This window comes from Rathayibacter sp. AY2B9 (genome assembly GCF_002931595.1).
Taxonomy (GTDB): Bacteria; Actinomycetota; Actinomycetes; order Actinomycetales; family Microbacteriaceae; genus Rathayibacter.
The window spans coordinates 1-56,146 of the sequence record NZ_PSUB01000003.1; the positions used below are offsets into that span (position 1 = coordinate 1).

The following is a 56,146-nucleotide window of genomic DNA, read 5'->3' on the forward strand; positions in this document are numbered from 1 at the left end:
GCTCCTTCATCAGCCGCACGTCCGCGGGCATCCGGTGGTAGTGGTCCACCGCGACCCCGAGCCTCTCGGAGCAGATCGCCCGCGTCGACCGGCTCGCCGTCCGCGACTGGCCCGCCGGCTTCCTCTGGGGATCCGCGACCGCCGCCGCCCAGATCGAGGGCGCCGGCCACGAGGGCGGCAAGGAGGACAGCATCTGGGACGCGTTCTCCCGCGTCCCCGGAGCGGTCGCGAAGGGCGACACCCCCGAGGTCGCGGTGGACCACTACCACCGGATGCCCGCGGACGTGCGGCTGATGAAGGAGCTGGGGCTCGGCTCCTACCGCTTCTCGGTCAGCTGGGCGCGCGTCAAGCCGGGCGACCGCGCGGTGAACCCCGAGGGCCTCGACTTCTACTCCCGCCTGGTCGACGAGCTGCTCGGCGCCGGCGTGCTGCCGTGGCTCACCCTCTACCACTGGGACCTCCCGCAGGCCGTCGAGGAGACCGGCGGCTGGGCGAACCGCGACACCGCCGAGCGCTTCCGGGACTACGCCGAGGCCGTCTACGAGAGCCTCGGCGACCGGGTGCAGCACTGGACGACGTTCAACGAGCCGTTCTGCTCGACCCTGCTCTCCTACGGCGCGGGCGTGCACGCCCCCGGCGTGATCTCGCAGCAGAAGGCCCTCGCCGCCGTGCACCACACGCACCTCGCCCACGGGCTGGCCGTCTCGACGCTCCGGCAGCTCGGAGCGCAGAACCTGGGCATCACGCTCAACCTCTCGAACGCCGTCCCCGACGACCCCGAGGACGAGGCCGACCTCGACGCCGCACGCCGCTTCGACGCGCTCCAGAACCGGATCTTCCTCGACCCGCTGCTGCGCGGCGAGTATCCCGAGGACCTGCTCGAGGACGTCGAAGGGCTCGGGCTCGACGAGCTGATCGTCGACGGCGACCTCGATCTCATCTCGCTCCCGCTCGACTTCCTCGGCGTGAACCACTACCACGACGACAACGTCTCGGCGCATCCGCTGCCGGCCGGAGCCGACGACTTCGCCCAGGCGACCGACCGCGAGGTCGGCTCCCCCTGGGTCGGCTCCGAGTTCATCACCTTCCCGTCGCGCGGTCTGCCGCGCACCGCGATGGACTGGGAGGTGAACCCCGACGGGCTGCGCTACCTGCTGACCCGCCTGGGCCTGGAGTACGAGAACCTCCCTCCGCTCTACGTGACCGAGAACGGCGCCGCCTACGACGACGTCGTCGAGGACGGCCGCGTGCACGACGCGGACCGCACGCAGTACGTGCTCGACCACGTCGAGAAGGTCGCCGACGCGATCGACCAGGGCGCCGACGTCCGCGGCTACTTCGTGTGGTCCCTCCTCGACAACTACGAGTGGGCCTGGGGCTACGAGAAGCGCTTCGGCGTCGTGCGCGTCGACTACGGCACGCAGGAGCGGATCGTGAAGGACTCGGGCCTGGTCTACTCCCGACTGCTCGGCGGCAGCGCCGCGGCGATCCTGGACTGACCCGTGAGCGAGCCGACGGGCGTCCGCGGCGGGGGCCGCTCCCCCACCCTCGAGATGGTCGCGGCGCGGGCCGGAGTCTCGCGCGCGACGGTCTCGCGGGTGGTCAACGGCGCCCCGCAGGTGGCGGCCGAGATCGTGGCCGCCGTCGAGAAGGCGATCGGCGAGCTCGACTACGTGCCCAATCACGCGGCGCGGATGCTCGCCTCGCGGCGCACGCAGTCGATCGCGCTGATCGTGCCGGAGTCGACCGCGCGCGTCTTCGCGGACCCGTTCTTCGCCTCGATCGTGCAGGGCGCCGCGATGCGCCTGGCCGACACGGACTACACGCTCTCGATGCTGATCGCGTCCGAGACGGACGGCGAGAAGACGCGGCGGTACCTGCTCGGCGGCAACGTCGACGGCGCGCTCGTGGTCTCGCACCACTCGGGCGACCACTCCTACGCGGCGCTCTCGGGCACGCTGCCGATCGTCTTCGGCGGCCGACCGCTCTCGCCCGACGAGCGCGGCTCCTACTTCGTCGACGTGGACAACACGGAAGGTGCCGCCGTCGCCACCGCGCACCTGATCGAGCGCGGCCGGCGCCGGATCGCGACCATCGCGGGCCCCGCCGACATGCCGCCGGGCGTCGACCGCCTGATCGGCTGGCGCGGCGCGCTCACCGACGCCGGCCTCGCCGACGACCTCGTCGAGTGGGGAGACTTCTCGCCGGCGAGCGGCACCGAGGCGATGCGCCGCCTCCTCGCCCGCGACCCCGACCTGGACGGCGTCTTCGCCGCGAACGACCAGATGGCGGTCGGCGCCTACGCCGCCCTCCGCGAGGCCGGCCGCCGGATCCCCGAGGACGTGTCCGTCGTGGGCTTCGACGACGATCTCTTCGCGCGGAACGCCGTCCCCGCGCTGACCACCGTTCGCCAGCTCCCCGACGAGCTCGGCGCCCGCATGGTGGAGCTGCTGACCGCCCGCATCGAGGGGCTCCCCGTGGAGCACCGCACGCTGATGCCGACGTCGCTCGTCGTCCGCGCCAGCAGCTGACCCCGGCCCGCGAGTACGCGGAAGTCGTCGCAGTCGACGCCGAGTGCGACTACTCCTGGACAGTCGGAGGGCTCCGCGTGCTCGATCGGATGCGGACCGGCGGGCGGATCCGGACGGTGGGGCGGACGCGGGCGGCGGGGCGGGGATGGACGAGCGGGTCGATCCGTCGACGGGGTGCGTCACGGTCGCCAGCCGTGGGCCACGAGAGCGGCACGGAGCTCGGCGATCGTGCGCGCCCTGCCCCGGGTCAGACCCTCCGCGCGGACGACCACGACGATCCAGCCCGCGAGGTGCAGGGCCAGGAGCCGTTCACGATCGCGTGAGAACTGCGCGTCGTCCGTCCGGTGCTGGCCGCCGTCGTACTCCGCCACCACCTTCCACCGTTCGAAGACCAGATCGCCGACCGCGAGCAGTCGGCCGCCGATCCTGATCTCGGCGTTCACGTCGGGCGCGGGCAGTCCCGCCTCCTCGACGAGAGCGCGGAGCCAGGTCTCCCTCCGCGAGGCGGCTCCGGTCGATGCCAGCCGCAGAGCCTCAGCCAGGCCGCGTCGGCCCCGGCCCCGATGGGAGGCCAGGCGGTCCTGCAGCTCGTGAAGCCGGACAGGGGGACGCGGATCGTCCCGGCGCGGGTAGCGCGGCTCGAACAGGAGGTGGTCCGTCGCCGCGAGGAGATCGCGGGCGGACAGCAGTGGCGCGAGCGCGATCCACGTCGACACCGCTCCTGTCACCGGCAGGCCGTGCCGCTCGACCCTGTCCGTCTCCGTGAGGGTGTGGCCGATCACACCCCGGGTCCTGGGGGGCCGGTGCGGCGTCGTCGCCGCCACGTGGATCGGATCGTCCTCGCCGGGTCGCGCCGGGAGCGGCACTCCCCAGGCTTCGGCCGCGGTCAGGTGGGAGAAGAGCTGCCAGGGCCGCAGCCGCGGCAGATAGGCGGCGGCTCGTTCCAGGTGCGTGACGGGCGCCACCCGGGTGCGCACTCCGTGGAAGGGGCTGGCCAGGGCGGGAGTGCGCAGCCGGGCGTCCGTCATCCCGGCGCGGAGTGCCGCTCGCCGGGTGAAGGCTCCGAGGTCGGTGCTGGACATGCCGCGATTCTGGCGGTCCGTGATCCTCGTCCGTCTCCCGCGATCCGCATTCTGTGGACGAACCCCTGATCCCGTATCTGGGGAGGCGTGCCTCCCACCACGACTGTCCAGGAGTTGTCGCAGTCGGCGTCGAGTGCGACAACTCCTGGACAGTCGGAGCGATCGATGTCGAGTGCGACACCTTCTGGACAGTGGGAGCGACCGACCTCGACTGCGACGACTCCTGGACAGTGGGAGCCGGGCAGTCGCAGGAGTCGCGGGGGTGGCGACCGAGGACGGCGACGTCTGAGGAGTCGAGAGGGCCCGCGTCAGAGGAAGAGCGGCGCCGGGTCGAGGGCGGCGAAGCGGCGGCGCATGACGGCGACCGCGTCGGCGTGCTCGTCGACGAGGACGAAGCGGCGGCCGAGAGCGTGCGCGACGGCGCCGGTCGTGCCGGAGCCGGCGAAGAAGTCGAGGACGGCGTCGCCCTCGCGGCTGGACGCCTGCACGATGCGGCGGAGGATCCCCTCCGGCTTCTGCGTCGGGTACCCGGTCTTCTCGCGGCCGGTCGGCGAGACGATCGTGTGCCACCACACGTCGGTCGGCCGCTTGCCGCGCTCGGCCTTCTCGGGGGTCACGAGGCCCGGGGCCATGTACGGCTCGCGGTCCACGGCGGCGGAGTCGAAGTGGTAGCCGCGCGGGTCCTTCACGTAGACGAGGATCGTGTCGTGCTTGGTCGGCCAGCGGCGCGTGGCCTTCGCTCCGTAGTCGTAGGCCCAGATGATCTCGTTGAGGAAGCACTCGCGGCCGAAGAGCGCGTCGAGCAGCACCTTCGCGTAGTGCGCCTCGCGGTAGTCGAGGTGGAGGTAGAGGGTGCCGTCGTCGGCGAGGAGCCGCCACGCCTCGGCCAGACGCGGCTCGAGGAACGACCAGTAGTCGTCGAAGCGGTCGTCGTAGCGGAGCAGGTCGCCGCGGATCCGCTCGTAGCTGCGCCCCTTGAAGCCGGCGATCGTGCCGGTGGTGGAGCGCACCGAGGTGGTCGAGGTGCGCACCTGCGCCCGGCCCGTGTTGAACGGCGGGTCGAGGTAGACGACGGTGAAGGCCCCGTCGGCCAGCTGCGGCAGGACCTCGAGGTTGTCGGCGTGGAACACTGCGCTCCGCGACTCCGGGACGCCGTCCGCGATCTGGATCGTCCTGGGCACCCGGCAATTGTGCCAGTGCGCGCGAGCCCGGCGACACGCTCCGCGCCTCGCGCCCGCGCTCGACGGGTGCCGGGAGGCTCCGGCGTAGAGTGGCGCGATGATCTCCGAGGTGCGCCACGACGAGGACTCGTCCCGCTACACGCTCTGGCTCGACGGCGAGACCGTCGGAGTCGCGGACTACGCCGTCCGCGGCCGCGACGTGGTCTTCCTCCACACCGAGATCGCGCCCGAGCACCGCCACGAGGGCCTCGGCGAGACCCTCGTCGAGGCGGCCCTCGACGACGCGCACGAGCGCTTCGGCGGGCGCATCGTCCCGGCCTGCCCGTTCGTCGCCGAGTTCATCGCCGATCACCCGGACTACCAGGAGCTCCTCGCGAGCTGAGGGGCTCCCGCCGGTCCGGTCCGCCGCGTTCCACTCCGGGTCCATGAGCAGGCGACCGCCGCCCCGGACCCGCGGGTCAGGGGACGCGCCGCAGCCACTCCGGAGTCGAGTACTTCGTCCGCACCAGCTCCTCCGCCGCCGCGTACTCCTCCTCGGTCAGCGTCCCCGCCTCGCCGCCGTGCAGCTGCACGAAGGTCGCCTTCATCCGCTCGATGATCTCGGCGCGGCTGAGCCCGGTCTGGCTGCGCAGCGGGTCGACGCGCTTCACGGCGGAGGCGATGCCCTTGTCCGAGAGCTTCTCGCGGCCGATCCGCAGCACCTGCACCATCTTCTCGGCGTCGATGTCGTAGCTCATGGTCACGTGGTGGAGGACGGCGCCGGAGCCCAGGCGCTTCTGCGCGGCGCCGCCGATCTTGCCCGAGGGCGACGTGATGTCGTTGAGCGGCTGGTAGACCGCGTCGATCCCGAGCGACTGCAGCGCGCTGACGGCCCACTCGTCGAGGAAGGCGTAGGAGTCGGCGAAGGTCAGCCCCTGGACGAGGTCGCCGGGGACGTAGAGCGAGTACGTGACGACGCTGCCCGCCTCCATGAACATCGCGCCGCCGCCCGAGATGCGGCGGACCACGTCGACGCCGTACTTCGCCGCGTTGTCGAGGTCGACCTCGTTGCGGAGCGACTGGAAGCTGCCGATGACGACGGCGGGCTGGTCCCACTCCCAGATCCGCAGCGTCGGCTCGCGACGGCCCTCGCCGACCGCGGCGGTCAGCACCTCGTCGAGCGCCAGGTGGGTCGCGGGAGGGACGGCCCGGTCGTGCACGATGCGCCAGTCGTAGTCGCGCCAGCTGGTCGCCTTCTGCAGCGAGCGGCGGATCGCGACCGCGACGGCCTCGGGCGTGAAGCCGAGCAGGACCGCGTCGGCCGGGAGCGCCTGCCGGATGGCGGCGGCGATGGACTTCGCGTCCGTCTCGGCCGGGAGGCCCACGACCGCGCGATCGATGTCGTCGAGGGCCGTGTCGGGCTCGAGGAAGAAGTCGCCCGCCAGGCGGAACCCGGCGAACCTCCCGTCGACCACGTCGAGGTCGACGACCACGAGCTTTCCGCCGGGGACCTTGTACTCGCCATGCATGACGCCAGCCTAGGCGCGAGCCGGGGCGGGGAAGCGCTCGCCCAGCCACTCCACGAGATCGGCCGTGACCTCGGCCCGGTTGAGCTCCTGGAACAGCTCGTGCCGCGCCTCCGGGTACACCCGCACCGAGACGTCCGTGTACCCGGCCCGCCGCCGGTAGGCCTGGGCGAGCGCGCGCACCGACCGCTCGCCGCCGAGGGTGTCGTCGGCGCCCACGACCAGCAGCAGGGGCAGCGGATGCTCGGGCCCGCGCTTCGGGCGGCCGACCAGCCGCAGGGTCTCGACCAGCCCGATCCGCTTCGCGAGCGGCGTGGTGAAGGTGAGGGGGTCGTCGTGGAACCGCTGCCAGACCTCCGGGTCGCGGGAGAGCCACTCGAGGCCGAGGCCGCCGGCGACGCGGTGCCGCTTCGCCAGGTCGCCCGCGTTCATGTGCCCGGGGAGGCGGTAGGCCGTGCCGCTCAGCACGAGCGCGGCATAGGCGCCGGAGTGGTGGTCGACGATCCGCTGCGCCATGAGCGACCCCCAGGAGTGGCCGAGAAGCACGATCGGCACTCCCGGGCTCTCCTCCGCGAGCAGCTCCGTCAGCCGGAGGATCGCCGCCTCGGTCGCGCGCAGGCCGCCCGGCCCCAGCAGTCCGAGCCGGGAGGAGTCGCCGCCGTGCTGCTCGAGGCCGGTCCGGCCGTGCCCGCGGTGGTCGTCCGCCGCGACCGCGTACCCGGCGGCGACCAGCGCCTCCGCCAGCTCGACGTAGCGCCCCGAGTGCTCGCCGACCCCGTGGGCCAGCTGCACGATCGCGCGGGGCGAGGGGTGCGGCCACCAGCGGTAGTGGATGACGACGCCGGAGGCGTCCTGGAAGGTCCTGTCGACAGCGGCGCCGGTCATGGTGACCAGTGTGGCGCTCCGGCCGCTGGGCGCGAGGGACGCGATGAGAACTGAGAAGATACTCACGATCCATCGGCGGGCGCCCTGCTCGTCACGGTGCCTCGCTACCTTTTCCCTTGACGAGCGACCCCCGCGACCGTCCCCCGACCCCCCTTCACGAGCGAGGCCAGCCCCTTCATGACCGTATCGCCCCTGATCTGGACCCTGACGATCGTCTTCATCGTCCTGCTCCTGCTCTTCGACTTCTTCTTCCACGTCCGGAAGGCCCACGAGCCCACGCTGAAGGAGTCGTCGATCTGGTCGGCGCTCTACGTCGGCATCGCCGTGCTCTTCGGGCTCGGCGTCCTCGTCTTCGGCGGAGCGACGCCCGGATCGGAGTACTTCGCGGGGTACATCACCGAGAAGGCCCTCTCGGTCGACAACCTGTTCGTCTTCCTCATCATCATGGCGAGCTTCAAGGTGCCCCGCGCCGACCAGCAGAAGGTGCTCCTCTTCGGAATCGTCTTCGCACTGATCGCCCGCACCGGCTTCATCTTCCTCGGCGCCGCACTGATCAACTCGTTCGCCTGGGTCTTCTACATCTTCGGCCTGATCCTGCTGCTGACCGCGTTCAACCTGGTCAAGCCGGGAGACGACCACTCCAGCGACAACGTGATGGTGCGCCTGGCCAAGCGGATCTTCAAGACGAGCGACCAGTACGACGGCGACAAGTTCTACACGCACATCGACGGCAAGAAGGTCCTCACGCCGATGATCCTCGTCATGGCGGCGATCGGCGGAACGGACATCCTGTTCGCCCTCGACAGCGTGCCGGCGATCTTCGGCCTCACCAGCGACGTGTACCTCGTCTTCACGGCGACCGCGTTCTCGCTGCTGGGCCTGCGCCAGCTGTACTTCCTCATCGACGGGCTGCTCGACCGCCTCGTCTACCTCAGCATCGGCCTCGCCGCGATCCTCGCCTTCATCGGCGTGAAGCTGATCCTGCACGCGCTCCACGAGAACAACCTGCCGTTCATCAACAACGGCGAGCACGTGGAGGTCTTCGAGATCGGCACCGGACTGTCGCTCTCGGTCATCATCGGCGTCCTCGTGATCACGGTGATCGCCTCCCTCGTCAGCCCCAAGGGCCGCCGCATGGCCGCCGAGGCCGCCGAGCGCCGCCGCGTGGCCGAGGCCGCGGGCGCGGACGTCGACGCGACGCACTGAGTCGTCTCGTGCGCCGCGAGGCGGCGCACCGCGGTCGGCTTCCCTAGGCGGTCGGTTTCCCGAGAGCGGGTCCCGACCGCCTAGAACGATCCGCTGACACGCGGATCGCTCGTTCGACGGGCCGTCTCGTGCGCCGCAGGGCGGCGCACCGCAGTCGGCTCCCACGGGCGGTCGGGTTCCCGAGAGCGGGTCCCGACCGCCTAGGAGGATCCGCTGACACGCGGATCCCCCGTTCGGCTCGACCGAGCACCGCACGCCGGTGCTCCGCAGTCAGCTCCCCTAGGCGCTCAGGTCCCCTGAGAGCGGGTCCCGACCGCCGAGAACGCCCCGCCGGCTCGAGCGCGGACTCCGCTCGCGGAGGGTCAGCGGGCGCGGTAGCGGTGCTCCGGACGGCCGGTGGTGCCGTAGCTGAGGGTCATCTCGACGAGGCCGCGGCCCGCGAGACCCGAGAGGTAGCGCTGGGCGGTGGCGCGCGAGATGCCGGCGCGCTCGGCCACCTCGAGGGCCGACAGCTCGGCGCCCGACTCGGCCAGGCGCGCCAGGACGAGCTGCTCGGTCGCCGAGCGCGAGGGCTGCGCGGCGGTCGCGTCGCCCGAGTGCAGGATGCGCAGCGCCCGCTCCACCGCCTCCTGATCGGCCGCGCGGTCCTCCCGCAGCACGTTCCGGAACCGCACGTACGCGTCGAGGCGCTCGCCGAGCAGGCGCGCCTCGAACGGCTTGATGAGGTACCCGAGCGCTCCCGCGTGCAGGGCGCGCCGCACCGTCGCCCCGTCGGAGGCGGCGCTCACGACGAACGCGTCGGTGTCGAGCTCGCGGAGCAGCGCGATCCCGCTCTGATCCGGCAGGTGCACGTCGAGCAGCAGCAGATCGGGCGCGTGCTCGGCGACGGCCGCCCGCGCCGCGCGCGCCGTGTGCACCGGAGGAAGGGCCGTCAGCCCCTGCCGCGCCTCGACCAGGTCCGCGTGCAGCTGGGCGACCCGGAAGTCGTCGTCCACCACCAGCACCGTGCGCTCCCGCGCCGTGTCCGCGCTCATGACCCGTCCCCGTCCTGCTCCGGCGGCAGCACCGCTCCGGGGAGGCGCGCGCACAGCACGGCCCCCGACTCCGCTCCGCCGGCGTCCGCCAGCCAGACCTCGCCGCCGCGCCGGGCGGCCACCTCACGGCACAGCGGCAGGCCGAAGCCCCGACCGTGCACGCGTCCGTCGTCCTCGACGGGGTCGCCCGCGCCGGCCCGGTCGAACAGCGAGTCCGGATCGAGCACTCCGTCGCCCGAGTCGGCGACCGTCACGAAGAGAGCGTCGCCGTCGTCGAGCAGCTCGACCTCGACGAAGCGCACGTCGCGCCGCCCCTCGACCGCCGCGCGCACCGCGTTGTCCACCAGGTTCCCGACCACCGTCGCGACGTCCTCCGGCTCGACGACGGTGCCGCGCACCAGCGTCTCCTCGCCGAGCGTCAGCAGCACGCCGCGCTCGGCCGCCTCGATCCCCTTCGCCCCGACGAGCGCCTGGAGGTACGGCTCCTGCAGCCGGTCGGCGTGCTGCACCGGGTACTTGAGCGGGCCGCGGGTCAGCACCTCGTCGAGGTAGTCGCGCGCCGACGCGGTCCGCCCCGCATCCAGCAGGCCCGCGACCACGTGCAGGCGGTTGGCGAACTCGTGCCGCTGCACCCGGAGCGCGTTGGTCATCGCGCCGACCGCGTCGAGGCGCCGGCTCAGCGCGGCGAGGTCGGTGCGGTCGCGCAGCACCACCACCACGCCCAGGTCGCGGTCGCCGCGGGTCACCCGGCGGATGTCGACGTAGACGATGCGGGAACGGACGACGAAGCCCTCCTCGCCTCCGGGGCGGGGCGGTTCGACGGAGTGCAGCGCGGCCCCGATCGCGTCGGCCAGCGGAACGGGCAGGTCGAGCTCCGCGAGCGGCCGCCCGTGCAGAGCCCGCCCGGTCGGGTCGTCGGAGCCGAGGATCGCGGCGGCCCGCGCATTGCAGACGCCGACGCGCCCGTCGCGGTCGAGCGCGAGCACGCCCTCGTCTACCCCGTCGAGCACGGCGGCCTGGTCCTGCACGAGCGAGGTGAGCTCCTCCGGGGCGAGGCCGAGCGTCAGGCGCAGCAGGCGGCGGCGGATGAAGACGGAGGCGACGGCGGCGAGCACCAGCCCGGCGAGCGCCGCGGCGAGGACGCCGAGCAGCGCGGTCGGCAGGTCGGTGAAGACGCTGGAGCGCGCGAAGCCGATGCTGACCTCGCCGACGACCCGCTGCTCCCCCGCGGCGAAGACCGGGACCTTGGCCCGTGCCGACTCGCCGAGCGTGCCGGTGCCCCACGAGACGCTCTCGCGCCCGGCGAGCGCCTCGTCGGGGCTGGTCGAGACCCGCTCGCCGAGGCGGTCCTCGTCGGGGTGGGCGAGGCGGATGCCCTGGTCGTCGGTGATCACGACGAAGAGCGCGCCGGTGCGCTGCTCGACGGCGGCGGCGACGTCCTCGAGCGGTCCGCCGCGCAGCTCCGAGGCGGCGGGCGCGCCGGGCACGGCGGAGGACGCGGCGACCGCGTCGCGCACGTCGGGATCCTCGGCGACGGTGCGGGCGATGGCGAGCGCTGTCCCCTCCGCCTCGCCGCGCAGCTGCTGGACGCTGAGCGCGGTGACGAGCCCCGCGCAGACCAGCACGGCGGCCGACACCGTGGCGAGCTGCAGGACCAGGACGTGGGTCGCGAAGCGCATCGGGGCCTCCTCGCCGTCGTCGTGCGCAGAATGCGCAGAAGCCACACTATGCGCAGATGTCGCCGTAATGAGCGATACCCCGGCGCCGGACGCGGAGCTGCCTAGGGTTTCCACCATCTCCCGGCCGGCTCTCCCGCCGAGCGCGGGCGGAGGCACTGGACGAAGGAGTCAGCTGTGTTGGTAGTACTCGGTTTCACCATGATCCTGGCCTTCATGGCCCTGATCATGACCAAGCGGCTGACGCCGATGGTCGCCCTGATCGTCGTGCCGACGATCTTCGGCCTCTTCGCGGGCGCCGGCCTCGGCATCGGCGGCATGGTCCTCGAGGCGATCGGCAGCCTCGCGCCCACGGCCGCGCTGCTGATGTTCGCGATCATGTACTTCGGGATCATGATCGACGTCGGGCTCTTCGACCCGCTGATCCGCTTCATCGTCCGCGCGCTCGGCGACGACCCGGCGAAGGTCGTGCTCGGCACGGCGCTGCTCGCGGGTGCGGTCTCGCTCGACGGCGACGGCTCGACCACCTTCATCGTCACCACCGCCGCGATGCTCCCGATCTACCTGCGTCTGGGGATGAACCCGGTCGTGCTGACCTGCGTCGCGGGCCTGGCCAACGGCACGCTCAACATCGTCCCCTGGGGTGGACCGACGGTGCGCGCCGCCGCGGCCCTCCAGGTCTCGCCGAGCGAGATCTTCGTGCCGATGCTCCCGTCGCTCGCGGTGGGCCTGGCCGTCACTCTCGTCTTCGCCTGGTTCCTCGGGCTCGGCGAGCGCCGCCGCCTCGGCTCGCTCGCGCTGGCCGAGCCGATGCTCGAGCAGGAGCTCGTCGGCGCCGGCCGCGGCTCCTCCTCCCGCTCGGGCGGCGCCCGCACCGGCGGCCTCGCGGCCCTGACCGGGGGCATCCGCACCGTCGCCCGGGAGCGCTTCTCCTTCCTCCGCGGTCCCCAGGCCCTGCGCGGAGCCCAGGTGGCGGTCGCCGCCCGCGTGCAGGCCGACGACGCCGACACCGCGATGGCCGACACGATGCTCGACCCCGAGCGCGAGACGCTGCGCCCGAAGCTGATCTGGGTGAACCTGGTCCTGACCCTCGCGGTGATGACGCTGCTGGTCGCCGACATCCTGCCGCTGCCCTACGTGTTCATGGTCGGCTCCGCGGTCGCCCTCCTGATCAACTTCCCGAAGATGAAGGACCAGGCGGCCGAGATCGTCAAGCACGCGCCGAGCATCGTGGGCGTCGTGTCGATGGTGCTGGCGGCCGGTGTGCTGATCGGCGTCCTCAACGGCACCGGCATGGTCGACGCCATGGCGGAGTGGGTCGTCGCGGTGATCCCGCCGGCGCTCGGACCGTTCCTCGCCGTGATCACCGGCGTGCTCAGCATCCCGATGACCTTCTTCATGTCGAACGACGCGTTCTACTACGGCATCCTCCCCGTGCTCTCCGAGAGCGCGGCGAACTACGGCATCTCGCCGGTCGAGATGGCGCGCGCCTCGATCACCGGGCAGCCGGTGCACCTCCAGAGCCCGCTGGTCCCGGCGATCCTCCTGCTCGTCTCCCTCGCCGCGGTGAACCTCGGCGACCACCACCGCAAGGTGCTGTGGCGAGCGGTCGTCGTCTCGCTGGTCATGCTCGCCGTCGGCGTGCTGGTCGGCTCGATCCCCTTCGGCTGAGGCCGGCGGAGCGGAGCGCCGAGCGATCGGAACGAGGACGGGACCCCTTGCTGCGGCGGGGGTCCCGTCCTCGTTCCGCGGCTCGGTCCCGCAGCCCGCGCTAGCGCAGCAGCGGCGCCAGGTTCTCGGTCCAGACGTCGGAGCCGACCTTGAGGATGAGGGCGCCGACCACGACGAGGAACGCGACCCGGATGAAGCGGCTGCCACGAGCGACGGCCATCCGCGAGCCGAGGTACGCGCCCGCCACGTTGGCGGCGCCCATCAGGAGGCCCAGCAGCCAGATCACGTGCCCGCCCGGCACGAAGTAGAGCAGGGCGCCGAGGTTGGTCGCGACGTTGACGATCTTCGCCTTGGCGCTGGCGAGCAGGAAGTCGTAGCCCAGCGCGGTGATCAGGGCGATGATCAGGAAGGTGCCGGTGCCCGGTCCGATCAGGCCGTCGTAGAAGCCGATCAGGAGTCCCAGCACCGCCGCCGTGACGAGGTGGCGCCGGCCCGCGTGCTTGAGCACCGTGACGCTGCCCAGTGCCGGGCGGGCGATCGTCACGACGGCGACCACGATCAGCGCGACGACGATGATCGGCTTGAACACCGCGGCCGGGAGGAGGCCGGCGAGCGTCGCGCCTCCGTAGCTGCCCGCGAAGGCGACCGCCGCCATCGGCAGCGCGGTGCGCAGATCGGGCTTCGCGCGCCGGTAGTAGGTGATCGCGCTGGTGGTCGTGCCGAAGATCGAGGCCAGCTTGTTCGTGGCGAGCGCCTGCACGGGCGAGATCCCGGGGACGAGGAGCAGGGCGGGGAGCTGGAGGAGTCCGCCGCCGCCCACGACCGCGTCGATCCAGCCGGCCGCGAAGGCGGCGAGGATCATCAGCGCGAGGACGGGGAGTCCGAGATCCTCTGTGAAGGTCAGCATCGGTCGGAAGCGTACGCGAGCACCGCGACCCCCTCGACCTCGGGGGCCGGGCCGCCCTAGGGTCGGCGGCATGCGATTCGGACTCTTCATCCCCCAGGGCTGGCGCCACGACCTCGTCGGCGTCCCGGCCGCCGACCAGTGGCGCACCATGAGCGACCTCGCCCGGCACGCCGACGACGGCGCCTGGGAGTCGATCTGGGTCTACGACCACTTCCACACCGTCCCGCAGGTGACGGAGGAGGCGACGCACGAGGCGTGGTCGCTGATGAGCGCGTTCGGCGCCACCACGTCGCGCGTGCGGCTGGGCCAGATGTGCACCTGCATGGGCTACCGGAACCCCGCCTACCTCGCCAAGGTCGCGACGACCGTCGACATCGTCTCGGGCGGGAGGGTCGAGATGGGCATCGGCGGCGGCTGGTACGAGCACGAGTGGCGCGCGTACGGCTACGGCTTCCCGCCGATCGCCGAGCGGCTGGGCCGGCTCGACGAGGGCGTGCAGATCCTGCAGCAGGCCTGGACGACCGGGTCCGCGACCCTCGACGGCCGCTACTACCAGGTGGACGGCGCGCAGAACCGACCGCTGCCCCTGCAGGAGGGCGGCATCCCGCTGTGGGTCGCCGGCGGCGGCGAGAAGGTCACGCTGCGGATCGCGGCCCAGTACGCGCAGTACACGAACTTCGCCGGGACCCCGGAGGCGTTCGACCACAAGAGCTCGGTCCTCCGCGGGCACTGCGAGCGCCTGGGCACCGACTTCTCGGCGATCACCCGGAGCTCGAACTACAACGTCGTGATCGGCGAGACGGAGGCGGAGGTCGAGGCGGCGCTGCAGCGTCTCGAGGAGCGCGTGGTCCCGTACCTCGGCGCGGAGGGAGCGGCGTCCTTCGTCGCCGAGTACCGCAGCCCCGACGCGCTCGCGGTCGGCACTCCCTCGCAGATCGTCGACCGGCTCGCCGGCATGCAGTCGCGCGGGATGGACTACGGCATCCTCTACTTCCCGGACGCCGCCTACGACCGGTCCGGCATCGAGCTGTTCGAGCGCGAGGTGCTGCCGGCACTCTCCTGAGCGCGGAGCGGCGGGGGCTCCTACGCCTCCCGCCCCCCGCCCGCAAGTCCTTGGGGCGCCCCGGCCCCGCGCCTACGGTCGGAGCATGGACGCACAGGACATCCGCTGGAACGACGAAGCCCGCGACAAGATCCTCGAGGACTCGGACAGGGTCCTCCGCGAGGCGGTGCTCGACCTCGCGACGAGCAAGAAGGGCGAGCCCTGGGAGGACGTGTTCGCGGAGCTGAACGCGCGCCTCAAGGACCGCTTCATCGACTTCGAGCCCGGCCCGGACCTCCGCAAGTACGCCGAGGCCGTCTCCGCCGGGGAGATCGAGACCGGCTCGTGAGCGAGCACGACCGCGACGCCGCGCTCGAGGACGAGATCACCTCGATCCACGCCCTCGGCGAGGGCCGCGTCGGCGAGACGGCCGGCCCGGAGGACGAGGACCACGAGCTCTCGCCCGAGCAGGACGCCCGCATCGAGTCCGAGCTGAAGAGCCGGGGCAGCGAGAGCTGATCCCCCCGGCACGCGGAAGGCCCGCTCCCCCTCGAGGGAGCGGGCCTTCCGCGTGAGTCGCGACTACGCCGAGAGGGGCTCGTAGTCGGTGTAGCCCTCGGCTCCTCCGCCGTAGACCGTCTCCTGGACGACCTCGTTCTCGGGGTGCCCGCCCTGCCAGCGCTCGACCAGGTCGGGGTTGGCGATCGCCGGGCGGCCGACGGCCACGGCGTCGGCGTGGCCCTCGCTGATCAGCTCGGTCGCCTCCTCGCGGCTGGTCGGCGAGCCGAAGCCGCTGTTGGCGATGAAGACGCCGTCGAAGCGCGAGCGGAGGTCCTGGACCAGCTCGCCGGCGGGCTCGGCGTGCAGGACGCTGAGGTAGGCCAGGCCGAGCGGGGCGAGCCCGTCGACGACGGCCTCGTAGGTGGCGCGCACGTCGTCGCCGTCGGTCTCGACGACGTCCTGGATGTTGTGGGCCGGCGAGAGGCGGATGCCGACGCGGCCCGCTCCGACCTCGTCGACGATCGCGCGGGTGACCTCGAGCGGGAACGCGGCGCGCTCGGCCGGGGTCCCGCCGTACTGGTCGGTGCGCACGTTGGAGACGGGCGAGAGGAACTCGTGCAGCAGGTAGCCGTTGGCGCCGTGCACCTCGACTCCGTCGAAGCCGGCGTCGATCGCGCGGCGGGCGGCGGCGACGAACTCGTCGCGGACGGTCGCCAGCTCCTCGGTGGTCAGCGCGTGCGGCACCGGGAAGGGCTTCTTGCCGGAGGGGGTGTGCACCTCTCCGTCGATGGCGACGGCGCTCGGGGCGACGATGCGGTCGGTGCCGGTGATCTCGGTGTGCGAGACGCGGCCCGCGTTCATCAGCTGCATGACGATGCGCCCGCCCGCGGCGTGCACGGCGTCGGCGACGGCGCGCCAGCCCGCGGCCTGCGCGTCGGTCTCGATGCCGGGCTGCCCGGCGTAGCCCTTGGACTCGGCGCTGGGGAAGACGCCCTCGCTGATCAGCAGGCCCATGCTCGCGCGCTGGGCGTAGTACTCGGCGACGATCGCGCCGGGCACGCCCTGCTCGTCGGAGCGCAGTCGCGTCATCGGTGCCAGGACGATGCGGTTGGGGAGGTCGAGGTCGCCGGCGGTGAGGGGGGAGAACGGATCCACGGGATCGCCTTTCTACGGAGCTGTCTCAGGGGGCTGCCCTGAGGGGGGGAGGCACGTGCACCTGCGGCGCACTCCGGGCGGCAACCGCGAGCGGAGCACGGTCATTCCTCCTCCCGGCGTTCTCCCATCCCCCGCGCCCCGGGCACGCGGTCGACGGCCTGCCGCCTCCCGACTCCTGCTCGGACACCCGGGCTGTCTACACTCGGGAGGCGACGACGAAGGAGTGTGCGCGATGCCGGCGAGACCCCACCACCCCGTGAGCTCCCGGCTGCTGCCGGCGCTCGCGGCCCTCCTGATCGCCGCGGTCCTCGCGCTGGTCCCCGCGACCGCGGCGACGGCCGAATCGCCCGTCTCCTTCTCCTCCTCCACCGTCCTCGACTCGGTCGGAGTGCTGAGCTCCGGAGAGACCACCGAGATCGAGCAGGCCTCGCGGGCCCTCTACGACCAGCACCGCGTGCAGCTGTTCGTCGCCTTCGTCGACTCCTTCACCGATCCGTCCGACCGCGTAGCGTGGGCGGACGAGACCGCGACCCGCAACGGACTGGGCACCGACGACGTCCTCCTGGCCGTCGCGGTCGACGCCCGCCAGTACCAGGTGTCGGTCGCGCAGGGCTTCGCCCTCGACGACGCGCAGGTCTCCTCGCTCCAGTCCGACGACATCGAGCCGAGGCTCGCCGACGGCGACTGGGCCGGAGCCGCGGTGGCCGCCGCCGACGGGATCGGACAGCGCCTCGACGCGCCCAGCGCCGGCGAGTCCCTCGGCTCGGGGCTGCTGATCGCGCTCGGCGTGCTCGCGGCCCTCGTCGTGGTCGGCCTCGTGGTGCTGCTGCTCGTCCGCCGCGCGCGGAAGCGCCGCGCCCAGGAGGCGGTGGAGGCCTCGATCGACGAGCTCGCCACCCGTGCCGGGTCGGCCCTCGTCCACGCCGACGACGCCGTCCGCACCAGCGAGCAGGAGGTCGGCTTCGCGGAGGCGCAGTTCGGCGCCGACGCGACCGGCGCGTTCCGCGAGGCGCTCGTCACCGCGAAGCGCCTGCTCGGCGAGGCCTTCACCCTGCAGCAGCGCCTCGACGACACCGAGCCGGAGACCGATCAGGAGCGCCGCGACGGCTACCAGCGCATCCTCCAGCTCTGCGCCGACGCCGAGCAGACGCTCGACGAGCGCGCGAGTGCGTTCGAGGAGCTGCGCGACCTCGAGAAGAACGCGCCGCAGGTCGCCGCCGCGCTCTCGGCTCGCGCCGCCGAGGTCGGCGACCGCCTCCCCTCGGCCCGCGCCCGCCTCGCCGAGCTCGCCTCCCGCTACGCGCCGACCGCGATCGACGACGTGGGCGACGACGCCGACCAGGCCGAGGACCGCCTCCGCTTCACCCGCGACCAGCTCGCCGGCGCCCAGCAGGCGCTGCAGGCCGGCGACTCCGGCCGCGCCGCCGTGCTGCTGCGCGCCGGGCAGCAGGCCGCCGAGCAGGCCTCCGGGCTCGTCGACGCGGTGGCGACGCGCGGCGACGAGCTGCAGAAGGCGGAGGCGTCGCTCGCCGGCCGCATCGCCGAGATCCGCGCCGACGTGGCGCAGGGACGAGCGCTCGCCGCCTCCCCGGACGCGGAGTCCGCCGCTCAGGCGCAGAACGTCGCCGCGGCGGTCGCCTCGACCGAGGCCGCCCTCGACGACGTCGAGCGCGCCGCCTCCGTGCGGCCGAACGACCCGCTCGCCCTGCTCGAGGCGCTCACCGCCGCCGACGCCACGATCGATGCCGCCGTCGGCGGGTTCCGCGACGCGCAGGCCCAGCGCGAGCGCGAGCGGGCCGCCCTCGGCGCCGAGCTCACCTCCGCCCGCAGCCGCGTCTCGGCCGCCGAGGACTTCATCGCGGCCCGCCGCGGCGCGGTCGGCTCGGAGGCGCGCACCCGCGTCGCCGAGGCCGCCCGCTCGGCCGAGTACGCCGAGCGCATCGCCGCCACCGACCCCCGCGAGGCTCTCGCCTCCGCCCAGCGCGCCTCGCAGCTCGCCCAGCAGGCGCTCGAGCGGGCGCGGGCCGACGCCGGCTCCTACTCCGCCCCGAACGCCGTCGGCAGCCCCTACGGAGGCGACACGACCGGCGCGTTCCTCGGCGGGATCCTGGTCGAGTCGCTCCTGGGAGGCGGACGCCGCAGCGGCTACCGCTCGGGCGGCTTCGGCGGAGGCGGGTTCAGCGGCGGCTTCGGCGGAGGCGGCTCGTCCCGGCGCTCCGGCGGCGGCGGCTTCGGCGGCGGGCGCAGCAGCGGCGGAGGCGGACGCCGCGGCGGCGGAGGGCGCTTCTGAGCGCCCCCGGGCATCCGCGCAGGACCGACGACCACCACCTCCCCCACGACTCCGTCACCACCTCCGACATCCGGCACCACCCACGACGCAAGGAGAGACACCCATGGCTCAGAGACAGTCGATCTTCGGCCGCATCGCGCAGCTCGCGAAGGCCAACATCAACGCGCTCCTCGACCAGGCCGAGGATCCGCAGAAGATGCTCGACCAGATGGTCCGCGACTACACCGACAGCATCCGCGACGCCGAGGCGGCGATCGCCACCACGATCGGCAACCTGCGCCTGCTCGAGGACGACTACCGCGAGGACGTGCAGAACGCCCAGGAGTGGGGCGGCAAGGCCCTCGCCGCGAGCCGCAAGGCCGACGAGCTGCGCACCGGCGGGAGCGCCGGCGACGCCGACAAGTTCGACGCGCTGGCCAAGGTCGCTCTGCAGCGCCAGATCCAGTCCGAGAAGGAGGCGAAGGACGCCGAGCCGACCATCGCCTCGCAGACCGAGGTCGTCGACAAGCTCAAGTCGGGCCTGAACCAGATGCGCGAGAAGCTGCAGCAGCTCTCGAGCAAGCGCGACGAGCTGATCGCCCGCTCGAAGACCGTCGAGGCGCAGAGCCAGGTCCAGGACGCCGTGAAGAGCATCGACCTGATGGACCCGACGAGCGAGGTGAGCCGCTTCGAGCAGAAGATCCGCCGCGAGGAGGCGCGCGTCCGCGGCGCGGAAGAGCTCGCCTCCTCGAGCCTGGACGCGCAGTTCGAGTCGCTCGAGGACCTCGGTGAGATGACCGAGGTGGAGGCGCGCCTCGCCGCGCTCAAGTCCGGCCGCCCGCAGGACTCGATCGGCTCCTGAGCCCGTGCGCCTCCGGCGGTCCTGCCGGAGGCGCACTCCCCTTCCCGACACGCGCGGAGCGAAGGCTGGCAATCGCCATGGTGCGGTGCCGCCGCCGTCCCCGTAGTGTTCACACCAGGTTGCCCTTGACCCCGGTCGCCCTGATGCCGCGTCCGGCCCCTACCGACGCGGTGAACCATGAGCGGACCGCCCCCGTCGGGATCGCTCGCCGAGAGATCGTCGACGCCGACGGTCACCACGAAGAGCGAGGCGCCGATGAGCACCCCCACCACCACGTCCGTCACCGGAGGCGCCCCCCGCGTCGTCCGCACCCGCCCCCGCGCCGACGGCCGCGTCAACCCGACGACCGAGTACTCCGGTCTCCTCAGCACGGTCCGCGACGCGGGGCTCCTCCGCCGCCGCACCGGCTTCTACTACACGATGTTCGGCGCGCTGGTCCTCGCGCTCGGCGGCATCGTCACCGGCTTCGTCCTGCTGGGCGACTCCTGGTTCCAGCTCCTGCTCGCCGCCGCCCTCGGCATCGTGCTGACGCAGTTCGCCTTCCTCGCCCACGAGGCCTCGCACCGCCAGGTGTTCGAGTCCGGCAAGGCCAACGACGTCGCCGGCCGCACCCTCGCGAACCTCTTCGTGGGCATCAGCTACTCCTGGTGGATGACCAAGCACAGCCGCCACCACGCGAACCCGAACGTGCTGGGCAAGGACCCGGACATCGAGCGCGACGTCGTCTCCTTCACCGCCGAGGACGCGGCCCGCTCGCGCGGCCTCTACGCCTGGCTCACCCGCCGCCAGGGCTACGCGTTCTTCCCGCTCCTGCTGCTCGAGGGCCTCAACCTGCACCTGCACGGCTTCCGCACCGTGTTCGGCAAGGGCAAGGTCGACAAGCGCTGGGTCGAGATCACCATGCTCGTCACCCGCGTCGGCCTCTACCTCGCCGTCGTCTTCTGGGCCCTCCCCCTCGGCATGGCGTTCGCCTTCGTCGGCGTGCAGCTGGGCGTCTTCGGCCTGTACATGGGCGCCTCGTTCGCGCCGAACCACAAGGGCATGCCGCTGCTGCCGAAGGAGGCGCGCGTCGACTTCCTCCGCCGCCAGGTCCTCACCTCGCGCAGCATCCGCAGCACCTGGTTCACCGACCTCTACATGGGCGGCCTCAACTACCAGGTGGAGCACCACCTCTTCCCGAACATGCCCCGCCCGGCGCTGCGCCGTGCGCAGGTCATCGCCAAGGAGTACTGCACCACCCACCAGATCCCCTACACCGAGACCTCGCTGATGGAGTCGTACGCGATCGTCGTCCGCTACCTCAACAAGGTCGGCTTGTCGGCCGGCGGCGACCCGTTCGACTGCCCCGCCGCCTCCGCCTACGGACGCTGAGCACTCCCCCTTCGGAGGCCCCTCGCACCTTCCCGGTGCGGGGGGCCTCCGTCGTTCGCGGGAGCGCAAGGGGGTGCCCCCGCGGGCGGCGGAGTCGTAGCGTCGGGACATGAGCAGCTCCGACTACGACATCGAGCCCACCCCCACCGACACGACCGACGGCACCGACACGACCGACGGCGCCCGCACGCCCGACCCCGCCACCGAGACCGGCACCTCCGCGGGCCTCGACGAGGTCGGCGGCGCGGCCTCCCCCCTGGCCGACGGCGTCGGCGCCGACGGCGAGGAGCAGAACCCCCCGCTGCCCGACTGGGGCCCCACCGACGGCGTCCACGGCACCGACGCCGAGACCGACGCCTCGGGCACCGAGCAGCACTGACACGGCTCCGCGAGGGACCTCCCCGGCCGGTCGGCGAACGTTCCGACCGTGTTCCGAGGAGGTCCCTCCGTGTTCGCCGGAGGGTCGGCCGGCGCTCGGTCGGCGCGCCCTACACTGGCGAAATGCAGCCGACCGAACGCGCCCTCCGCGTGATCTCCTACAACCTCCGGGAGCACCGAGCGCACGCCGAGATCGCCCCCCTCGCCGCCCGCCACGACATCGACGTCCTGTGCCTGCAGGAGTGCGACACCACGAAGCTGCCGCAGGAGGTGGGCTCGCTCCGGCTCGCGTCCGTCACGGCCCGCAACCGCCTGGGCCTGGCCGTCTACTACTCGCAGGACCGCTTCGAGCTCTCCGGCAGCGCCGCGTTCGAGCTCAGCAAGTCCATGCACGACCGGGTGATGTCCCCCGCTCACGAGCGCCTGCTGGCCGTCCGCCTCGACGACCGCGACGGCGGATCGATCGCCGTCTCCTCCTTCCACGCCGCCCCGCTCTCGGCCGGCAACGCCCTGCGCCGCAAGCAGATCGACGAGGCGCTCAACCGGCTGCGCGAGTACGCGCCGGACACCCCCTCCCTGATGGTCGGCGACTACAACTACCCGTGGTTCTTCCGCGGACTCGACCGCCGGATGACCCGGAACGGCTACCTGGTCTCGCGGAGCGACTCCCCCACCTACGCGCGCTACCGCTATTTCAGCGGCCACTTCGACTTCGCGATCAGCGACTCCGTGCGGATCGAGCGGGTCTCCACGCTGCCCCAGGGCGTTTCGGACCACCTCCCGGTGATGGTCGACGCGCACTACGGCGTCCCCGCCGCCTGAGCGCGGGGCCCACTGGCCCGCACGGTCGGTAGGCTCAGGGGGTGACGACCCTGATCCTCGCCCGGCACGGAGAGACTGTCTGGCACTCCGAGAACCGCTTCGCGGGCTCCTCCGACATCGCGCTGACCCCCCGGGGCCAGGACCAGGCGGCGACTCTGGCCGCCTGGGCCGTCGACGCCGACCTCGAGGCGGTGTACTCCTCCACCCTGGTCCGGGCCGTGCGCACCGCCGTGCCCGCCGCGCGGGCGGCCCACCTCGAGCTGCAGCCCGACCCGGCGCTGGTCGAGGTCGACTTCGGCCGCGGCGAGGGGCTGACCACCGACGAGATGGAGAAGCGCTTCCCGGACGAGTACCATGCGTGGGTCGCCGCTCCGGCCATCCAGCCGATGCCCGGCGGCGAGTCCGGCCTCGACGCCGTCGCCCGCGCGAACACCTCGCTCGCCCGCATCCACCGCGAGCACCCCGACGGCCGCGTGCTCGTCGTCGCGCACGGCACGCTCATCCGCCTCCTGCTGTGCGCCTACCTCGGCATCAACCCCGAGACCTACCGGCACACCTTCCCGGTGGTCGACAACGTCTCGCTGACCACACTGCGCTGGGACGCGACCGGCGTCGGCCTGCTCGGCTACAACGTCCCGCCCGTCCAGACGCAGCGGCGCTCCAGCTGAGCGCAGCGGCCGCTCCGGAGCGGCGCCCGGCGAGCGCGGGCTCGATCGGCCTGGTGCTCGGGTCGGTCGCGAGCGTGCAGCTGGGCGCCTCCTTCGCCGTGCTGCTCTTCCCCGCCGCGGGGCCGATCGGCACCGTCACGCTCCGGCTGGTGTTCTCGGCCGTCGTTCTGCTCCTGGTCTGCCGTCCGCGGCTGCGCGGCCACAGCCGGAGCGATTGGGCCACCGTCGCCGCCTACGGTCTCGCCCTCGGCGGGATGAACGCCTGCTACTACGAGGCCATCGCCCGGATCCCGCAGGGCGCCGCCGTCACCCTCGAGGTGCTCGGGCCGCTGACGCTCTCGGTGATCGCCGGGAGGAGCGTGCTGAGCCTGGTCTGGGCGGTGCTCGCGCTGGCCGGAGTGGTGACCCTGTCGCAGGGCGGGTTCTCGGCGCTGGACCCGGTCGGCGTCGGCTTCGCGCTGGGGGCCGCTGTGCTCTGGGCCGCGTACATCGTCTTCGCCGGCCGCACCGGCGGGCGGTTCCAGGGGATCGACGGGCTCGCGCTGGCGCTGGCGGCCGGCGCGATCGTGTCGCTGCCGTTCGGCATCGCCTCCGCCGGACCCGCCCTGGTGGTGCCGCCGGTGCTGCTCCTCGGGCTCGCCGTAGCGGTGCTCTCCTCCGCGGTGCCCTACGCGCTGGAGCTGCTGGCGCTGCGGCGCCTGCGCTCCTCCACCTTCTCGATCCTGATGTCGCTCTCCCCCGGGGCGGCCGCGCTCTCGGGCTTCCTCGTGCTCGGCCAGCGCCTCAGCGCCGTCGAGGCCGTCGGGATCGCGCTCGTGGTCGCCGCGAGCATCGGAGCGGTGCGGACCGCGCGGACCTCCTCCTGATCGGGCATTTCTTTTGTTAGGCTAACTATGTGCCATCGACCGAGACCCTGCAGACCGAGACCCCTCCGACCGAGACCCCGCAGACCGATCTCCCGCTGACCTCCCTCGCGGGCGAGGTGCGGGCAGCGGTCGGCCGGCTCGGACGGCGGCTCCGGCAGGAGAAGGCCCAGCACGAGCTCAGCGATCCGCAGTTCAGCGTGCTCGCGCTCCTGCACCGCGAGGGCGCGAAGACGCTCGGCGAGCTGGCCGAGGCGGAGCGGGTCCGCCCGCCCTCGATGACCCGCACGGTCGGCTGCCTGGTCGACGAAGGACTCGCGGAGCGCCTCGCCGACCCCGCCGACGGCCGCGTCACCCGCATCCGCCCCACCGGGGCCGGCACCGCACTGGTGCTCGACGTGCGCCGCAGCCGCGACGCCTGGCTCGTGGCGCGCCTCGAGGAGCTCCCTCCCGAGGACCTGCGCCTGCTCCACGACGCGGCAGCGGTCCTGCGCGCGGTGGCCGACCGATGAGCGCGATGTTCCGCTCCCTCGCCGTGCCGAACTACCGCATCTGGTTCGCGGGCGCGATGGTCTCGAACGTCGGCACCTGGATGCAGCGCACGGCCCAGGACTGGATCGTGATCAACGACCTGACCGACCACGACGCGACGGCGCTCGGCGTCACCATGGCGCTGCAGTTCGGACCGCAGCTCGTGATGGTCCCCTTCTCCGGCTTCATCGCCGACCGCTTCGACCGGCGGAAGCTCCTGATGGCCACCCAGGGCGCGATGGGCGCGCTCGGCCTCGGCCTGGGACTCATCGTCGTGACCGGGGTCGTCCAGCTCTGGATGGTCTACCTCTTCGCCCTGCTGCTCGGCTTCGCCGCGGCGATCGACGCGCCCGTGCGCCAGACGTTCGTCTCGGCGCTGGTCGAGGAGCGCGACCTCACCAACGCCGTCTCGCTGAACTCGGCCTCCTTCAACTCGGCGCGGATGATCGGACCGGCCCTCGCGGGCCTGCTCATCGCCGCGGTCGGCTCCGGCTGGGTCTTCCTCCTCAACGCCGCGAGCTTCCTCGCCGTCCTGCTCTCGCTGCGCGCACTCCACCGCGACCAGCTCCGCAGCGCCCCGCGCGCCACCCGCGGCCCGGGTGCGCTGCTGGAGGGGTTCCGCTACGTGTCGAAGCGGCCGGACATCCTCGTGGTGCTCGCGATCGTGTTCCTGATCGGCACGTTCGGCCTGAACTTCCCGATCTTCGCCTCGACGATGGCGACCGTCGAGTTCGACATGGGGGCGAGCGAGTTCGGCCTGCTCTCCTCCGCCATCGCCGTCGGCTCGGTGCTGGGGGCGCTCCTCTCGGCTCGCCGCGACCGCCCGAGGCTCCGGCTCATCGTCGGCGCCTCCGCGGCGTTCGGCGTCGCGCTCGCGCTGGCCGGCGTCATGCCGACGGTCTGGGCGTTCGCGATCCTGCTCCCCTTCATCGGCATCGCGGCGCAGACGCTGATGACCTCGGCCAACGGCTACGTGCAGCTCTCGACCGCCCCCGAGATGCGGGGCCGGGTCATGGCGCTCTACATGGCCATCTTCGTCGGCGGCACCCCGATCGGCGCCCCGCTGATCGGCTGGGTCGCGAACGCCTACGGTCCGCGCCAGGCGATGCTGGTCGGCGCCGCCTCCGGGATCGCGGCGGCCGCCATCGGCCTCGCCTTCCACCTCCGCCTGCGCCGCGCCGTCCGGCTCGCGGCCCCCGGGCCGGAGGCTCTGCCCGCCACCGGCGGAGTCCCCCTGCTGCGCCCGCGCGCCTAGGCTCCGTCGGCCGGTCCGCACGCCGGGCGGATCCGCGGACCGCCCACTCGACGGGTCGCCCCCGACGGGGGGCGCGACCGCCGCCCGCCCTCAGGCCTCGCGGGTGATCTCGACGCGGACGAAGAGCTTCGACGAGCGGGGCCCGGCGAACACCCCGCGCAACGGCGCGATGTCGTTGTAGTCGCGGCCCCGGCCGACGATGACGTGGCGGTCGCCGATGTCGATCAGGTTCGTCGGGTCGTAGCCGCGCCACGCTCCTCCGCAGAACCACTCGACCCAGGCGTGGGACTCCCCCACCACGGTCTCGCCGATCTCCGCGTGCGGCTTGGGGTGCAGGTAGCCCGAGACGTAGCGCGCCGGGATGCCCACCGAGCGCAGAGCCCCGAGCACGATGTGCGTGATGTCCTGGCAGACGCCCTCGCGCGCGGTCCACGACTCCGTCGCGGTGGAGTGCACGCCGGTGACGCCCTGCCGGTAGGTCATCGCCCGGCCGATCGTCTCGGCGATCGTGAGCGCGGCCTCGCACGGGCCGGCCGCCTCGTCCGCGAGCGAGCGCGCCATCGCCGCGAGGTCCTCCGGCGGCGCGGTGCGGTGGGTCTGCTTCGACTGCTCCACGTACTCGGTGCGCGTCTCGACCTGCTCGGACAGCTGATCCCACCCGGTCGGGTGGTCGGGGTGCTGCTTCGGCCGGATCTCGACGAGCGAGGTCGCCGTCAGCGAGAGCTCGCGGTGGGCGTCGAGCACGTCGAACGACGAGACGCGGGTGCCCCAGTAGTCGGTGTAGGCGTGCACCGAGGTCACCGGCCGGATGTCGAGGTTCGAGAACAGCACCAGCTGCCCGTCCGAGGAAGCGGGGAGCATCCGCGCCTCGTTGTAGGACGCGACCACGTCCCCCGCGTAGGTGAAGCCCGTGGTGTGCCTGATGCGCAGCCTGCTCACAGCGCCTCCCCGATCCAGCTCGGCATGACGTTGGTGGGGAAGTACCGCTGGCGGATCGCCTCGGACGCGGCCGAGGTCGCCTCCTGCACGCTGTCCATGTGCCGCGGGAGGTCCTCGAGGATGTCGGTGATCGGCCGGAACTCCAGCTCGCTGCGGATCCGCCCGAGGACGCGCTGCGCGTCGCCGGAGTGGCCGATGCGGCCGGTGCGCGGCTCGATGTCGCGCATGCACGCCTCCGCCCGCGAGACCGAGAAGAGGATCGAGCGCGGGAACAGCCGGTCCAGGAGGAGGAACTCGGCCGCGTTCCGCGCGCTCGGCACGCCCCGGTAGGTGCGCAGGTACGCCTCGTAGGCGCCGCAGGAGCGGAGGATCGTGGTCCAGGAGGGGCCGCTCGCCTCGGTCAGCGAGCGGGTGGCGAGCAGGCGGGCGGTCATGTCGGCGCGCTCGATCGAGCGGCCGAGGGTGAAGAACTGCCAGGCCTCGTCGCGCGAGGTCGCCGATTCGATGATGCCGACGGCGAGGGCGGAGCGCTCCCTCACCCAGCTGAAGAACTCCGACACCCGCTCGCCCGAGACGCGGCGCGGCATCCGTGTGCGCGTGGTGTTGAGGCACTCCCAGAGCTCGGTCGAGACGATCTCGCGCGCCCGGCGGGCGTTCTCGCGGGCCGCGCCGAGCGAGTAGGCGATCGAGGCGGGGTTCGTGCGGTCGATCGCGAGGATCGCCAGCACGTCGGCGCGGGTGATCTCGCGCATGTCGTCGGGCGGGGTCGACCCCATCACCGACAGGAGCGAGCGGCAGGCCGTGTCCTCGTCGATCCACGGGTCCTCGAGCAGGAGCTGGAGGTGGACGTCGAGGATGCGGGCGGTGCCGTCGGACCGCTCGATGTAGCGGCCGATCCAGAACAGCGACTCGGCGATCCGGGAGAGCATCAGTCGTCCTCCCCCGCCGCGAGCGTCTGCTGCTGCTGCTGGTCCTGGTCGGTGTTCGGCGCGTCCTGCGGCGAGTGGTCGGGCGTGTGGTTGAGCGGGTAGACGATCGGGATGGAGCTGGTGACCGCGGCCTGCTCGGCGACGAGCGCCTGGATGTCGCGCGCCTCGGGCTCGGCGCTGCGCGCCTCCTCGAGGCCGACCACCCAGGTGTCCTTCGATCCGCCGCCCTGCGACGAGTTGACGACGAGCTGCCCCTCCGGGAGCGCGACGCGGGTCAGGCCGCCGGGCAGCACCCAGACGTCGGTGCCGTCGTTCACGGCGAAGGGCCGCAGGTCGGCGTGCCGGGGGCGCATCCCGTCGTCGACGAGGGTGGGGATGGTGGAGAGCTGCACGACCGGCTGCGCGATCCAGCCGCGCGGGTCGGCCTGGAGGCGGGAGCGCAGCTCCGCGAGCTCCTTCGCCGAGGCGGCCGGCCCGACGACCAGGCCCTTGCCGCCGGAGCCGTCGACCGGCTTCACGACGAGCTCGTCGAGGCGGTCGAGCACCTCCTCGAGCGCTCCCGGGTCCTCGAGCCGCCACGTGTCGACGTTCTTGATCACCGGCTCCTCCGAGAGGTAGTAGCGGATGAGGTCGGGCAGGTAGGTGTAGACGAGCTTGTCGTCGGCGACGCCGTTGCCGACCGCGTTGGCGATCGTGACGTTCCCGAGCCGGGCCGCGAGCATCAGCCCGGGCGAGCCGAGCATCGAGTCGGCGCGGAACTGCAGCGGATCGAGGAACTCGTCGTCCACGCGGCGGTAGATCACGTCGACCCGGGTCGGGCCGGAGGTGGTGCGCATGAACACCTTGCCGCCCGTGCAGAACAGGTCGCGGCCCTCGACCAGCTCCACGCCCATGAGGCGGGCGAGGAGGGTGTGCTCGAAGTAGGCGGAGTTGTAGACGCCCGGGGTGAGCACGACCACGGTCGGGTCGTCGACGCCCTCGGGGGCGGAGGCGCGGAGGGCCTGCAGCAGCTTGTTCGGGTAGTCGCCGACCGGGCGCACCCGCATCGAGACGAACAGCTCGGGCAGCGTCTGCGCCATCACCCGGCGGTTCGAGATGACGTAGGAGACGCCGGAGGGCACTCGGACGTTGTCCTCGAGGACCCGCCAGCCGCCCTTCTCGTCTCGGATCAGGTCGATCCCGGACACCTGGATCCGCACGCCGTTCGCGGGGACGATGCCCGCGGCCTGCCGGTGGAAGTGGCTGGAGCTCGAGATCAGCCCGGCGGGGATGACGCCGTCGGCCACGGCGTTCTGCGGGCCGTAGACGTCGGCGAGGAACGCCTCGAGAGCACGGACGCGCTGCTTGATGCCGGTCTGCACCTCGTTCCACTCGGCGCGCTCGATCACCCGGGGGACGGCGTCGAGCGGGAACGGCCGCTCCTCCCCCGCGAAGTCGAAGGTGACGCCCTGCGCGAGGTAGGAGGAGGCGAGCGCGTCGGTGCGGCCGCGCAGCTCCTCCTGGGTCATCCGCGCGAGCGAGGAGTAGATGTCGCGGTAGGCGCCGCGGACCCCGTCGGGGCCTCCGGTCGACGCCACGTCGGCGAACATCTCGTCCCAGGGGGTGGCGCCCGTGTCGGGCCGCTCGACCTTCTGGGACCCGTATCCGTCGAAGAGGTCACCCATGGCACGACTCTAGTGCGGGGCGTATTGCGGGGATGTTTCGGGCGGCCGCGGGGCGAGCGGGGCGGGTCGGCGACGTCCGGGCACGGCGCCTCCGCCGTCCTGCGACAGCCCGGCGGAGGCCCGGGGATCCTCGGGAATAGATCCGGCTGCACGTGGTTGAATGAGGATGTACATGCAAACGCATGGACCAGGCCCCACCGGGCCGGAGGACAGAAGGAGCGCCTGATGCAGTTCGGCATCTTCACGGTCAGCGACATCACGACCGACCCCACGACCGGACAGACCCCGTCCGAGTCCGAGAAGATCCAGGCGACCCTCGCGATCGCGCTGAAGGCGGAGGAGATCGGCCTCGACGTCTTCGCCCTGGGCGAGCACCACAACCCGCCGTTCTGGTCCTCCTCCCCCACCACCACGCTCGGCTACCTCGCGGCGAAGACCGAGAGGATCACGCTCTCCACCGCGATGGCCCTCATCACCACGAACGACCCCGTGAAGCTCGCCGAGGACTACGCGATGCTCCAGCACCTCGCCGGCGGCCGCGTCGACCTGATGCTCGGCCGCGGCAACACCGGCCCCGTCTACCCGTGGTTCGGCAAGGACATCCGCCGCGGCATCGAGCTGACGATCGAGAACTACGACCTGCTGCACCGCCTGTGGACCGAGGACTTCGTCGACTGGGAGGGCCAGTTCCGCACTCCCCTCCAGGGCTTCCAGTCGACCCCGCGCCCCCTCGACGGTGTCGCGCCGTTCGTGTGGCACGGATCGATCCGCTCCCCTCAGATCGCCGAGCAGGCCGCCTACTACGGCGACGGCTTCTTCGCGAACCACATCTTCTGGCCCGCCTCGCACACCCAGAAGATGGTGCAGCTCTACCGCCAGCGCTTCGAGCACTACGGCCACGGGACCGCCGACCAGGCGATCGTCGGCCTCGGCGGGCAGATCTTCCTGGCGAAGAACTCGCAGGACGCGGTCTCGCAGTTCCGCCCCTACTTCGACAACGCCCCCGTCTACGGCCACGGCCCCTCGCTCGAGGACTTCACGGAGCAGACCCCGCTCACCGTCGGCTCCCCGCAGCAGATCATCGACCGCACCCTCGGCTTCCGCGAGTACGTCGGCGACTACCAGCGCCAGCTCTTCCTGATGGACCACGCGGGACTCCCGCTGAAGACCGTCCTGGAGCAGATGGACATGCTCGGCGAGATCCTCCCCGCCCTCCGCGCCGGCTTCGCCGAGGGCCGCCCCGCGCACGTGCCCGACGCCCCCACCCACGCCTCCCTCGTGGCCGCGCGCGACGCGCAGCCCGCGGCCGAGCCCGTCACCGTCTAGTCAGGAGCTCTCCATGGACACCCGCAGGATCACCGTCCTCTCGGCCGGCCTCAGCCAGCCGTCCTCGACCCGGCTGCTCGCCGACCGCCTGGCCGACGCCGCCGAGTCCTCCCTCACCGAGCAGGGCTTCGCCGTCGAGCGGAGCGTCGTGGAGCTGCGCGACCTCGCGCACGACGTCACGAACAACCTCCTCACCGGCTTCGCGAGCCCCGCACTGCAGACCGCGCTCGACGCGGTCGCCGGCGCCGACGGCCTGATCGCCGTGACGCCGATCTTCACCACCAGCTACAGCGGGCTCTTCAAGTCGTTCGTCGACGTGCTCGACACCGAGGCGCTGCGCGGCCTGCCCGTGCTGCTGGCGGCCACGGGCGGGTCCCCCCGCCACTCCCTGGCCGTCGACTACGCGATGCGCCCGCTCTTCACCTACCTGCACGCGGCGCCCCTCGCGACCACCGTGTTCGCGGCGACGGACGACTGGGGCGGCGCGACCGAGGACGGACGGGCGCTGCCCTCGCGCATCGAGCGCGCCGGACGCGAGCTGGCCGATCAGGCCGCCCGCTCCTCCCGCTCGGGCTCCACGCCCGACCCGTGGGCGCTCGACGGCTCGTTCGAGGGGATGCTCGGCCGCCGCGGCTGAACGCCCGCCGCGCGGATCGGCCGCTCCTCTCATGGATCGGCCGATCCGTCCAGCCACGATTCCCTCGGCCCTGCCGGAATAGCCTGCCCCCGGGAGCCTGCCGCTGGCCCCCGGAAGGAGGCCGTCATGGGCCTGACCAGCAAGGGGCTCCCCGCGGGGGCTCTCGACCTCTCGCAGCTCGGACGCGCGGTCCTCGACCGCCGCCGCTTCCTCGGAGCGCTCGGCGTCGCCGCCTCCGTCCCGGTCCTCTCCGGCTGCGGCTTCGCCCCCGCGGGCCCCGCGGCGAGCGCCGGCAGCGACACCCTCACCTTCACCACCTGGGGCACCGACGCCGAGCTGGCCGGCTTCCAGCGCGCGATCGACGCGTTCCAGACGGCGAACGCCGGCGCCACCGTGACCCTCAACGCGGTCCCGTACGAGCAGATGTTCACCAACATCGACGCGCAGCTGCAGGCGGGGAACCCACCGGACGTCTTCCGGGTCCCGTACTACACGTTCGGCAGCTACGCCGGCCGCGACCAGCTCCTGGACCTGTCGGGCTTCCTCGACTCCGACGTCGCCGAGCGGTTCACCGATCCGGCCTGGGCCGCGGTGCAGAGCGGCGGGAGCCCCTTCGGCGTCCCCCACCACACCGACACCTCGCTGATCCTCTACAACACCCAGGTGCTGGCCGACGCGGGCGTCACCTCCTTCCCCTCCTCGCCCGAGGAGGCGTGGACCTGGGAGGAGTTCACCGAGGTCGGGCGGAAGCTGCGCGCCTCGCTCCCCGCCGAGCGCTACCCCTTCGCCTACAACTGGCAGGGCAACGGCGTCACGCGCTGGCTCAGCCTGCTCTTCCAGGCCGACGGCCGCTTCCTCACCGAGGACCTGTCCGGGCCCGCGATCGACTCCGCCGCCGGCCGCGCCGCGATCGACTTCAGCCGCAGCTTCTTCACCGACGGCCTCGTGCCGCCGAGCAGCTCCGTGCAGGCGACCACCTACGCCAGCGACCTCTGGTACTCGCAGACCACCGCGATGACCTTCGCCGGCGCGTTCCTCATCCCCGACGCCGACTCCACCCTCGACTTCGAGTGGGGCGCCACCTACTCCCCGCGCAACGTGCGCGGAGGCGGCGACTTCGGCGGCAACGCCCTCGTCGCGACCAAGGCCGCGAAGAACCCGGAGCTGGCCGCCTCCTTCCTCGCGTTCGTGACGGAGGAGGAGGCGATGCGCGACTTCTGCGCCGGCGCCTCCCTCCTCCCCACCCGTCGCGACCTCACGGAGTCGGGCATCGAGTTCGCCGTGCGCCCCGAGCTCGCCGAGGTGTTCCTCGGCCAGGCGGGCACCGTCCAGGCGTCCGACTCGGCGCAGGTCGCCTCGCCCGACATGGCCGCGATCATCACGGTGCTCAAGGAGCAGCTGGAGCAGGCCTTCGTCGGCGGGCGCAGCACCGAGGACACCATCGCCGGCCTCACCTCCGGCATCGCGGCCGCGACGCAGTGAGCCGGTCGGTCCTCGCGCCGGAGGCGGTGACCGCCCGCCCTCGGCGCACCTCCCGCGCCCCCGCCCGCGAGACGGCGGCCGCCTACGCGTTCCTCGCGCCGAACCTGCTGATGCTCGGCCTGTTCGTGTTCGTCCCCCTGGGCGGCGCGTTCCTGATCGGCTTCCAGCGCACGAACGGCTTCGGCGACGGCGTCTTCGTCGGGCTCGACAACTACGCGCGGCTGCTCGGCGACGGCCTCTTCTGGCGCTCGACGCTGAACACGGCGCTGTTCACCCTGATCGTGACCCCGCTCTCGATGGCGCTGGGCCTCGGCGCGGCGGTGCTGATGAACTCGGTGCTGCCCGCGCGTCCGGTGTTCCGCAGCATCCTCATCCTGCCGATGGCGGTCTCCGGCGTGGCGACGGCGCTGATGGGCGTGCTGATCTTCGACGAGAACAGCGGCGTGCTCGACGGCATGCTCCAGACGATCGGCCTCCCCCGCATCGCCTGGCAGTCCGGCGGAGCTGCGGCCTTCGCCTCCGTGGTGCTCGTCACCCTGTGGTGGCGCACCGGCTTCAACATGCTGATCTACCTGGCGGGGCTGCAGGGGGTGAACCCGGCGCTCTACGAGGCGGCCCGGCTCGACGGAGCGAACGCGTGGCAGCAGTTCCGCCACGTGACGCTGCCGCTGGTCGGCCCGTCGTCGTTCTTCCTGCTCATCCTCAACGTCATCTACTCGTTCCAGGTGTTCGACATCGTCTTCGTGCTCACCGGCGGCGGACCGCAGAACGCGACCTCGGTGCTCGTGACCTACGCCTACGACACCGGTTTCGTCACCCGCGACCAGGGCTACGCCGCGGCCATCGGCATCGTGCTGCTGATCCTGACCATGATCTTCACCGCGGTGCAGTGGCGCACCAACCGCTCGAGGGACCTCGTCGAATGATCCGCACGTCGCGCACCTCGCGCCTGCTCCGCCTCGCCCTCGCCCTCGGCGTCTCGGTGGTCATCGTCTTCCCGCTGTACTGGATGGTCGTCGTCGCGTTCTCCTCGCGGTCCGAGCTGCTCGGCGGCACCCTCCGCCTCTGGCCGCGCGAGCTGACGCTGGTGAACTTCGAGCGCGTGTTCTCGTCGTTCCCCGTGGCGACCTGGTTCGGCAACTCCCTCGCGATCAGCCTGGTCACCGCCCTGATCACCGTGACGATCAACCTGCTCGGCGGTTACGCCTTCGCGCAGCTGCGGTTCCGCGGATCCGGAGTGCTCTTCCTCCTGGCCCTGTCGACGCTCACCCTGCCCGTGCAGGTGATCATGGTGGCGCTGTTCCGGCTCGTCACCGACCTCGGCCTCTACGGGAGCTACTGGGCGGTGATCCTGCCGACGGCGGCGTCGGCGTTCGGGCTGTTCCTGGCGCGGCAGTTCATCCTCGCGATCCCGCGGGACCTGATCGAGGCGGCCCGGATCGACGGCGCCGGGCACTTCCGCGTGTTCACGGCCATCGTCCTCCCCCTCTCGAAGCCGCTCATCGCCGTGCTCTTCTTCATGTCGCTGCTCGGCTCCTGGAACGACTTCGCCTGGCCGCTCATCGCCCTGAAGGAGAACGCGCTGTTCACGCTCCCGATCGGGCTGCTCTTCCTCCAGGGGCAGTTCGGCAGCGACTACGGAGCGACCATGGCGTTCGCCCTGGTGAACGTCGTGCCGATGGTGGTGCTGTTCCTGGTGTTCCAGCGCTACTTCGTGCAGGGCTTCGCGCGCAGCGGCCTCCGCTGACCCCGCGGCGGGGGGTGCGGATCGGTGCGCTGAGCGGCCATTCGTCCCCCAGTCCGGGGCCGGGAGTGTCAATCCCCCCGTTCCGCCGACCCGGCCGGCGCCGCCCCGGGGTACCGTCGTCGCAGGCGCCCACCTCGTGCGCTCCGGAGCGCACCGTTCGAGCGGAAGGCGGGATCACCATGAGTACCGTCGCCGCGAACGCCGCCCAGCAGAAGGTGGCCGGCCGCTACTACCTGATCGAGCGCATCGGCTCCGGCGGGATGGGCTCGGTCTACCGGGCCCGCGACGAGACCGTGCAGCGCGAGGTCGCCGTGAAGGTGTTCCGCGCGGAGGCCTCGAACCCCGAGGACGTGGCCCGCCAGGAGCGCGAGGTGCGGATGCTGAGCTCCTTCGCCCACCCCGGCATCGTCAACCTCTTCGACGCGGGGCTGCACAACTTCGGCGGCGAGGTCCGCCGCTACGTCGTGATGGAGCTCGTCGCCGACCCCACGATGGAGGCGCGGCTCGAGTCCGGCCCCCTCCCGGCGGCGGAGGTCGCGGCGATCGGCACACAGCTCGCGGAGGCCCTGGCCTACCTGCACGAGCGCGGCGTCGTGCACCGCGACGTGAAGCCCGCGAACATCCTGGTCAGCGAGGTCGCCTCCAGCGGCTACGCCCGCACCGCCAAGCTCACCGACTTCGGCGTGGCCCACTTCATGGACGGCTCCCGCCTGACCAGCGACGGCGTCGTGATCGGCACCGCGAGCTTCGTCAGCCCGGAGCAGGTCGCGGGCGAGCCGATCAGCGGAGCGAGCGACGTCTTCTCCCTCGGCCTGGTCCTCCTCGAGGCGATCACCGGTCACCGGGAGTACTCGGGCACCGTCCTCGAGGCGGCGATCGCCCGCCTCCACCGCAGCCCCTCCGTGCCCGACACCCTGCCGGCGGAGTGGCGGGCGCTGCTGACCTCGATGACACAGAGGGACCCGGAGAAGCGGCCGACCGCCGACGAGGTCGCGCACCGGCTCCGCGGCGGGATGACGACGGGCTCGGCTTCGGGCGCGCCGACCGCCTCGGACTCGCGCGCGGCACGGATCCGGCGCTCCGTGATCATCGGCTCGAGCGTGGTCGGCGTCGGCGCGATCGCGGCGCTGTCGTGGATGCTCGGAGCGCTCGTCGGTCGCTGACCGTTCGGACGCGGGCCCCTAGGCCTCGCCCGGGAACGCGGGACGGAGCACGATCCGCGTCCAGGCGCCCACGTAGATCCGATCGCCCTCCTCGACTTCGCGGCGCTGACCGGCGGCGATCGGCGACTGCGGGAGCGGCGCCCCGGCCGGGGCCAGGTACGTGCCGTTCGCCGACTGCAGATCCTCGACCCACCAGCGGTAGCCGTCGGTGCTCAGCTGGCAGTGGCGCCGCGAGACACCGGAGTCGGAGCCGCAGTCCACCTGCGGCGAGATGCCGCGGGAGACGGACGGGCGGCCGACGAGCAGGGTGCGCTCGCGGAGGACGACGGTCGCGGGCGGGCCGGGCGAGGGCATGGGGTCGTCGGCGCGCTGCTCGGCGTACCACTCCGGGTCGACCCAGAGCTCGGCGATCCACGGGCGGTCCGGGTCCGCGGAGGCGGAGGCGGGGCGGGCGGAGCCGGTGACAGGCGCGGACGCGGCCTCCTCCTCCGACGCTGAGGCCCCGGGTGCCGCGTCGGGGGCTGCGGCCTCGGGTGCAGGGGCCTCCGGGATCACCTCGGTCGGCGGAGCGGCGGGCGGCGCGGTCGCGACGGGGGTGTCGAAGCCGGCCTCCTGCTCCGGGACCAGCTCGGTCGGAGCCGCGGGATCGGCCTGCGGCGCGGGCGCCTCGCCCAGGTGCTGGGCCGGGTCCCCCGACGGCGTCGCGGAGCCGCCGACCTCGCCCGGAGCGCGGACGGCGCCGGAGGAGGTGAACGGATCGGCCTCGGGGAGGGAGCCGGTCGTGAAGTCGTAGCCGCAGTTCTCGCAGAACAGGGCGCCGGGCTCGTTCGGGAACGAGCAGTGCGGGCAGACCGAGGGTCCGGTCGGGATCGCGGTGGTCGGCGCGGCGGGAGCGGGCGACGGGGCCGCAGCGGCACCGATGGGCGCCCCGCAGACGTCGCAGTAGTCGCCGGACTGCGAGGTGTGCCCCTCGGGGCAGCGGAAGCTCACTTGCGCACCCGCGTGGTCTTGGTCGACGCGGTGTCCAGCGCCATCTCGTCGAGGCGGTCCACGCCCCGCTTGAGCCGCACGGTGCCCTCGTTCGGGTCGTCGATCTCGACGACCTTCCGCAGCTTCGCGGTCGCCTCGTCGTTCCCGGTGACGGAGGCGAGCTGCACCGCCCGCCCGAGCTTGACCGTGGCGGTCGCCTCGTCGCCCCGCGCTTTGGCTGCGAGCCCGTCCTGGATCGCCGAGGCGAGCTCGGTCTGGCCGGTGTAGTGGGCGACGGCGGGGTCGATGCGGGCGGTCAGGGCGGAGTCGTCCGTCCAGCGCGCCTTCACCAGGGCGGAGGCGACCACCTCGTCGCGCACGCTGAGCTGCACCCGCGCGGCGAGCTGCTCCGAGCCGACCGGCTTCGACGCGACCCGGACCGCCACGTGGTACTCCCGCGACTCGTCGCCCCAGGCGCCGGTCGGGTAGGCGCCGGTGAGCGGGTTCACGGCGTTCCGCCGGGAGCTGAGGTCCTCGAGGTTCGGAGCGACCTGGCGGACGAAGAGCAGCTGCGCGCCCTGCGGAGTCCAGACGCGGAGCTCGCCGTTGGCGACTCCCCGGCCCATCGACGCCCGCATCAGCGACTCGAAGTCGGCCGCCATGTCGGCCGGGTTCGCGATCAGGCCCACGGTGCCCAGCAGGGCGCTCGCGATGGTGCGCGCCTCCTCGACGATCCAGCGGGAGCCGACGCCGCGCACGTCGCACTGGAAGTCGCCCGACGCCGCGCGGATCGCCGCGTCCAGCTGCATCCGCGACTCGTGCTCGTTCTTGCCGTCGGTGAGGAGGATCGCGTGCCTCTGCGTCGCCTCCGGCACGGTCGCGAACAGCTGGCGGGCGAGGGTCAGCCAGGTGCCCATCGCGGTGCCGCCGTCGGCCTGGAGGTAGCCGATCGCCTCCTTCGCTGCGGCTCGCGCCCCCGGCTCCATCCGCACCATCGAGACGGTGGCGTTGGGGTACGGGAAGGCGCGGTCGGCGCGCTCGGATCCGGCCACGACGGCGAAGAAGGTGCCGTCCAGGATCTGGTCGACGGCCACGGCGGCGGCGCGCTTGGCGGCCGTCATGTTCTCGCCGGTCATCGATCCGGAGCAGTCCACGATGATGATCTCGGCCGCGGCCCCGTCGGACCCGGCGACCCCCGTGCCGGACGCGGTCACCGTGATGATGGCGTGCACGTCGGTGGCGCCGTCCGAGAGGAACTCGTTCTGGAAAACACTCGCGCTGAACTCCGCCATTCCGGCAGTTTACGGGGACGCCCGGCCCGAGCGGCCCTCCATCGCCGAGGATCGGCCGGGCATCGCGGCCGGACGCCTGCACGACAGCTGTCGGGGCGGGCGGAGGCGGGTCGAGCGCCGCCGGAGCGCCCCCGTCAAGCCCGCCGCGACCGGACGCCGCCGGTGCCAGGGTGGAGCCGTGCCTCCCTGGACCCTCGCCCTCGCCAGCGGCGCCATCGGCGGCGCCACCCTCCTGATCGGCGCCGCGCTCGCCTGGTTCGTGCGCGTGCCCCCGAAGCTCACCGCCGCGATCTCCGCCTTCGGAGCAGGGGTGCTGATCTCGGCGCTCGCCTACGAGCTCGTGCAGGAGGCGGCGGACGACGGAGGACTGCTCCCGACGATCCTCGGCACGCTCGCGGGAGCCGTCGTCTTCGTCGGTGCGGACGCGCTGCTCACCCGCGCCGGCGCGGGGAACCGCAAGAGCGCGAAGGGGTCGGGCGGAGGAGGAGGCGCGGCCATCGCGGCCGGCGCCCTGATCGACGGGGTCCCCGAATCGATCGTGCTCGGCCTCTCGGTCGCCCAGGGCGGAGCGGGAGCGGCGATCAGCGTGCCCATCGTCGCCGCGGTCGCGATCTCGAACCTCCCCGAGGGCCTGTCCTCGACGGTCGGCATGAAAGCCGACGGCCGCTCCGCCCGCTACGTCTTCACCGTCTGGGGCGGGATCGCCGCGATCTCGGCCGCCGCAGCGCTGGTCGGCTTCCTGGTCTTCGCCACCGCACCGGGCGCGGTCGTGGCCTTCGTGACGACCGTCGCCGCCGGCGCGATCCTCGCCATGATCTCGAACACGATGATTCCCGAGGCGTTCGACCGCGACGACGTGCTCACCGGGCTGTACGCGGTGATCGGGTTCGTGACGGCGTTCGCCTTGCACAGTGCTGGTTAGGACGCCGCTCCCCGCGCGGCGTCCCGCAGTCGGCTCGAGCGCATGGCCGGGTCCCGAGGAGCGGGATGCGCACGGCGACGCGGATCCGCTAGAACGCGGATCCCCGGATACGCCTCGCGACGGCGCCGCTCCCCGCGCGGCGTCCCGCAGTCGGCTCGAGCGCATGGCCGGGTCCCGAGGAGCGGCAGGCGCACGGCGACGCGGATCCGCTGGAACGCGGATCCCCGGATACGCCTCGCGACGGCGCCGCTCCCCGCGCGGCGTCCCGCAGTCGGCTCGAGCGCGCGGCCGGGTCCCGAGGAGCGGCAGGCGCACGGCGACGCGGATCCGCTGGAACGCGGATCCCCGGATACGCCTCGCGACGGCGCCGCTGGTTAGAACGCCGCTCCCCGCGCGGCGTCCCGCAGTCGGCTCGAGCGCGCGGCCGGGTCCCGAGGAGCGGGACGCGCACGGCGACGCGGATCCGCTGGAACGCGGATCCCCGGATACGCCTCGCGAGAACGCCGCTCCCCGCGCGGCGTCCCGCAGTCGGCTCGAGCGCGCGGCCGGGTCCCGAGGAGCGGGATGCGCACGGCGACGGGGATCCGCTGGAACGCGGATCCCCGGATACGCCTCGCGGGGACGCCGCCGCCTGCGGCACAGAGTGCGGTCAGCCGCTGAAGGCGGTGAGGGCGTCGTCGAGGATGCCGAGGCCGCGGGCGACCTCGGCGGGGGTGATGACGGCCGGCGGGACCACGTGGATCCGGTTGTCGGCGGTGAAGGGCAGGAGACCGCGGGACAGCAGGTCGGTCTTGAGGCGGGCGACGGAGGCCGCCGGCAGCGGGGTGCGCGCGGCCCGGTCGGTGACCAGCTCCAGCGCCCAGAACACTCCGGAGCCCCGGACCTCGCCGATCAGGTCGTGCTTCGCCTCGAGCGCCGCCAGGCCGGGGGCCAGGTGCTCCGAGCCGATGGTGCGCGCGTTGTGGACGATCCCCTCCTCCTCCATCGCCTGGAGCGTCGCGACGACGCTGGCCGCGGCGAGCGGGTGGCCCGAGTAGGTGAGACCGCCGGGGAAGACGCGCTCGTCGAAGTGGTGGGCGATCGGATCCGAGATGACGACGCCGCCGATCGGGACGTAGCCGGAGTTGACGCCCTTCGCGAAGGTGATCAGATCGGGGCGCACGTCGAAGGCGTCGAAGGCGAACCACTCCCCCGTGCGGCCGAAGCCCGCCATGACCTCGTCGAGGATCAGCTGGATGCCGTACCGGTCGGCGATCTCGCGGACACCCGCGAGGTAGCCGGGCGGCGGGGTGAGCACGCCGGCGGTGCCGGGGATGGTCTCGAGGAGGAACGCGGCGATCGACTCCGGCCCCTCCGCCTGCACGACGCGCTCGAGGTGGTGGAGGGCGCGCTCGCACTCCTGCTCGAGGGTCTCGGCCCAGAACTCGCTGCGGTACAGGTAGGGCCCGAAGGCGTGCACGTGCCCGCGGGAGTACTCGTTGGGGATGCGGCGCCAGTCGCCGGTCGAGACGATCGCCGCTCCCGTGTTGCCGTGGTACGAGCGGTACAGCGAGACGACCTTGTCGCGGCCGGTGAACAGCCGCGCCATGCGGATCGCGTTCTCGTTCGCATCCGCGCCGCCGTTGGTGAAGAAGACCTTCTCCATGCCCTCGGGCGCCCGCTCGGTGATCAGGCGGGCCGCCTCGGCGCGGGTCTCGTTCGCGTAGGCGGGGCCGACGGTGGTGAGGACGCCCGCCTGCTCCTGGATCGCGGCGACGACCTTCGGGTGCTGGTAGCCGATGGTGACGTTCACGAGCTGGCTCGAGAAGTCGAGGTAGCGGGTGCCGTCGACGTCCCAGACCTCGGCGCCGAGACCGCCCGCGATCGGCAGCGGGTTCAGCGCGCCCTGCGCCGACCAGGAGTGGAACACGCGGGACCGGTCGGCGGCGGTGACCGAGGCGTTGTCGCGGACGGTGGGGGCGGTCGAGGACGTCATGCTCCCCATCGTGCCGCGCGCGCCTCGGAAGCGGGCGTGCGGATCCGTCGATCCGCGGACCCTACGATGGACGGAACGTCGAAGGGAGCCGCGCATGCCCGCGACCGTCCGCGATCTGCTGGCCGAACCGGCCTTCCGCCTCCGCGTGCTCGCCGGCGTCCACGACGAGGCCGACCTCGACGCCCCTCTGGTGTGGGCGCACTCCTCGGACCTCGTCGATCCGACGCCCTGGCTCGAGTCGGGCCAGCTGCTGCTGACCGACGGCGTCCACTTCACCGGGCACGACAGCGCCGAGTTCTCGGAGGAGTACGTCGCCCGGCTGCGCGGCCGCGGCATCCGCGCGCTCGGCTTCGCCACCCGCATCGTGCACGACGAGGTGCCCGCCGCTCTCGTCACGGCGTGCGAGCGCCAGGGCCTGCCGCTGCTGGAGGTGGCGGACCTGACTCCGTTCATGGGGATCATCCGGTTCGTCGCAGACGTGATCTCGCGGGAGCAGCGCGAGCGGCTGGAATGGTCGCTCGAGGCGCAGCGGCGGGTCGCCCGCGCGGCGCTGCGGCCGGACGGGCTCGCGGCGATCCTCACCGAGCTGGAGCGGCAGCTGGACTGCTGGGTCGCCCTCTACGACGCGGCCGGGCAGAGGGTGCACCTGCCCACCCGGCTCGACGTGCCGGCGGAGGAGGCGGTCGCCGCGGCCGCAAGGCACGCGCTGACCCGCGGCAGCCGAGCAGGACTTCGGCTCGACGACGGCGGCGGAGTGACGCTGCAGACGATCGGGCGCCGCGACCACCTGCGCGGGGTGCTCGCCGTGGGCACGGGCACGCCACTGGACCCGGCGGGCAGCGACCTCGTCGCGAGCGTCATCGCCCTGGCGAGCATCGCGCTGGAGCAGCGGCGGGCGCTGGACTCCTCCCGCCGGCAGCTGCGCTCCGGACTGCTCGAGCTGCTGGCGGCGGGAGCCTTCGACGTCGCCGAGAGCACCGCACGGCGCCTGGGGAGCCCGCTGCCCGCCGAGCCCGTGCGGGTGGTCGTGCTGAGCGCGCCCGTGCACGGCGACTCGCTCCTCGACGAGCTGGAGGTCGTGGCGGAGGAGGACGGCGCGCGCCTGTTCTTCGCCGAGAGGGACGGCTCGCTCGTCGCCGTGACCGCCGCCGACGGACTCGAGCCGCTGACCGCCGTGCTGGAGCGGCACGGCGCGAGCGCCGGCGCCTCCGCCCCGATCGGCTGGTCGGACCTGGACCGGGGCCTCGAGGAGGCGCGACGCGCCGCCGAGCGGACGGGAGACGGGACGGTGGTCCGCTTCGAGGACGTCGCCGCCGAGGGGATGATCGGGCTCCTCGCCGCCGCCGGAGCCGCACCGCTCGCCCGCCGGATGCTCGCACCGCTGCTGACCCCGGAGGGAGCCGTGCTGCTCGAGAGCGCCCGCGTCTGGCTCCGCCGCAACGGCGCCTGGGAGCCCGCCGCCCGCGACCTCGGCGTGCACCGTCACACCCTCCGCAACCGCATCACCGCCGTCGAGCGCGCCCTCGGCCTCGACCTCGACGACGTCTCCGCCCGCACCGAGCTCTGGACGGCGCTGCGGCTCCACTCATAGCCGATCTCCTCCTGCGTCGTCGATCGGCCGCGGTCGGTCTCAGGAGGTGGGGACGCTGGGAAGAGCGGGTCGCGTACCGCGCACGACGATCCGCTCCCACGCGGATCGCCGGTTGCGCGGTGCTCAAGAGCCTCTCTCCTCCTGCGTCGTCGATCGGCCGCGGTCGGCCGGGGAGGGTGGTCGCGCTGGGAAGAGCGGGTCGCGTACCGCGCCTGCGGGCGATCGGCGACGCCAGGAGGAGAGAGCCTCACGAGCACCGCGGAGCGCAACCGGCGATCCGCGTCCCAGCGGATCGACGTGCGCGGAACGCACGACGCTCTGCAATACCCGACCACCCTCCCGAGCCGACTGCGGGCGATCGACGACGAAGGAGGAGAGAGCCTAGGAATGCTGGGGGAACCCGAGGTTGATGCCGCCGTGGGAGGGGTCGAGCCAGCGGCTGGTGATGGCCTTCTGCTGGGTGAAGAAGCGGACGCCTTCGGCTCCGTGGGCCTTGGTGTCGCCGAAGAGGGACGCTTTCCAGCCGCCGAAGGAGAACGTGGCGACGGGGACGGGGATGGGGACGTTGATGCCGATCATGCCGACCTCGACCTCGTTCTGAAAGCGGCGGGCCGCTCCTCCGTCGTTGGTGAAGATGGCCGTGCCGTTGCCGAAGGCGCCGTTGTTGATGAGTGCGACGCCCTCCTCGTAGGAGGCGACGCGGACGATGGAGAGCACCGGTCCGAAGATCTCCTCCGTGTAGGCGCGGGAGGTCGTCGGGACCTTGTCGAGCAGGGTCGGGCCGAGCCAGAACCCGTTCGCGTCGCCGTCGACCTCGATGCCGCGGCCGTCGATGACGACCTCCGCGCCGTCCTCCTCCGCGATCGCGATGTAGGAGGCGACCTTGTCGCGGTGCGCCTCGGTGACCAGCGGGCCCATGTCGCAGCCACGGCGGCCGTCGCCGATGCGCAGCTTCGACGCCCTGTCCTGGATCCTGGTGATGAGCTCGTCGGCGACGGGCTCCACCGCGACGACGACCGAGATCGCCATGCACCGCTCCCCCGCCGAGCCGAAGCCGGCGTTGATGGCGGAATCGGCGACGAGGTCCAGGTCCGCGTCGGGGAGCACCAGCATGTGGTTCTTCGCCCCGCCCAGCGCCTGCACCCGCTTGCCGTGCTTCGTGCCCGTCTCGTAGACGTACTGCGCGATCGGGGTGGAGCCGACGAACGAGATCGAGCGCACGTCCGGGTGGGTCAGCAGCCCGTCGACGGCCTGCTTGTCTCCGTTGAGCACCGTGTAGACGCCGTCGGGGAGGCCGGCCTCCTTCCAGAGGGCGCCGAGCCAGATCGCCGGGGACGGGTCCTTCTCGGAGGGCTTCACCACGACGGTGTTGCCGGCGGCGATGGCGATGGGGAAGAACCACATCGGCACCATCGCCGGGAAGTTGAAGGGGGAGATGATCCCGACCACGCCGAGCGGCTGCTTGGTCGAGTAGACGTCGACGCCGGTGGAGACCTGCTCCGAGTACTCGCCCTTGAGGTGGTGCGCGAGCCCCGTCGCGAACTCCACGACCTCCTGCCCGCGAGTGATCTCGCCCAGCGCGTCCGAGACGACCTTGCCGTGCTCCGACGTGATCAGCTCGGCGAGCTCCTGCTTCTTCGCCTCGAGGAGCTCGCGGAAGCGGAAGACGATCTGCTGCCGCTTCGCGAGCGACGTGTCGCGCCAGGCGGGGAAGGCGGCCTTCGCGGAGGCGACGGCGGCGTCCACCTCGGCGGAGTCGGCGAGCGCGACCTCCTTGGTCGCGACTCCCAGCGCCGGGTCGTAGACGGGAGCGGTGCGGCCGGACGAGGAGTCGGAGGGAGCCCCGTCGATCCAGTGGCCGACGACGGACAGGGCGGTGGCGGGCTCGGCGATGCTCATGGCGACGACTGTAGGGGCGTGACCACGGCCGCGGGGGTGCCGATCCGTCCAGCAGTGGAGGGGTGGTCTGGACGGATCGGCGCGCTCAGTCGGTGGGACGGGAGGCGTCGGCGTCGGGCGAAGGGGTGGCCGCGTCGGGGCTCGAGGCGGCGGGGTCGGCCGCGCTCGGGCCCGCAGCGCCGGGATCCGCAGCGCCGGGATCCGCAGCGCCGAGGTCGGCAGCGCCGGCGTCGGCACCATCCTGCTCGGCTGTGCCGGTCTCCTCACCGTGCACCTCGGCAGCGGACGCTGCAGCCGCTGCCTCCGCCGCACCCGCCGGGTCGAACCGCGCCAGCGCGGCCGTGATGTTGTCGTGCCCGCCGCGCTCGTTCGCCCAGGCGGCCAGCGCCTCCGCGAGCGTGACCGGATCCGCGCCCACCCGCTCCTGCGCCTCGCGCAGCACGCGCGCGAGGTCCTCGGCGGCGGACGCGTAGTTCCACAGCCCGTCGGAGCAGACCAGAACCCAGCCCGGCTCGGTCAGCTCCTCGAAGGCGACCCGCGGCTCCTCGTCGTGCGCGTCGGCGCCGAGCCAGCGGGTGATGGCGTGAGCGTCGGGCGCCGTCTCGGCCTGCTCCCGCGGCACTCCCGAGGCGATCTGCTCCTGCGCCCACGAATCGTCGACCGTGAGCTGCCGCGGCTCGCCCGCGTCCGGCATCCAGTAGCTGCGGCTGTCGCCCACGTTGCCCGTGACGAGCAGCGCGCCGTCCAGCACCGCCGCGGTGAAGGTGCACGAGGGCGGATTCGACCGCTTCTCGGGCACGGCCGCGTCGATCGCTCCGGAGGCGCGCGCGGTGGCCATCTGCAGCAGCGCGCGCCAGCGGTCCGCTCCCGCGCTCTCCCCGCCGACCTCGGCCTGCAGCGCGCTGAGTGCCGCACGGGCCGCGGCGAGCGACGCCTTGTCGGAGTCGGGGGTCGAGGAGACCCCGTCGCAGACCACCAGCAGCGCCGTCCTCAGGGAGCCGTCGGCGCCGGTGGTCGCCCCGAGCGCCATCGCGTCCTCGTTGGCCGGGTGCCGGAGCCCGCGGTCGCAGACGCCGCCGACCAGCGGGTGCGGCGCTTCAGCCCAGTGCTCGCGCTCGGTCGGAGCGGGGCGTCCGCACTGCTCGCAGTAGCCGTCCTCGGCGACCGCTCCCCCGCAGTAGACGCAGGCGGCGGATCCTCCGACGGCGACGGGCGGAGCGGAGGGGGTGGCCGCGACGATCAGCGGCGTCCCGCAGGCCTCGCAGAACGCGTCGCCCGTCGTGACCGGCTCGCCGCAGTTCGGGCAGGGAGTCGACAGCGCGTCGCTCATGTCAGCGTCCAGCGTCGGACCTCGTTGGCCCGGTCGACGAGGCGCAGGCGCTCGTCGCGCTCGCGAGTGGAGGCGGCGAGCGCGCGGTAGGAGGCCTCGAGGCCGTCGCGGATGGCGGCCTCGTTCGCCTCGACTCCGCCGAGGGTCGCTCCCTCGGCCGGGCCGTCGCGCCGCACCAGCTCGAGAGCGGAGGCGAGGACCTGGGTCGTGAGCTCGAGGCGGGTCCGCTGGTCGATCGACACGGAGTCGACGCTCGCGAGGGCGGCCGAGAGCGCGGGCAGCCCGCGGCCCGACTCCGCCAGCAGCTCCGCCCGGCGGCGGCGCGCGTCGGAGTAGGAGGAGCGCGTGGGCGCGACGATGTCGAGCGCGTCGAGCGCCCCGTCGAGGTCGGAGCGCAGCTGCCGCACCCGGGCGAGACCGAAGGCGGCGGGTGCCGTGTAGTTCGCGTCGGCGCGGGCGCAGATCACGTAGAGGGACTCGGCGACCTCGGGCTCACCGCTCGCCTCGCACGCCGCGGCGAGCGCGAGCTTCGGGGCGAGCTCGCCGGGGACCTGCCCGTAGACGGTGTTGAAGGAGGCGCGGGCCCCGATGTCGTCGCCGCGCGCGAGCTGGGCGAGGCCGCTCATCCAGACCGCCCGCCACTCCCACGGGTCCTCCGTGAGTATCTCGCCCGTCGCGCGGGCCGCCTCCTCCCAGCGCTGCGCCTCGATCGCCGCCCGGGCGCGGGCGAGCCGCACCTCGACCGTCACGGTGGGCGCGAGCGCGAGAGCGCGCAGGCGCACGATCGGGTCGGCGACGTTCACGCCCGCGAGCCACGACCGGGCGGGATCGGACTCGTCGCGGCGGAGCGCCGGCAGCGCGTCCCACGGCGGGACGCGGTCGACCACGTCGGCCACGGGCGCCTCGAACAGGGCCGACTCCGTCGAGTGCAGCGCGGGGTGTCCGGGACCGCGGTCGGTCGCGACGACCTCGCGCAGCACTCCGAGCAGCTGGCCGCGCATCTCGTCCACCGTGGCGAAGCGGTCCTGCGGGTCGGGAGCGCATGCCTTCGCGATCAGGCGGTAGAAGGAGTCGTAGCGCTGGAACAGCGGCGTCTCCGACACGGGCGGCAGCGAGGCGACGAAGGTCGTCTGGTTGCCGCGGAAGTCGAGCACCAGCGAGGCCAGCGTTCGGCCGATCGTGTAGACGTCGGAGGCGACCGAGGGACCGAGGTCGGCGACCTCCGGAGCCTGGTAGCCGACGGTGCCGTAGATGGCGGAGTCCTCGTCGTCGATCCGGCGCACTCCGCCGAGGTCGATCAGCTTGACCTGGTCGCCCACCTGGATCATGTTGTCCGGCTTGAAGTCGCAGTAGAGCAGGCCGTGGTCGTGCAGGTAGGCGAAGGCGGGCATGACCTCGAGCACGAAGGCGAGCGCCTGGTCCACCGGCAGCGGATCCGCGGCGCCGCCGTTGGCGTCCAGCCGCTCCTTCAGGATCTGCTTGAGGCTCGGCCCGCCGACGTACTCCATCACGATGTAGCCGGCGCCGTCGTGCAGGACGAAGTTGTAGATCTCGACGATCAGCGGGTGCTCGACCTCGGCCAGGAATCGGCGCTCGGTGACGGCCGCCGCGTACGCATCGGGGTCGCCGGAGTTGAGCAGGCCCTTGAGCACCACCCAGCGCCCCGAGACGTTCCGGTCGCGCGCGAGGTAGATCCAGCCGAGGCCGCCGTAGGCCAGGCAGCCGACGACCTCGTACTGGCCGCCGACCACGTCGCCCTTCACCAGCTGCGGTGTGAACGAGAACGGCGTGCGGCAGTTGGGGCAGAACCCCTCGGTGCGGCCGGGCCGACCGTCGCGCCCGCGGCCGACGGCGGTGCCGCAGTGCGAGCAGAAGCGCTTGCGCTCGGGGAGGACCGCCTCGGTCATCAGAGCGGCCATCGGGTCGGCGGCCGGACGGGACGGGACGGTGGTGAGCCCGGCGCCGAGCCTCGGGCCGCGCAGTCGGGTCGAGGTGGTGCCGACGCGGCGGGTGACCTTCGAGCCGGTCTGCGCCGTGCGGGCGGAGCCGAGGGCGGCGGTGGCGAGGCGGGCGGAGGAGGTGCGCGTGCTGCGCGCGGTGGCCGACTCCTCCGCGGGCCCGGGTGCCGTGGCGCCGGGGGTGCCCTCGACGAAGCCGGTGCCGAAGGCGGCGGAGGCGGTGGCCGGCGGGGAGGCCGGAGCGGCGCGGCGCGCGGTCGGCGTGGAGGCGGCGGCGCCCTCCTCGGGCGGCAGGCCGCAGACGTTGCAGTAGCCGTCCTCGATCGTCCCGGTGCAGCCGGGAGTCGCGGTGCAGGGGGCGCCGTTCATGGGGTGGCCTTCCGGTGGTGCGCGGGGTCGGGGTGCGGGAGGTCGCGGGTGACGACGTCGTACTGCTCGACCAGGTGGCGGGCGAGCGGAACGGAGCAGGGCACCGCGTCGAGGGCGGCGCGCACCTCCTCCTCGGCCGCGACGCCGACGGCGGTAGGAGCGCGGCCGTTGCCCTCGGCCCGCTCCCGCAGCGCCCGGAGGCGGAAGCCCAGGGCGGCCCGTTCGCGCAGCGGCGAGGTGTAGGCGGCCTCGACCGCGTCGAACGCGCGTCCGACGGCGGTCAGGCGGGCGAGGTGCGCGTCGAGCGCCTCGCGGTCGGACGGAGGATCGCCCAGCCGGGAGACGTCGGGCACGGCCAGCCGCGGCGGGTCGGCGATCTCGCGGCGGCAGCGGGCCACGAGCTCGCGCAGCGGCGCCTCGCGGCGCTCGGCCGCCTCCGCCAGCTCGCGCGCCCGACGGCGGTCGCGCTCGAGTCCGCGCCGCTCGGACGCGGCGATGATCAGGTCGCGCTCGAGCCGGGCGGAGTCGCTCTCGAGCTGGCCGAGCGGCCCCGACACGTCGGCTCCCCGACCCGCCCGCTCGGCGAGCGCGTCGAGGCGGGAGCGCAGCACGGCGACCCGCTCCGCCCGCTCGCGGTCGACCGTGCCGCCGCCGTCACGGGTGAGGTCGCGGCAGCGCTCGATCTCGGCGCGCACCCCCACGATCCGCCCGGCGACGTCGGTGCCGCTGGGGTCGAGCTCGAGCCGGGAGCGCAGCTGGCCGACGACCGCGTCGCAGAGGCGCACCGCCTCCACCAGCGAGACCGCGCCGCTCCCGGAGGCGTCGAGACGGCCCCAGATCAGCTGCGACATCCGCTCCCGCGCCACGACGTCGACGCGGCCGGAGTCCCAGACCGCCTCGAGCTCGGCGAGGCGCCGGGTGACGGACTCGCGGAGCGACTGGGCGAGCACCACGTCGGCCGTGTAGTTCTCGGCCTGCGGCGACGCCAGCGCGGCGGCGTCCAGCCGCGAGAGCTCGCGCGTGGTCCGCTGGAGCCAGCGGGTGAGAGCGGCGAGGTACTCGAAGAGCTCGCGCTGCGGCGCGGCCTCCCCGAGCCGGCCCGGAGCGACGGGGGTCCCCTCCGCGAGACCGGTGCTCATCGGCCGTACACCGGGGCCGGCGGCGAGGCCTCGCCGAGGACCCCGAGCCAGCGCTCGTAGATGCTCTGCCAGCGGCCGTCGCTGCGGATGCTCTCGAGCGAGGCGTTGACGAAGCGCACGAAGTCGGGGTCGTCGGCGGGCAGGCCGAGGCCGTAGGGCTCCGAGCTCAGGGCGTCGCCGACGACCTTCGCGTACGGATCCTGCGCCACGAAGCCCGCGAGGATCGTGTCGTCGCCCGCGATGGCGTCGACCTCGCCGGCCTGGAAGAGGGCGAGGCACTGCGAGTGCGTGGCGGCCTCGACGGCCTCGACCTCCGGGTAGTCGTTCTGCAGGCGGCTGAGCGTCGTGGTGCCGCTGGGCGCGCAGACCCTCTCGCCGCCGAGGTCGCCGATGCCTGTGATCGGGACGCCGTCGGGGTCGTCGGAGACGAGCACCTTGAGGCCGGCGTCGTAGTACTCGGACGAGAAGGCGATCGAGCTCCAGCGGTCGCAGGTCATCGTGAGGGTGCGGGCGACCATGTCGACCTGCGGGGCGCCGTCGCCGCCGGTCAGCGCTGGGAGGCGCTGAGCGGAGGTGATCACGACGTAGTCGATGGAGTCGCTGCCGAGGATCGCCCGGGCGACCTCGCGGGCGATGTCGACGTCGAAGCCCTCGATCGCCCCCGTGATCGGGTTGCGGGCGCTCATCAGGAGGGTGTCGGCCGAGACGCCGACGCGCAGGGTCCCGCGCCCGCGGATCTCCGCGAGCCTGGTGCTGTCGGTCACGCCGGTCGGCGCGTAGGAGGTGACCGCCGAGGGCGAGCAGTCCGCCGCGGCAGGAGCGGCGGGAGCGGACGCGCTCGCCGTCGGAGTCGGGGTCGCCGCGGCGAGGGGCGTGCCGAGGTCGTCCGCCCCCGTCGTGCAGCCGGTGAGGGCGAGAGCCGCGGCGGTGGCCAGGGCGAGGGCGGCGGCGCGCAGGCGGTTCATCGGTACTCCTCCAGTCGCTGGGCGAAGCCGCGCCAGGCGAACACGGCTCCGGCGAGACCGGCCGCCAGCAGGATCCACGAGACGAGGGTCGCGAACTCCGCACCTCGGTCGAGCGTGGCGGCGGCGGCCAGGGCCTTCTCCTGCACCACGTCGCGGGCGTCGTCGGAGAAGGTGGTGAAGAGGTCGTTCGGCGTGCCGTTCCCGGTGATCGTGGCGACGCGGACGGCCTGGTCCCAGTTCCCGGCGTCGTCCGCGGCGCGGATCTCCTCGTGGAACGACTGCCACTGCCCGAACTCGTCGACGAGCCGCGTCCTCGCCAGCTCGTCCTGCAGGTCGCCCGAGAGCTTCTCCCGGGCGGAGTCGACGGCCTGGGTGTAGCGCTCCTCGAGGGCGGCGCCGGAGCCGCGCTTGATCAGCGTGAAGCTCTCGAGCGACTTGGCGTCGCTCGCGGCGATGAGCGCGTTCGACACGGTGAGCGCCTCGCGGTAGCACTCGACCCGTGCCGTCCCCGCGTCCGCCGCGACCGATCCGTAGGCGAGCGCCCCGCCGACGCCGACGACCAGCAGGAGGGCGGTCCCCGTGGCGAGCGGGCGGTTGAGGTAGCGGTGCGTACGGCGGGCGAGCCAGAGCTGCGCCGCCAGGAGGAGGACCAGCATCACGAGCGAGCCGATCATGAGCAGGACGCTCCAGCGGACGGCGTCGTAGGCGGCCGCGACCCGGTCGGCACCGGAGTCGACGAGCCCGTCGAGGTCCTCGAGGATGCCGCCGTCTCCCGAGAGGGCAGTCGACGCCTGGTCGAGGTACGCCGAGGCGACGGGGAAGCCCTGCCGGTTGTTGGCTCGCGCCTGCTCGATCAGCCCGCTGTAGGTCGTGATGCTGCTGGCGACCCGGGCGAGGGCCCGGGTATCCGCCGAGTCGGCAGCCGAGAGCCCGGCGATCGCGGAGGCGGCGCCGGTGAGGCTCGAGACGTACGACGCCCGCAGCTCGGTCGGCTCCAGTCCGCCGACGAGGAAGGTGTTGGCCGCGATCGCGTTGGCGTCCACCAGCAGCGTGCGGACGTTCTGCACGCCGAGCAGCTGCGCCGACTGCTCCCGGGCCGTCGACGCGGCGCGCGCCTGCATCGCTCCTGCCTGCTGCGCGAACACGCCGAACAGCACGGCCGCCAGCGCCGTCAGGGCGAGCAGGAGGCGCAGGGTGGCCGGAGTGGTCGCGGTCGCGCGGGCCAGCAGCGACGGCTTCCGCTGCGCCGGCCGGTTGGCGACCTGGACGAGGGGCGGCTCGGGGATCCTCTGCGCGGGCGGCGCGGCGGGTGCGGTGCTCAACGGCTCTCCTCCTCGGGGTCGTCGGTGACGGGGACGGCCGTGCCGCTCGGGGCGGCGTCCGCCTGCCCGAAGGCCTCCTCAGAGCCGTCGACCGCGCCCTCGTCGTCGTCGCCGGCTCCGTCCGGGCTGCTCGAGGCTTCGGGGCTCTCCACCACGTCCTCGGGGAGCAGGATGCGCAGCTCGTCGAGCGTCGGCTCCTCCACGTCGCGGAGGCGCCAGGCGTGCCGGGCGATCGCCGCGTCGAGGACGTTGCGGACCCAGCGCCCGTTGCCGAACGCCTCCGTGCGCTGCTGCGCCGAGGCGAGGCCCGCGAACGCGGCGAGCGCCTCCTCCGTCGGCTCGAAGTCCGCGGAGGCGGCGAGGCGGCCGAAGATCGCCGAGAGCTCGTCGTCGGAGTAGTCGGCGAAGTCGATCGTGGTCGAGAAGCGGCTGGCGAGACCCGGGTTCGTGTCGAGGAAGCCCTGCATCGGCCCGGAGTAGCCGGCGACGATCACGACGAGGTCGCCGCGGTGGTCCTCCATGTCCTTCACGAGGGTGGTGACCGCCTCCGCGCCGTACTGGTCGAGCGCGAGCGCGTAGGCCTCGTCGATGAAGAGGACGCCGCCGCGCGCGGAGGCGATCACCTCCGCGGTCTTCGTCGCGGTCTGCCCGAGGTAGCCGGCCACCAGCTCCGATCGGTCGACCTCGACGAGCACGCCCTTCGAGAGGATGCCGAGCGAGCGGTAGATCCGCGAGACCAGCCGCGCCACCGTCGTCTTGCCCGTGCCGGGGTTCCCCGTGAAGACGAGGTGGCGGGTGAGCGTGGGCGTGCTGAGTCCGGCGGCCTGGCGCAGGGTGTCGATCCGGAGCAGCTGCGTCTGCCGCTTGATCTCGCTCTTCACCCGGTCGAGGCCGATCAGCGCGTCGAGCTCGGCGAGCAGGTCGTCGATGGACTCCGGCGGGTCGAGCGGCTCCGGCTCGGAGGCGGGCTCCGCGGCGGGAGCGGCGGCGGGCGCCGGCTCGTCCTGCGGACCGTCGTGCTCGGTCCGGCGGAGGCGCTCGAGGATCTCGTCGACCCCGGGCACGCCGGCGGGCAGACCGGTCGGCAGGTCGGCGCCCGCGGCACCGTCCGGCGTCCGGCCGGTCGTGTGCGGTACTCCTCCGCTCGTCGTCGGAGCGGCGCCCCGGGCGCCCGGGACGGCGGAGAGCTGGGCCGCGGCGGTCGCGGAGGCGGAGGCGATGCCGCCGATGCCCGGGTCGCCGAGAGCGCTGGCCGCCGAGACGACCTCGGTCAGGGCGCGGGCGTAGGCGGAGGAGTGGTGAGAGCCCGCGCCGACCAGGGCGGCCAGCTGATCGGTCGGCCCCGACCGCCAGCGCCGGCCGCTCGAGGCGGCGGTGAAGAACGCCTCCAGACCGCCCGTCGCGCCGGTCGCGGCGAGCCAGTCCTGTCCGGCGCCGCGGATCGACTCGGCGACGGCCGCGGCCAGCCGCGCACCCTCGTCGCGGACGGCCGCGGCGTCGAGGCCGGCGGCCGTCCCCGCGAGCACGAGGGCGTCCAGCGCCGGGGCGAGCGCGGTCACGAGGCGCTCGGCGGGGTCAGCGAGCCGGATCCGGACGGCGCTCCCGGCTGCGGAGGCGCGTCGAGACCGCTCGGGGAGAGCGAGGACTCCGTGAACTTCTCGGCCAGGAACTGCCCGTGCGCGATGAGCGCCGAGGCGTCCTGCCGCGAGACGGCGTCCGAGATGCGGTCGAGCGTGCCTCCGAGGAGGTCGAGCTGGTCGCAGAGGATCATCAGCGAGGTCTTCCCCCTGTGCACGGCGCGGCGGTCGGCGAAGTCCCTCGGCAGGCGGAGGTAGCCCTCCACCGCCTCGGGGAGGTAGCTGGTCGCGGTCGCGACGACGGTGTGGCCCTGACGGCTCATCCCGCCGAGGCGGTCGAGACGGGGCACCATCTCGCGGACCGTCTCGTCGATCCGCTGGATGCGCGCCGCGACGATGCCGGGCACCCGGCCCTCCGTCCGCGCGCCCACCCTGTCGAGCGCCGCGAGGATGTCCTCGCTCGTCGGGACGCTCGGCAGAGCGGGCGCGGTCTCCTCCGGCGCCGCGGGGGCACCCGTGAACAGTCGGGAGAACCAGCCCATCGGCTAGCGGCCGAGATCGAGCGAGGACGTCGCGTCGATGTCCGAGTTGCTGCGGCGGGCCCGCTCGACGTACTCGCCGGCCTTCGCCGTCTCGGTCTGCAGGACTCCGACGGTCTGGGCCATGCTGTCGAGCGCCTTGATCTTGAAGTCCGAGATCGAGTCCATCGTCTGGTAGATGTTCGCGAACGCGGCCTGCAGCTGCGGCAGCCCGACCGTGGCCGAGGCGGCCTGCGACTGGATCGAGGCGGACTGGTCGGCGAGCATGCGCGAGGTGGCCTCGATCATGTTGGACGTCGTGGTGTTCAGCGCCGTGATCTGATCGAGCACGAGGCGCTGGTTGGCGAGCGCCTGCGCGACGATGACCGCGGTCCGCAGCGCCGAGACGGTCGTGGTCGTCGCGCGGTCGACGCCCTTGATCAGCTCGACGTTGTTCTTGATGACGACGTCGATCGCGAGGTAGCCCTGGATCGACACGGCCAGCTGGGTCAGCAGGTCCTGGTGCTTCTGGCGCGCGTAGAAGAGGACGTCCTCGCGCAGCGCCTTCGCCCGCTCCGGATCGGTCGCGTCGAGCTCGGCGATCTTCGCCGAGAGCTTCACGTCGAGCCGCTCGGCGACGTAGATGTACTCGTTGAGACGGGTCATCGTCTCCCAGAGGTTCTGCTTCTCGAGATTCAGGGCCGCGTTGTCCTTCCGCAGCTCGTCCTGCCCGTCGTACAGGGCCTGGATGATCGCGTTCAGGTGCGACTGGGCGCTCTCGTAGCGGCGGAAGTAGTCGGTGATCTTGTTGCCGAACGGGATGAAGCCCAGGATCTTCTTCTGCAGGTTGTCCTCGGACGGGTCCAGATCCTCCACCGTGCGGCGCAGCTCGAGCAGCGTCTTGCCGATGGTCGACCCCTCGGAGAGCCCGCCCTCCTGGAGGGCGCGCACCGGCGTGCTCAGCAGCCGGTTCGACGAGTCGGCGGCCGAGCGGATGTCGGCGTCGCCCATCGTGCGGATGTCGTTGGCCCGCGTCGCGAACTCGGGGCTGCGGGACTCCGTCGCCAGGAGCGTGTCGAGGTAGCCGTCGACCTTCGCCTCGAGGCCGGGCAGGGCGGCTTCGGGCACCTTCGGCGCGATCGACGGCGCCGAGGTGGTCGGCACCGCCGCCACCGGCTCCGGAGGCGTGAGCGAGAGGGCGTTCTGGACGGGCGGCTGCAGGGCCTCGGTCATCGGGATCCTCACCGTTCCTGGCGCTCGGCGCCGACTGGGATGAACGTCCGCCCAGCATATCCCGGGCCCTCCCGCGGGATCCCCGCGAGCCGCCTCGCCCGAGGACTCGACGCGATCGGGCGGCTGTGGAGGAGCGTCCGCCGCCGGTCAGACCGCCTTCGGGCGCCTCCGCAGCGTCGCCACCGCGACTCCGGCCAGGGCGAGCGCGCCTCCGAGCAGCGCGGCGAGCGGCGGGGTCTCGCCCAGGACGAGCCAGGACAGCAGCACCACCACCGCGGGCACCGCGTAGGTGGACGCCGCGGTGCGACCCGCGCTGGAGCGCGCGAGGACGTACCCCCACGTCGTGAAGGCGACGGCCGTCGGGAAGATCCCGAGGTAGACCACGGCCAGGATCGAGGAGAGCGGAGCGGCGGCGAGCGCCTCGACGAGCTCCGGGGCGAAGGGCAGGCACGCGACCGTGCCGGCGAGGCAGCCGAGCCAGGTCATCGTCGGTGCGTCGATCCGTCCCAGCAGGCGCTTCTGAAGGGTCGCCGCGCTGCCGTAGACGACGGCGGCGACCAGGCCGAGGGCGACGCCGATCACGTCGAACTGCCCGGTGGAGGTGGAGAACGCGATCACCGCGACGCCGGTCAGCGCCACGAGCATCCCGGCGAGGAGACGGCGGGGGAATCCCTCCCCCAGCAGCAGCCCGGCGAGCACGGCGGTGATCATCGGCGCGATGTTCACCAGCAGCGCCGCCGTCCCCGCGTCGACATGCCGCTCCGCAGCGTTCAACGCCAGGTTGTAGACCCCGAACCAGGCGACCCCCCAGCCCAGCACGAGCAGGAGGAGGCGCCCGCGCGGGACCGCCGTGCGCGGATCCGGAGCCGCCTCCGAGCGGCGCCTCCGGGCGGTGAGGACGACGCGCACCACCGTGAGCGCGAGCGACCCCACCACGATGCGGCCGAGGGTCAGCGCGCCCGGGCCGAAGTCCTCCGTCGTGGCGCGGATGCCGACGAAGGCCGACGCCCAGAGCAGGACGGTGACCGCGATCGCGCCCCACAGCAGGAGGGCGTCCCTCGTGGAGGGCGGGGCGGAGGAGGAGACGTCGGTCATGAGGCCATCGTGGCGCCGCCGGGGATTCAGCACCAGTTCCGTTCACTGTCGGATCGTTCAGCCGGACTGTACGGTCGTCTCATGCTCGACGTGCACCGGCTCCGCATCCTCCGCTCCGTCGTCGCCTCCGGCTCGATCGCGGGAGCCGCCTCCGGCCTCGGCTACACGTCCTCCGCCGTCAGCCAGCACCTCTCCGCTCTGCAGCGCGAGACGGGACTGACCCTGCTGGAGCGGGTGGGCCGCGGCGTCCGCCCGACCCCAGCCGGACGCGCCCTCGCCACCCAGGCGGACCGCGTCCTCGAGCGCCTCGCCGAAGCGGAGGCCGTGGTGGAGGAGCTGCGCGAGGGCCGCTCCGGCCGCCTCTCGGTGACGTACTTCGCCTCCGTCGGCAGCGCCTGGATGCCGGAGGTCGCCCGCCGGCTGACCGCCGCGTTCCCCGGCCTCGCCCTCGATCTGCGCCTGGGAGAGGAGCTCGACGACGACCTCGGAGCGCGCCCCGACGTGCAGCTCCTCGTCGCCTCCTCCGAGCCGACCGCCCCCGGATTCACGGCGCACCACCTCCTCGACGACCCCTACCTCGTCGTCCTGCCCGACGGTCATCCGCTCGCCTCACGGAGCGAGATAGACCTCGCCGAGCTCGCGAACGAGCGCTGGGTCGACAACGACCTGCCCACCGGCTGGTGCCGCCGGAACGTCGTGGAGGCCTGCGC

At 73.1% G+C, this 56,146-nt stretch carries 50 protein-coding genes and 1 pseudogene (1 of these 51 cut by a window edge); 26 read left to right on the forward strand and 25 right to left on the reverse strand.

The window, feature by feature from the left end:
* Positions 1-193 (reverse strand): annotated as a pseudogene (locus C5C25_RS16765) (hypothetical protein); the annotation flags it as partial.
* On the opposite strand from C5C25_RS16765, the gene C5C25_RS04255 reads away from it, so the two are divergent.
* Both C5C25_RS04255 and C5C25_RS04260 read left to right on the forward strand, forming a co-directional pair.
* Complete coding sequence (locus tag C5C25_RS04255) at positions 153-1,499, forward strand: GH1 family beta-glucosidase (RefSeq protein WP_258069344.1); 1,347 nt, start codon at positions 153-155, stop codon at positions 1,497-1,499. The pseudogene C5C25_RS16765 and the gene C5C25_RS04255 overlap by 41 nt on opposite strands.
* A gap of 54 nt (positions 1,500-1,553) precedes the next feature.
* A complete protein-coding gene (locus C5C25_RS04260; protein WP_104225165.1) occupies positions 1,554-2,531 on the forward strand; it encodes a LacI family DNA-binding transcriptional regulator in 978 nt (325 codons plus the stop codon).
* A 179-nt stretch (positions 2,532-2,710) separates the two neighbouring features.
* Here the strand turns inward: C5C25_RS04260 and C5C25_RS04265 are convergent, their stop codons facing one another.
* Together C5C25_RS04265 and C5C25_RS04270 are read right to left on the reverse strand one after the other, a co-directional pair.
* Positions 2,711-3,613, reverse strand: a complete 903-nt coding sequence (locus C5C25_RS04265; RefSeq protein ID WP_104249841.1) for a hypothetical protein — start codon at positions 3,611-3,613, stop codon at positions 2,711-2,713.
* 308 nt (positions 3,614-3,921) lie between these two features.
* Complete coding sequence (locus C5C25_RS04270) at positions 3,922-4,794, reverse strand: site-specific DNA-methyltransferase (protein WP_104225160.1); 873 nt, start codon at positions 4,792-4,794, stop codon at positions 3,922-3,924.
* Positions 4,795-4,891: 97 nt separating this feature from the next.
* On the opposite strand from C5C25_RS04270, the gene C5C25_RS04275 reads away from it, so the two are divergent.
* Positions 4,892-5,176, forward strand: coding sequence for a GNAT family N-acetyltransferase (locus C5C25_RS04275; protein ID WP_104238619.1), 285 nt, complete (start codon positions 4,892-4,894; stop codon positions 5,174-5,176).
* A 76-nt stretch (positions 5,177-5,252) separates the two neighbouring features.
* On the opposite strand, the gene C5C25_RS04280 is transcribed toward C5C25_RS04275, so the two are convergent.
* Together C5C25_RS04280 and C5C25_RS04285 are read right to left on the reverse strand one after the other, a co-directional pair.
* Positions 5,253-6,302 carry a biotin/lipoate A/B protein ligase family protein gene (locus tag C5C25_RS04280; RefSeq protein ID WP_104225162.1) on the reverse strand — a complete coding sequence of 350 codons (1,050 nt, stop codon included), beginning with the start codon at positions 6,300-6,302 and terminating at the stop codon, positions 5,253-5,255.
* Positions 6,303-6,311: 9 nt separating this feature from the next.
* Positions 6,312-7,184, reverse strand: a complete 873-nt coding sequence (locus C5C25_RS04285) for an alpha/beta fold hydrolase (RefSeq protein WP_104233159.1) — start codon at positions 7,182-7,184, stop codon at positions 6,312-6,314.
* 177 nt (positions 7,185-7,361) lie between these two features.
* On the opposite strand from C5C25_RS04285, the gene C5C25_RS04290 reads away from it, so the two are divergent.
* A complete protein-coding gene (locus C5C25_RS04290; RefSeq protein WP_104223866.1) occupies positions 7,362-8,390 on the forward strand; it encodes a TerC family protein in 1,029 nt (342 codons plus the stop codon).
* Positions 8,391-8,752: 362 nt separating this feature from the next.
* Here the strand turns inward: C5C25_RS04290 and C5C25_RS04295 are convergent, their stop codons facing one another.
* Both C5C25_RS04295 and C5C25_RS04300 read right to left on the reverse strand, forming a co-directional pair.
* Positions 8,753-9,424 carry a response regulator gene (locus tag C5C25_RS04295; protein ID WP_104223865.1) on the reverse strand — a complete coding sequence of 224 codons (672 nt, stop codon included), beginning with the start codon at positions 9,422-9,424 and terminating at the stop codon, positions 8,753-8,755.
* Complete coding sequence (locus C5C25_RS04300; RefSeq protein WP_104249842.1) at positions 9,421-11,103, reverse strand: sensor histidine kinase; 1,683 nt, start codon at positions 11,101-11,103, stop codon at positions 9,421-9,423. Before C5C25_RS04300 ends, C5C25_RS04295 begins: the two co-directional genes overlap by 4 nt.
* A gap of 198 nt (positions 11,104-11,301) precedes the next feature.
* On the opposite strand from C5C25_RS04300, the gene C5C25_RS04305 reads away from it, so the two are divergent.
* Positions 11,302-12,771, forward strand: coding sequence for a CitMHS family transporter (locus C5C25_RS04305; RefSeq protein WP_104249843.1), 1,470 nt, complete (start codon positions 11,302-11,304; stop codon positions 12,769-12,771).
* A gap of 100 nt (positions 12,772-12,871) precedes the next feature.
* On the opposite strand, the gene C5C25_RS04310 is transcribed toward C5C25_RS04305, so the two are convergent.
* Positions 12,872-13,678 (reverse strand): TSUP family transporter, encoded by an 807-nt coding sequence (locus C5C25_RS04310; RefSeq protein ID WP_104249844.1) that lies wholly within the window; start codon positions 13,676-13,678, stop codon positions 12,872-12,874.
* A 70-nt stretch (positions 13,679-13,748) separates the two neighbouring features.
* On the opposite strand from C5C25_RS04310, the gene C5C25_RS04315 reads away from it, so the two are divergent.
* The 3 genes from C5C25_RS04315 (at position 13,749) to C5C25_RS16430 (ending at position 15,239) form a co-directional block, all read left to right on the forward strand.
* A complete protein-coding gene (locus C5C25_RS04315; protein ID WP_104223861.1) occupies positions 13,749-14,741 on the forward strand; it encodes an LLM class F420-dependent oxidoreductase in 993 nt (330 codons plus the stop codon).
* A gap of 85 nt (positions 14,742-14,826) precedes the next feature.
* Complete coding sequence (locus C5C25_RS04320; RefSeq protein WP_068251275.1) at positions 14,827-15,069, forward strand: hypothetical protein; 243 nt, start codon at positions 14,827-14,829, stop codon at positions 15,067-15,069.
* Positions 15,066-15,239 carry a hypothetical protein gene (locus tag C5C25_RS16430; protein ID WP_160035225.1) on the forward strand — a complete coding sequence of 58 codons (174 nt, stop codon included), beginning with the start codon at positions 15,066-15,068 and terminating at the stop codon, positions 15,237-15,239. Before C5C25_RS04320 ends, C5C25_RS16430 begins: the two co-directional genes overlap by 4 nt.
* 63 nt (positions 15,240-15,302) lie before the next feature.
* On the opposite strand, the gene C5C25_RS04325 is transcribed toward C5C25_RS16430, so the two are convergent.
* On the reverse strand, positions 15,303-16,376 hold the full coding sequence (locus C5C25_RS04325) for an alkene reductase (protein ID WP_104223860.1): 1,074 nt from the start codon (positions 16,374-16,376) through the stop codon (positions 15,303-15,305).
* Positions 16,377-16,608: 232 nt separating this feature from the next.
* On the opposite strand from C5C25_RS04325, the gene C5C25_RS04330 reads away from it, so the two are divergent.
* The 9 genes from C5C25_RS04330 (at position 16,609) to C5C25_RS04370 (ending at position 25,395) form a co-directional block, all read left to right on the forward strand.
* A complete protein-coding gene (locus C5C25_RS04330; RefSeq protein ID WP_104249845.1) occupies positions 16,609-18,666 on the forward strand; it encodes a TPM domain-containing protein in 2,058 nt (685 codons plus the stop codon).
* Between the two features lie 103 nt (positions 18,667-18,769).
* Complete coding sequence (locus tag C5C25_RS04335; protein ID WP_104223858.1) at positions 18,770-19,507, forward strand: PspA/IM30 family protein; 738 nt, start codon at positions 18,770-18,772, stop codon at positions 19,505-19,507.
* A gap of 255 nt (positions 19,508-19,762) precedes the next feature.
* A complete protein-coding gene (locus C5C25_RS04340) occupies positions 19,763-20,878 on the forward strand; it encodes an acyl-CoA desaturase (protein ID WP_104226226.1) in 1,116 nt (371 codons plus the stop codon).
* 109 nt (positions 20,879-20,987) lie between these two features.
* On the forward strand, positions 20,988-21,257 hold the full coding sequence (locus C5C25_RS04345; RefSeq protein ID WP_104226203.1) for a hypothetical protein: 270 nt from the start codon (positions 20,988-20,990) through the stop codon (positions 21,255-21,257).
* 122 nt (positions 21,258-21,379) lie between these two features.
* Entirely contained in the window at positions 21,380-22,078 is a 699-nt protein-coding gene (locus C5C25_RS04350; protein ID WP_104223855.1) for an endonuclease/exonuclease/phosphatase family protein, read from the forward strand.
* A gap of 41 nt (positions 22,079-22,119) precedes the next feature.
* Positions 22,120-22,746: a histidine phosphatase family protein gene (locus tag C5C25_RS04355; protein ID WP_104223854.1), complete on the forward strand. Its 627-nt coding sequence runs from the start codon at positions 22,120-22,122 to the stop codon at positions 22,744-22,746.
* Between the two features lie 53 nt (positions 22,747-22,799).
* Positions 22,800-23,612 (forward strand): DMT family transporter, encoded by an 813-nt coding sequence (locus C5C25_RS04360; RefSeq protein WP_258069335.1) that lies wholly within the window; start codon positions 22,800-22,802, stop codon positions 23,610-23,612.
* A 29-nt stretch (positions 23,613-23,641) separates the two neighbouring features.
* Entirely contained in the window at positions 23,642-24,121 is a 480-nt protein-coding gene (locus C5C25_RS04365) for a MarR family winged helix-turn-helix transcriptional regulator (protein WP_258069336.1), read from the forward strand.
* Positions 24,118-25,395 carry an MFS transporter gene (locus C5C25_RS04370; RefSeq protein WP_104249846.1) on the forward strand — a complete coding sequence of 426 codons (1,278 nt, stop codon included), beginning with the start codon at positions 24,118-24,120 and terminating at the stop codon, positions 25,393-25,395. The genes C5C25_RS04365 and C5C25_RS04370 overlap by 4 nt, the downstream gene beginning before the upstream one ends.
* 90 nt (positions 25,396-25,485) lie before the next feature.
* Here C5C25_RS04370 and C5C25_RS04375 read toward each other — a convergent pair whose 3' ends face one another.
* The 3 genes from C5C25_RS04375 to C5C25_RS04385 are packed head-to-tail and all read right to left on the reverse strand — an operon-like array spanning position 25,486 to position 28,927.
* Positions 25,486-26,334 (reverse strand): transglutaminase family protein, encoded by an 849-nt coding sequence (locus C5C25_RS04375; RefSeq protein ID WP_104223852.1) that lies wholly within the window; start codon positions 26,332-26,334, stop codon positions 25,486-25,488.
* Positions 26,331-27,263, reverse strand: a complete 933-nt coding sequence (locus C5C25_RS04380; protein WP_104223851.1) for an alpha-E domain-containing protein — start codon at positions 27,261-27,263, stop codon at positions 26,331-26,333. The genes C5C25_RS04375 and C5C25_RS04380 overlap by 4 nt, the downstream gene beginning before the upstream one ends.
* Complete coding sequence (locus C5C25_RS04385; RefSeq protein ID WP_104226201.1) at positions 27,263-28,927, reverse strand: circularly permuted type 2 ATP-grasp protein; 1,665 nt, start codon at positions 28,925-28,927, stop codon at positions 27,263-27,265. The genes C5C25_RS04380 and C5C25_RS04385 overlap by 1 nt, the downstream gene beginning before the upstream one ends.
* A gap of 225 nt (positions 28,928-29,152) precedes the next feature.
* Between C5C25_RS04385 and C5C25_RS04390 the strand changes: the two genes are divergently transcribed.
* From C5C25_RS04390 to C5C25_RS04415, 6 genes are all read left to right on the forward strand, one after another.
* Positions 29,153-30,253, forward strand: a complete 1,101-nt coding sequence (locus tag C5C25_RS04390; protein ID WP_104249847.1) for an LLM class flavin-dependent oxidoreductase — start codon at positions 29,153-29,155, stop codon at positions 30,251-30,253.
* Positions 30,254-30,266: 13 nt separating this feature from the next.
* Positions 30,267-30,890 carry an FMN reductase gene (locus C5C25_RS04395; RefSeq protein ID WP_104249848.1) on the forward strand — a complete coding sequence of 208 codons (624 nt, stop codon included), beginning with the start codon at positions 30,267-30,269 and terminating at the stop codon, positions 30,888-30,890.
* Between the two features lie 126 nt (positions 30,891-31,016).
* Entirely contained in the window at positions 31,017-32,372 is a 1,356-nt protein-coding gene (locus C5C25_RS04400) for a sugar ABC transporter substrate-binding protein (RefSeq protein WP_104246873.1), read from the forward strand.
* A 26-nt stretch (positions 32,373-32,398) separates the two neighbouring features.
* Positions 32,399-33,298: a carbohydrate ABC transporter permease gene (locus C5C25_RS04405; RefSeq protein WP_244229482.1), complete on the forward strand. Its 900-nt coding sequence runs from the start codon at positions 32,399-32,401 to the stop codon at positions 33,296-33,298.
* Entirely contained in the window at positions 33,295-34,119 is an 825-nt protein-coding gene (locus tag C5C25_RS04410; RefSeq protein ID WP_104223846.1) for a carbohydrate ABC transporter permease, read from the forward strand. Before C5C25_RS04405 ends, C5C25_RS04410 begins: the two co-directional genes overlap by 4 nt.
* Before the next feature lie 179 nt (positions 34,120-34,298).
* A complete protein-coding gene (locus C5C25_RS04415) occupies positions 34,299-35,282 on the forward strand; it encodes a serine/threonine-protein kinase (RefSeq protein ID WP_104249849.1) in 984 nt (327 codons plus the stop codon).
* Positions 35,283-35,300: 18 nt separating this feature from the next.
* Here the strand turns inward: C5C25_RS04415 and C5C25_RS04420 are convergent, their stop codons facing one another.
* On the reverse strand, positions 35,301-36,272 hold the full coding sequence (locus tag C5C25_RS04420; RefSeq protein WP_104249850.1) for an FHA domain-containing protein: 972 nt from the start codon (positions 36,270-36,272) through the stop codon (positions 35,301-35,303).
* The gene (locus C5C25_RS04425) at positions 36,269-37,543 is read right to left on the reverse strand and encodes a VWA domain-containing protein (protein WP_104249851.1); all 1,275 of its coding nucleotides are present in this window, start codon (positions 37,541-37,543) and stop codon (positions 36,269-36,271) included. The genes C5C25_RS04420 and C5C25_RS04425 overlap by 4 nt, the downstream gene beginning before the upstream one ends.
* Positions 37,544-37,721: 178 nt before the next feature.
* On the opposite strand from C5C25_RS04425, the gene C5C25_RS04430 reads away from it, so the two are divergent.
* Positions 37,722-38,465: a ZIP family metal transporter gene (locus C5C25_RS04430; RefSeq protein ID WP_104249852.1), complete on the forward strand. Its 744-nt coding sequence runs from the start codon at positions 37,722-37,724 to the stop codon at positions 38,463-38,465.
* Positions 38,466-39,114: 649 nt separating this feature from the next.
* Here C5C25_RS04430 and C5C25_RS04435 read toward each other — a convergent pair.
* Positions 39,115-40,440: an aspartate aminotransferase family protein gene (locus C5C25_RS04435; protein ID WP_104249853.1), complete on the reverse strand. Its 1,326-nt coding sequence runs from the start codon at positions 40,438-40,440 to the stop codon at positions 39,115-39,117.
* 94 nt (positions 40,441-40,534) lie between these two features.
* Here C5C25_RS04435 and C5C25_RS04440 point away from each other — a divergent pair, with 94 nt between their 5' ends.
* Positions 40,535-42,031, forward strand: coding sequence for a PucR family transcriptional regulator (locus C5C25_RS04440; RefSeq protein ID WP_181133631.1), 1,497 nt, complete (start codon positions 40,535-40,537; stop codon positions 42,029-42,031).
* A gap of 381 nt (positions 42,032-42,412) precedes the next feature.
* On the opposite strand, the gene C5C25_RS04445 is transcribed toward C5C25_RS04440, so the two are convergent.
* The 10 genes from C5C25_RS04445 to C5C25_RS04490 all read right to left on the reverse strand — a co-directional run bounded on the left by C5C25_RS04445 (position 42,413) and on the right by C5C25_RS04490 (position 55,436).
* On the reverse strand, positions 42,413-43,930 hold the full coding sequence (locus C5C25_RS04445) for a CoA-acylating methylmalonate-semialdehyde dehydrogenase (protein WP_104249855.1): 1,518 nt from the start codon (positions 43,928-43,930) through the stop codon (positions 42,413-42,415).
* 85 nt (positions 43,931-44,015) lie between these two features.
* Positions 44,016-45,260: a PP2C family serine/threonine-protein phosphatase gene (locus tag C5C25_RS04450; protein ID WP_104249856.1), complete on the reverse strand. Its 1,245-nt coding sequence runs from the start codon at positions 45,258-45,260 to the stop codon at positions 44,016-44,018.
* Positions 45,257-47,587, reverse strand: coding sequence for a serine/threonine-protein kinase (locus C5C25_RS04455; RefSeq protein WP_104223838.1), 2,331 nt, complete (start codon positions 47,585-47,587; stop codon positions 45,257-45,259). Before C5C25_RS04455 ends, C5C25_RS04450 begins: the two co-directional genes overlap by 4 nt.
* Positions 47,584-48,726: a hypothetical protein gene (locus tag C5C25_RS04460; RefSeq protein WP_104249857.1), complete on the reverse strand. Its 1,143-nt coding sequence runs from the start codon at positions 48,724-48,726 to the stop codon at positions 47,584-47,586. The genes C5C25_RS04455 and C5C25_RS04460 overlap by 4 nt, the downstream gene beginning before the upstream one ends.
* Positions 48,723-49,691: a glutamate ABC transporter substrate-binding protein gene (locus tag C5C25_RS04465; RefSeq protein WP_104249858.1), complete on the reverse strand. Its 969-nt coding sequence runs from the start codon at positions 49,689-49,691 to the stop codon at positions 48,723-48,725. Before C5C25_RS04465 ends, C5C25_RS04460 begins: the two co-directional genes overlap by 4 nt.
* Positions 49,688-51,013 (reverse strand): hypothetical protein, encoded by a 1,326-nt coding sequence (locus tag C5C25_RS04470; protein ID WP_104249859.1) that lies wholly within the window; start codon positions 51,011-51,013, stop codon positions 49,688-49,690. Before C5C25_RS04470 ends, C5C25_RS04465 begins: the two co-directional genes overlap by 4 nt.
* Positions 51,010-52,572: an AAA family ATPase gene (locus C5C25_RS04475; RefSeq protein WP_258069337.1), complete on the reverse strand. Its 1,563-nt coding sequence runs from the start codon at positions 52,570-52,572 to the stop codon at positions 51,010-51,012. Before C5C25_RS04475 ends, C5C25_RS04470 begins: the two co-directional genes overlap by 4 nt.
* Complete coding sequence (locus C5C25_RS04480; protein WP_104249860.1) at positions 52,569-53,132, reverse strand: hypothetical protein; 564 nt, start codon at positions 53,130-53,132, stop codon at positions 52,569-52,571. Before C5C25_RS04480 ends, C5C25_RS04475 begins: the two co-directional genes overlap by 4 nt.
* A gap of 3 nt (positions 53,133-53,135) precedes the next feature.
* Entirely contained in the window at positions 53,136-54,341 is a 1,206-nt protein-coding gene (locus C5C25_RS04485) for a toxic anion resistance protein (protein ID WP_104223833.1), read from the reverse strand.
* Positions 54,342-54,488: 147 nt separating this feature from the next.
* Positions 54,489-55,436, reverse strand: a complete 948-nt coding sequence (locus tag C5C25_RS04490; protein ID WP_104249861.1) for a DMT family transporter — start codon at positions 55,434-55,436, stop codon at positions 54,489-54,491.
* An 81-nt stretch (positions 55,437-55,517) separates the two neighbouring features.
* Between C5C25_RS04490 and C5C25_RS04495 the strand changes: the two genes are divergently transcribed.
* On the forward strand, positions 55,518-56,146 hold the 5' portion of the coding sequence (locus C5C25_RS04495) for a LysR family transcriptional regulator (protein WP_104249862.1). Its footprint extends 259 nt past the window's final position; the window shows 629 of its 888 coding nt (coding positions 1-629); the start codon lies at positions 55,518-55,520; its stop codon lies off the right edge, out of view.

Bases quoted from the DNA above. Each gene is read 5' to 3' on its own strand.
- C5C25_RS04260 (WP_104225165.1), top strand. From the start codon at position 1,554: ATGGTCGCGGCGCGGGCCGGAGTCTCGCGCGCGACGGTCTCGCGGGTG.
- C5C25_RS04265 (WP_104249841.1), bottom strand. From the start codon at position 3,613: ATGTCCAGCACCGACCTCGGAGCCTTCACCCGGCGAGCGGCACTCCGC.
- C5C25_RS04275 (WP_104238619.1), top strand. From the start codon at position 4,892: ATGATCTCCGAGGTGCGCCACGACGAGGACTCGTCCCGCTACACGCTC.
- C5C25_RS04280 (WP_104225162.1), bottom strand. From the start codon at position 6,302: ATGCATGGCGAGTACAAGGTCCCCGGCGGAAAGCTCGTGGTCGTCGAC.
- C5C25_RS04285 (WP_104233159.1), bottom strand. From the start codon at position 7,184: ATGACCGGCGCCGCTGTCGACAGGACCTTCCAGGACGCCTCCGGCGTC.
- C5C25_RS04290 (WP_104223866.1), top strand. From the start codon at position 7,362: ATGACCGTATCGCCCCTGATCTGGACCCTGACGATCGTCTTCATCGTC.
- C5C25_RS04295 (WP_104223865.1), bottom strand. From the start codon at position 9,424: ATGAGCGCGGACACGGCGCGGGAGCGCACGGTGCTGGTGGTGGACGAC.
- C5C25_RS04300 (WP_104249842.1), bottom strand. From the start codon at position 11,103: ATGCGCTTCGCGACCCACGTCCTGGTCCTGCAGCTCGCCACGGTGTCG.
- C5C25_RS04305 (WP_104249843.1), top strand. From the start codon at position 11,302: ATGATCCTGGCCTTCATGGCCCTGATCATGACCAAGCGGCTGACGCCG.
- C5C25_RS04310 (WP_104249844.1), bottom strand. From the start codon at position 13,678: ATGCTGACCTTCACAGAGGATCTCGGACTCCCCGTCCTCGCGCTGATG.
- C5C25_RS04315 (WP_104223861.1), top strand. From the start codon at position 13,749: ATGCGATTCGGACTCTTCATCCCCCAGGGCTGGCGCCACGACCTCGTC.
- C5C25_RS04320 (WP_068251275.1), top strand. From the start codon at position 14,827: ATGGACGCACAGGACATCCGCTGGAACGACGAAGCCCGCGACAAGATC.
- C5C25_RS04330 (WP_104249845.1), top strand. From the start codon at position 16,609: ATGCCGGCGAGACCCCACCACCCCGTGAGCTCCCGGCTGCTGCCGGCG.
- C5C25_RS04335 (WP_104223858.1), top strand. From the start codon at position 18,770: ATGGCTCAGAGACAGTCGATCTTCGGCCGCATCGCGCAGCTCGCGAAG.
- C5C25_RS04340 (WP_104226226.1), top strand. From the start codon at position 19,763: ATGAGCACCCCCACCACCACGTCCGTCACCGGAGGCGCCCCCCGCGTC.
- C5C25_RS04345 (WP_104226203.1), top strand. From the start codon at position 20,988: ATGAGCAGCTCCGACTACGACATCGAGCCCACCCCCACCGACACGACC.
- C5C25_RS04350 (WP_104223855.1), top strand. From the start codon at position 21,380: ATGCAGCCGACCGAACGCGCCCTCCGCGTGATCTCCTACAACCTCCGG.
- C5C25_RS04370 (WP_104249846.1), top strand. From the start codon at position 24,118: ATGAGCGCGATGTTCCGCTCCCTCGCCGTGCCGAACTACCGCATCTGG.
- C5C25_RS04380 (WP_104223851.1), bottom strand. From the start codon at position 27,263: ATGCTCTCCCGGATCGCCGAGTCGCTGTTCTGGATCGGCCGCTACATC.
- C5C25_RS04385 (WP_104226201.1), bottom strand. From the start codon at position 28,927: ATGGGTGACCTCTTCGACGGATACGGGTCCCAGAAGGTCGAGCGGCCC.
- C5C25_RS04390 (WP_104249847.1), top strand. From the start codon at position 29,153: ATGCAGTTCGGCATCTTCACGGTCAGCGACATCACGACCGACCCCACG.
- C5C25_RS04395 (WP_104249848.1), top strand. From the start codon at position 30,267: ATGGACACCCGCAGGATCACCGTCCTCTCGGCCGGCCTCAGCCAGCCG.
- C5C25_RS04400 (WP_104246873.1), top strand. From the start codon at position 31,017: ATGGGCCTGACCAGCAAGGGGCTCCCCGCGGGGGCTCTCGACCTCTCG.
- C5C25_RS04410 (WP_104223846.1), top strand. From the start codon at position 33,295: ATGATCCGCACGTCGCGCACCTCGCGCCTGCTCCGCCTCGCCCTCGCC.
- C5C25_RS04415 (WP_104249849.1), top strand. From the start codon at position 34,299: ATGAGTACCGTCGCCGCGAACGCCGCCCAGCAGAAGGTGGCCGGCCGC.
- C5C25_RS04425 (WP_104249851.1), bottom strand. From the start codon at position 37,543: ATGGCGGAGTTCAGCGCGAGTGTTTTCCAGAACGAGTTCCTCTCGGAC.
- C5C25_RS04435 (WP_104249853.1), bottom strand. From the start codon at position 40,440: ATGACGTCCTCGACCGCCCCCACCGTCCGCGACAACGCCTCGGTCACC.
- C5C25_RS04440 (WP_181133631.1), top strand. From the start codon at position 40,535: ATGCCCGCGACCGTCCGCGATCTGCTGGCCGAACCGGCCTTCCGCCTC.
- C5C25_RS04445 (WP_104249855.1), bottom strand. From the start codon at position 43,930: ATGAGCATCGCCGAGCCCGCCACCGCCCTGTCCGTCGTCGGCCACTGG.
- C5C25_RS04450 (WP_104249856.1), bottom strand. From the start codon at position 45,260: ATGAGCGACGCGCTGTCGACTCCCTGCCCGAACTGCGGCGAGCCGGTC.
- C5C25_RS04455 (WP_104223838.1), bottom strand. From the start codon at position 47,587: ATGAACGGCGCCCCCTGCACCGCGACTCCCGGCTGCACCGGGACGATC.
- C5C25_RS04460 (WP_104249857.1), bottom strand. From the start codon at position 48,726: ATGAGCACCGGTCTCGCGGAGGGGACCCCCGTCGCTCCGGGCCGGCTC.
- C5C25_RS04465 (WP_104249858.1), bottom strand. From the start codon at position 49,691: ATGAACCGCCTGCGCGCCGCCGCCCTCGCCCTGGCCACCGCCGCGGCT.
- C5C25_RS04480 (WP_104249860.1), bottom strand. From the start codon at position 53,132: ATGGGCTGGTTCTCCCGACTGTTCACGGGTGCCCCCGCGGCGCCGGAG.
- C5C25_RS04485 (WP_104223833.1), bottom strand. From the start codon at position 54,341: ATGACCGAGGCCCTGCAGCCGCCCGTCCAGAACGCCCTCTCGCTCACG.
- C5C25_RS04490 (WP_104249861.1), bottom strand. From the start codon at position 55,436: ATGACCGACGTCTCCTCCTCCGCCCCGCCCTCCACGAGGGACGCCCTC.